This window comes from Prescottella sp. D32, from assembly GCF_037287305.1.
Taxonomy (GTDB): Bacteria; Actinomycetota; Actinomycetes; order Mycobacteriales; family Mycobacteriaceae; genus Prescottella; species Prescottella equi.
The window spans coordinates 171,175-228,338 of the sequence record NZ_JARBSW010000006.1 but is presented as its reverse complement, the minus strand read 5'-3'; the positions used below and the strand labels follow the sequence as shown (position 1 = coordinate 228,338).

52 protein-coding genes, 1 pseudogene and 1 riboswitch (1 of these 54 running past the window's edge) are annotated in these 57,164 nt (G+C 69.2%); of the genes and pseudogenes, 35 read left to right on the top strand and 18 right to left on the bottom strand.

Going from position 1 to position 57,164, the window contains the following annotated elements; genetic code table 11:
* Positions 1-141 precede the first annotated feature (141 nt).
* The 5 genes from PSS76_RS22215 (at position 142) to PSS76_RS22195 (ending at position 4,220) form a co-directional block, all read left to right on the top strand.
* A complete protein-coding gene (locus tag PSS76_RS22215) occupies positions 142-1,140 on the top strand; it encodes an isopenicillin N synthase family dioxygenase (RefSeq protein WP_084968730.1) in 999 nt (332 codons plus the stop codon).
* 31 nt (positions 1,141-1,171) lie between these two features.
* Positions 1,172-2,005, top strand: a complete 834-nt coding sequence (locus tag PSS76_RS22210) for a MetQ/NlpA family ABC transporter substrate-binding protein (protein WP_013415712.1) — start codon at positions 1,172-1,174, stop codon at positions 2,003-2,005.
* Positions 2,005-3,024 carry a methionine ABC transporter ATP-binding protein gene (locus PSS76_RS22205; protein WP_084848549.1) on the top strand — a complete coding sequence of 340 codons (1,020 nt, stop codon included), beginning with the start codon at positions 2,005-2,007 and terminating at the stop codon, positions 3,022-3,024. The genes PSS76_RS22210 and PSS76_RS22205 overlap by 1 nt, the downstream gene beginning before the upstream one ends.
* Positions 3,021-3,689, top strand: coding sequence for a methionine ABC transporter permease (locus PSS76_RS22200; RefSeq protein ID WP_005513851.1), 669 nt, complete (start codon positions 3,021-3,023; stop codon positions 3,687-3,689). The genes PSS76_RS22205 and PSS76_RS22200 overlap by 4 nt, the downstream gene beginning before the upstream one ends.
* 102 nt (positions 3,690-3,791) lie before the next feature.
* On the top strand, positions 3,792-4,220 hold the full coding sequence (locus tag PSS76_RS22195) for a hypothetical protein (protein ID WP_084968731.1): 429 nt from the start codon (positions 3,792-3,794) through the stop codon (positions 4,218-4,220).
* Here PSS76_RS22195 and mtr read toward each other — a convergent pair.
* Together mtr and PSS76_RS22185 are read right to left on the bottom strand one after the other, a co-directional pair.
* A complete protein-coding gene (mtr, locus tag PSS76_RS22190; protein WP_084968732.1) occupies positions 4,200-5,576 on the bottom strand; it encodes a mycothione reductase in 1,377 nt (458 codons plus the stop codon). The two genes, PSS76_RS22195 and mtr, sit on opposite strands and share 21 nt — an antisense overlap.
* Positions 5,573-6,595 carry an alpha/beta hydrolase gene (locus PSS76_RS22185; RefSeq protein ID WP_175282003.1) on the bottom strand — a complete coding sequence of 341 codons (1,023 nt, stop codon included), beginning with the start codon at positions 6,593-6,595 and terminating at the stop codon, positions 5,573-5,575. Before PSS76_RS22185 ends, mtr begins: the two co-directional genes overlap by 4 nt.
* A gap of 177 nt (positions 6,596-6,772) precedes the next feature.
* On the opposite strand from PSS76_RS22185, the gene mqo reads away from it, so the two are divergent.
* The 8 genes from mqo (at position 6,773) to PSS76_RS22145 (ending at position 16,547) form a co-directional block, all read left to right on the top strand.
* Positions 6,773-8,308, top strand: coding sequence for a malate dehydrogenase (quinone) (gene mqo / locus PSS76_RS22180; RefSeq protein ID WP_175271421.1), 1,536 nt, complete (start codon positions 6,773-6,775; stop codon positions 8,306-8,308).
* Between the two features lie 96 nt (positions 8,309-8,404).
* Positions 8,405-8,498, top strand: a riboswitch (adenosylcobalamin-variant (AdoCbl-variant) riboswitch).
* 51 nt (positions 8,499-8,549) lie between these two features.
* Positions 8,550-10,451 carry a magnesium chelatase subunit D family protein gene (locus PSS76_RS22175; protein ID WP_064057700.1) on the top strand — a complete coding sequence of 634 codons (1,902 nt, stop codon included), beginning with the start codon at positions 8,550-8,552 and terminating at the stop codon, positions 10,449-10,451.
* A gap of 43 nt (positions 10,452-10,494) precedes the next feature.
* Positions 10,495-11,109: a cob(I)yrinic acid a,c-diamide adenosyltransferase gene (gene cobO, locus PSS76_RS22170; protein ID WP_005513845.1), complete on the top strand. Its 615-nt coding sequence runs from the start codon at positions 10,495-10,497 to the stop codon at positions 11,107-11,109.
* Entirely contained in the window at positions 11,103-12,485 is a 1,383-nt protein-coding gene (locus PSS76_RS22165; RefSeq protein ID WP_084968734.1) for a cobyrinic acid a,c-diamide synthase CobB, read from the top strand. Before cobO ends, PSS76_RS22165 begins: the two co-directional genes overlap by 7 nt.
* Positions 12,478-12,840: a cobalamin biosynthesis protein gene (locus PSS76_RS22160; RefSeq protein WP_069854971.1), complete on the top strand. Its 363-nt coding sequence runs from the start codon at positions 12,478-12,480 to the stop codon at positions 12,838-12,840. The genes PSS76_RS22165 and PSS76_RS22160 overlap by 8 nt, the downstream gene beginning before the upstream one ends.
* A 46-nt stretch (positions 12,841-12,886) precedes the next feature.
* Positions 12,887-14,113 (top strand): uroporphyrinogen-III C-methyltransferase, encoded by a 1,227-nt coding sequence (gene cobA / locus PSS76_RS22155; protein ID WP_069854970.1) that lies wholly within the window; start codon positions 12,887-12,889, stop codon positions 14,111-14,113.
* A gap of 86 nt (positions 14,114-14,199) precedes the next feature.
* Positions 14,200-15,606 carry an MFS transporter gene (locus PSS76_RS22150; protein WP_237171043.1) on the top strand — a complete coding sequence of 469 codons (1,407 nt, stop codon included), beginning with the start codon at positions 14,200-14,202 and terminating at the stop codon, positions 15,604-15,606.
* A 74-nt stretch (positions 15,607-15,680) separates the two neighbouring features.
* Positions 15,681-16,547 (top strand): DMT family transporter, encoded by an 867-nt coding sequence (locus PSS76_RS22145; protein ID WP_084968735.1) that lies wholly within the window; start codon positions 15,681-15,683, stop codon positions 16,545-16,547.
* Here the strand turns inward: PSS76_RS22145 and yaaA are convergent.
* The 3 genes from yaaA to PSS76_RS22130 form a co-directional block, all read right to left on the bottom strand.
* Positions 16,540-17,283: a peroxide stress protein YaaA gene (gene yaaA / locus PSS76_RS22140; RefSeq protein WP_005513833.1), complete on the bottom strand. Its 744-nt coding sequence runs from the start codon at positions 17,281-17,283 to the stop codon at positions 16,540-16,542. The two genes, PSS76_RS22145 and yaaA, sit on opposite strands and share 8 nt — an antisense overlap.
* Positions 17,284-17,373: 90 nt before the next feature.
* Positions 17,374-18,714 carry a hypothetical protein gene (locus PSS76_RS22135; RefSeq protein WP_084968736.1) on the bottom strand — a complete coding sequence of 447 codons (1,341 nt, stop codon included), beginning with the start codon at positions 18,712-18,714 and terminating at the stop codon, positions 17,374-17,376.
* A 184-nt stretch (positions 18,715-18,898) separates the two neighbouring features.
* Positions 18,899-20,941 (bottom strand): neocarzinostatin apoprotein domain-containing protein, encoded by a 2,043-nt coding sequence (locus PSS76_RS22130; protein WP_157419532.1) that lies wholly within the window; start codon positions 20,939-20,941, stop codon positions 18,899-18,901.
* Positions 20,942-21,192: 251 nt separating this feature from the next.
* On the opposite strand from PSS76_RS22130, the gene PSS76_RS22125 reads away from it, so the two are divergent.
* Positions 21,193-22,938, top strand: coding sequence for a proline--tRNA ligase (locus PSS76_RS22125; RefSeq protein ID WP_013415725.1), 1,746 nt, complete (start codon positions 21,193-21,195; stop codon positions 22,936-22,938).
* A gap of 50 nt (positions 22,939-22,988) precedes the next feature.
* On the opposite strand, the gene PSS76_RS22120 is transcribed toward PSS76_RS22125, so the two are convergent.
* From PSS76_RS22120 to PSS76_RS22090, 7 genes and pseudogenes are all read right to left on the bottom strand, one after another.
* On the bottom strand, positions 22,989-23,216 hold the full coding sequence (locus PSS76_RS22120) for a hypothetical protein (RefSeq protein WP_337456626.1): 228 nt from the start codon (positions 23,214-23,216) through the stop codon (positions 22,989-22,991).
* Positions 23,217-23,316: 100 nt separating this feature from the next.
* A pseudogene (locus PSS76_RS22115) lies at positions 23,317-23,817 on the bottom strand (SDR family NAD(P)-dependent oxidoreductase); the annotation flags it as partial.
* Between the two features lie 14 nt (positions 23,818-23,831).
* Positions 23,832-25,454, bottom strand: a complete 1,623-nt coding sequence (locus PSS76_RS22110) for an AMP-binding protein (RefSeq protein WP_064057706.1) — start codon at positions 25,452-25,454, stop codon at positions 23,832-23,834.
* An 11-nt stretch (positions 25,455-25,465) separates the two neighbouring features.
* A complete protein-coding gene (locus PSS76_RS22105) occupies positions 25,466-27,043 on the bottom strand; it encodes a succinic semialdehyde dehydrogenase (protein ID WP_084968737.1) in 1,578 nt (525 codons plus the stop codon).
* 43 nt (positions 27,044-27,086) lie between these two features.
* The gene (locus PSS76_RS22100; protein WP_064057708.1) at positions 27,087-27,686 is read right to left on the bottom strand and encodes a TetR/AcrR family transcriptional regulator; all 600 of its coding nucleotides are present in this window, start codon (positions 27,684-27,686) and stop codon (positions 27,087-27,089) included.
* 18 nt (positions 27,687-27,704) lie between these two features.
* A complete protein-coding gene (locus tag PSS76_RS22095) occupies positions 27,705-29,060 on the bottom strand; it encodes a cytochrome P450 (RefSeq protein ID WP_064057716.1) in 1,356 nt (451 codons plus the stop codon).
* 27 nt (positions 29,061-29,087) lie between these two features.
* A complete protein-coding gene (locus PSS76_RS22090) occupies positions 29,088-30,020 on the bottom strand; it encodes an oxygenase MpaB family protein (RefSeq protein ID WP_064057709.1) in 933 nt (310 codons plus the stop codon).
* 183 nt (positions 30,021-30,203) lie between these two features.
* On the opposite strand from PSS76_RS22090, the gene PSS76_RS22085 reads away from it, so the two are divergent.
* Both PSS76_RS22085 and PSS76_RS22080 read left to right on the top strand, forming a co-directional pair.
* Positions 30,204-31,937: an acyl-CoA dehydrogenase family protein gene (locus tag PSS76_RS22085; protein WP_013415731.1), complete on the top strand. Its 1,734-nt coding sequence runs from the start codon at positions 30,204-30,206 to the stop codon at positions 31,935-31,937.
* Positions 31,938-32,052: 115 nt separating this feature from the next.
* A complete protein-coding gene (locus PSS76_RS22080; RefSeq protein WP_013415732.1) occupies positions 32,053-32,673 on the top strand; it encodes a YdcF family protein in 621 nt (206 codons plus the stop codon).
* A 15-nt stretch (positions 32,674-32,688) separates the two neighbouring features.
* On the opposite strand, the gene PSS76_RS22075 is transcribed toward PSS76_RS22080, so the two are convergent.
* Entirely contained in the window at positions 32,689-33,234 is a 546-nt protein-coding gene (locus PSS76_RS22075; protein WP_041674153.1) for a hypothetical protein, read from the bottom strand.
* A 99-nt stretch (positions 33,235-33,333) separates the two neighbouring features.
* Between PSS76_RS22075 and PSS76_RS22070 the strand changes: the two genes are divergently transcribed.
* From PSS76_RS22070 to nuoN, 14 genes are all read left to right on the top strand, one after another.
* Positions 33,334-33,747, top strand: coding sequence for an Rv3143 family two-component system response regulator (locus tag PSS76_RS22070; protein WP_084968738.1), 414 nt, complete (start codon positions 33,334-33,336; stop codon positions 33,745-33,747).
* 192 nt (positions 33,748-33,939) lie between these two features.
* On the top strand, positions 33,940-34,305 hold the full coding sequence (locus PSS76_RS22065; RefSeq protein ID WP_084968739.1) for an NADH-quinone oxidoreductase subunit A: 366 nt from the start codon (positions 33,940-33,942) through the stop codon (positions 34,303-34,305).
* A 39-nt stretch (positions 34,306-34,344) separates the two neighbouring features.
* Positions 34,345-34,917 (top strand): NuoB/complex I 20 kDa subunit family protein, encoded by a 573-nt coding sequence (locus PSS76_RS22060; RefSeq protein ID WP_005513818.1) that lies wholly within the window; start codon positions 34,345-34,347, stop codon positions 34,915-34,917.
* 23 nt (positions 34,918-34,940) lie between these two features.
* Complete coding sequence (locus tag PSS76_RS22055; protein WP_370530796.1) at positions 34,941-35,669, top strand: NADH-quinone oxidoreductase subunit C; 729 nt, start codon at positions 34,941-34,943, stop codon at positions 35,667-35,669.
* The gene (gene nuoD / locus PSS76_RS22050; protein ID WP_013415736.1) at positions 35,666-37,000 is read left to right on the top strand and encodes an NADH dehydrogenase (quinone) subunit D; all 1,335 of its coding nucleotides are present in this window, start codon (positions 35,666-35,668) and stop codon (positions 36,998-37,000) included. Before PSS76_RS22055 ends, nuoD begins: the two co-directional genes overlap by 4 nt.
* Positions 36,997-39,063, top strand: a complete 2,067-nt coding sequence (nuoF, locus tag PSS76_RS22045) for an NADH-quinone oxidoreductase subunit NuoF (RefSeq protein ID WP_022595368.1) — start codon at positions 36,997-36,999, stop codon at positions 39,061-39,063. Before nuoD ends, nuoF begins: the two co-directional genes overlap by 4 nt.
* 8 nt (positions 39,064-39,071) lie before the next feature.
* Positions 39,072-41,513 (top strand): NADH-quinone oxidoreductase subunit G, encoded by a 2,442-nt coding sequence (locus PSS76_RS22040; protein WP_221286238.1) that lies wholly within the window; start codon positions 39,072-39,074, stop codon positions 41,511-41,513.
* Complete coding sequence (nuoH, locus tag PSS76_RS22035) at positions 41,510-42,814, top strand: NADH-quinone oxidoreductase subunit NuoH (RefSeq protein ID WP_013415739.1); 1,305 nt, start codon at positions 41,510-41,512, stop codon at positions 42,812-42,814. Before PSS76_RS22040 ends, nuoH begins: the two co-directional genes overlap by 4 nt.
* Complete coding sequence (gene nuoI / locus PSS76_RS22030; protein ID WP_044990881.1) at positions 42,807-43,352, top strand: NADH-quinone oxidoreductase subunit NuoI; 546 nt, start codon at positions 42,807-42,809, stop codon at positions 43,350-43,352. Before nuoH ends, nuoI begins: the two co-directional genes overlap by 8 nt.
* A complete protein-coding gene (locus tag PSS76_RS22025; protein ID WP_064079726.1) occupies positions 43,352-44,182 on the top strand; it encodes an NADH-quinone oxidoreductase subunit J in 831 nt (276 codons plus the stop codon). The genes nuoI and PSS76_RS22025 overlap by 1 nt, the downstream gene beginning before the upstream one ends.
* The gene (gene nuoK / locus PSS76_RS22020; protein WP_005513807.1) at positions 44,179-44,478 is read left to right on the top strand and encodes an NADH-quinone oxidoreductase subunit NuoK; all 300 of its coding nucleotides are present in this window, start codon (positions 44,179-44,181) and stop codon (positions 44,476-44,478) included. The genes PSS76_RS22025 and nuoK overlap by 4 nt, the downstream gene beginning before the upstream one ends.
* A 1-nt stretch (position 44,479) precedes the next feature.
* Entirely contained in the window at positions 44,480-46,411 is a 1,932-nt protein-coding gene (gene nuoL, locus PSS76_RS22015) for an NADH-quinone oxidoreductase subunit L (RefSeq protein WP_337456625.1), read from the top strand.
* On the top strand, positions 46,408-47,979 hold the full coding sequence (locus PSS76_RS22010; RefSeq protein ID WP_337456624.1) for an NADH-quinone oxidoreductase subunit M: 1,572 nt from the start codon (positions 46,408-46,410) through the stop codon (positions 47,977-47,979). The genes nuoL and PSS76_RS22010 overlap by 4 nt, the downstream gene beginning before the upstream one ends.
* Positions 47,980-47,985: 6 nt before the next feature.
* Positions 47,986-49,572 (top strand): NADH-quinone oxidoreductase subunit NuoN, encoded by a 1,587-nt coding sequence (gene nuoN / locus PSS76_RS22005; protein WP_084985747.1) that lies wholly within the window; start codon positions 47,986-47,988, stop codon positions 49,570-49,572.
* A 71-nt stretch (positions 49,573-49,643) separates the two neighbouring features.
* On the opposite strand, the gene PSS76_RS22000 is transcribed toward nuoN, so the two are convergent.
* Complete coding sequence (locus PSS76_RS22000) at positions 49,644-49,799, bottom strand: hypothetical protein (protein WP_157349028.1); 156 nt, start codon at positions 49,797-49,799, stop codon at positions 49,644-49,646.
* Between the two features lie 203 nt (positions 49,800-50,002).
* Positions 50,003-50,614, bottom strand: a complete 612-nt coding sequence (locus PSS76_RS21995) for a TetR/AcrR family transcriptional regulator (protein ID WP_022595390.1) — start codon at positions 50,612-50,614, stop codon at positions 50,003-50,005.
* A gap of 132 nt (positions 50,615-50,746) precedes the next feature.
* On the opposite strand from PSS76_RS21995, the gene PSS76_RS21990 reads away from it, so the two are divergent.
* Positions 50,747-52,279: an MFS transporter gene (locus PSS76_RS21990; protein ID WP_337456623.1), complete on the top strand. Its 1,533-nt coding sequence runs from the start codon at positions 50,747-50,749 to the stop codon at positions 52,277-52,279.
* Here PSS76_RS21990 and PSS76_RS21985 read toward each other — a convergent pair.
* The 3 genes from PSS76_RS21985 to PSS76_RS21975 all read right to left on the bottom strand — a co-directional run bounded on the left by PSS76_RS21985 (position 52,213) and on the right by PSS76_RS21975 (position 53,741).
* The gene (locus PSS76_RS21985; RefSeq protein ID WP_041674156.1) at positions 52,213-52,701 is read right to left on the bottom strand and encodes a nuclear transport factor 2 family protein; all 489 of its coding nucleotides are present in this window, start codon (positions 52,699-52,701) and stop codon (positions 52,213-52,215) included. The two genes, PSS76_RS21990 and PSS76_RS21985, sit on opposite strands and share 67 nt — an antisense overlap.
* A gap of 102 nt (positions 52,702-52,803) precedes the next feature.
* Positions 52,804-53,250: a ferritin-like domain-containing protein gene (locus tag PSS76_RS21980; RefSeq protein WP_013415747.1), complete on the bottom strand. Its 447-nt coding sequence runs from the start codon at positions 53,248-53,250 to the stop codon at positions 52,804-52,806.
* The gene (locus tag PSS76_RS21975) at positions 53,247-53,741 is read right to left on the bottom strand and encodes a hypothetical protein (RefSeq protein ID WP_337456622.1); all 495 of its coding nucleotides are present in this window, start codon (positions 53,739-53,741) and stop codon (positions 53,247-53,249) included. The genes PSS76_RS21980 and PSS76_RS21975 overlap by 4 nt, the downstream gene beginning before the upstream one ends.
* 226 nt (positions 53,742-53,967) lie before the next feature.
* On the opposite strand from PSS76_RS21975, the gene rimP reads away from it, so the two are divergent.
* The 4 genes from rimP to infB form a co-directional block, all read left to right on the top strand.
* Entirely contained in the window at positions 53,968-54,537 is a 570-nt protein-coding gene (gene rimP, locus PSS76_RS21970) for a ribosome maturation factor RimP (RefSeq protein WP_005513791.1), read from the top strand.
* On the top strand, positions 54,534-55,565 hold the full coding sequence (gene nusA, locus PSS76_RS21965) for a transcription termination factor NusA (protein WP_005513790.1): 1,032 nt from the start codon (positions 54,534-54,536) through the stop codon (positions 55,563-55,565). The genes rimP and nusA overlap by 4 nt, the downstream gene beginning before the upstream one ends.
* A gap of 44 nt (positions 55,566-55,609) precedes the next feature.
* Positions 55,610-55,924, top strand: a complete 315-nt coding sequence (locus tag PSS76_RS21960; protein WP_069854960.1) for a YlxR family protein — start codon at positions 55,610-55,612, stop codon at positions 55,922-55,924.
* A gap of 228 nt (positions 55,925-56,152) precedes the next feature.
* Positions 56,153-57,164, top strand: partial view of a translation initiation factor IF-2 gene (gene infB / locus PSS76_RS21955; protein WP_337456621.1) — the 5' portion only. Its footprint extends 1,835 nt past the window's final position; only the first 1,012 of its 2,847 coding nucleotides appear in the window; the start codon lies at positions 56,153-56,155; its stop codon lies off the right edge, out of view.

Genomic DNA, 57,164 nt, shown 5'->3' with positions numbered 1-57,164 from the left:
GCGTCAGCGCTGAGACGAGACAACTTGCGCGACGGCACATTTCGTACCGTCCCGCCTTCCCGCGCACTGTCCTCCCACCGGGCACCCACTCGTCGCAGCGCCACCTTCGAATCAGGTGCCCGTGGGGAAAGGACCAGTTCCATGCCCGCACAGTGGCTCCCGATCATCGATCTGGAGAACCTCGACATCGACGCCCTGCGCAAGGTCACACACGAGATCGGCTTCTTCTATCTGACCGGACACGGCATCGATCAGCAGCTCACCGACGACCTGATCGCCGCGGCCCGCGAGTTCTTCGCCCTGCCCGAGGCCGACAAGCTCGAGATCGAGAACAGCAAATCGCCGCACTTCCGCGGCTACACCCGCGTCGGCGGAGAGCGCACCCAGGGCTACATCGACTGGCGCGAGCAGCTCGACATCGGACCCGAACGCGACGCCGTCGACCCGATCGACCCGACCCGCCCGTGGGAGGTGCTGCACGGCCCCAACCTGTGGCCCACCGCCGTCCCGCGCCTGCGTGAGCTCGCGCTCGCGTGGTCGAGCCAGGCGCAGGACGCCGGCCTGCGTCTGATCCGCGGCTGGGCGCAGTCGCTCGGCGCTCCGGCCGACTTCTTCGACATCGCCTTCGCCGATGCGGATCCGCTCCTGAAGATCGCGCGTTACCCGGGACACGACGGGTCGGTCACCGGCCAGGGGGTGGGGAGCCACAAGGACGTCGGCGCGCTGACCCTGCTGTACCCGGAGCCCGACAGCACCGGTTTCCAGGTGGAAACAGAGAGTGGCTGGTTGGACGTCGAGCCGATCCCCGGGCATCTGCTCGTCAACATCGGAGAGCTGCTCGAGGTCGCCACCGGCGGCTACCTCAAGGCCACCGTGCACCGGGTGCTGCCCCCGCCGGCCGGTAGGGACCGGGTGTCGCTGCCCTTCTTCCTCAACCCGGGCTACGACCATGCGCTGCCCACCGTCGCGCTCGCCCCCGAGCTCGCGGCCGAGGCGTCGGGCGTCGGCCCGGACCAGCACGGCGGCACCCTGCACGCCCGTTACGGCCTCAACGCCCTCAAGTCGCGTCTGCGCGCGCACCCCAACGTCACCGAGCGGTACCACCGCGACCTACTCGACCTGCCGGCCCTGCACGGCTGACCGTCTCCTCGATCTCGAAAGGTAGTTCTCAATGTTCTTGCGCCGTACCGCTGTCCTCTCCGCAGCCGCCCTCCTCACGGCGGGCCTGGCGGCCTGCTCGTCGGGCGGTGACAGCGAGACGCTGGTGATCTCCGCCTCCAGCACTCCGCACGTGGAGATCCTCGAGCACATCGCCGACTCCGGAGTTCTCGGTGACGTCAAACTCGACATCAAGCCGGTCACCGGCGAGATCGACCCCAACGAGCTGCTCGTCGCCGGCGACGTGCAGGCCAACTACTTCCAGCACGCCCCCTACCTGGCCGACTGGCAGAAGCAGAAGGGTGTGACCGACCTCGTCTCCGTCGCCGACGTGCACCTCGAGCCGATGGGCCTGTACTCGGAGAAGATCACCGCCGTCGACCAGCTCGCCGACGGCTCCACCATCGCGCTGCCGAAGGACACCACCAACTTCGCGCGCGGCCTCTACCTGCTCGAGTCGGCCGGCCTCATCCAGATGGACAAGCCGTTCGCCGAGGCCGACCTGTCCGTCGTCACGCAGGCGAACATCAAGGCCAACCCGAAGAACCTGAAGTTCGTCGAGATCGAGCGCTCGCAGCTCGCCCGCAACCTCGGTGACCCGCAGATCACCGCGGCCGTCATCAACTCCAACTACGCGATCGAGGCCGGCCTGACCCCGGCGGACGACGCGCTGTTGTCGGAGAAGGTCGAGAACAACCCGTTCGCGAACCTGCTCGTCGTCCGTGCCGCCGACCAGGACGACGCCGGTGTGAAGGCGCTCGCCGAGGCCCTCGAGTCGCCCGAGACCGCAACCTGGATCCAGGAGAACTACTCCGGTTCCGTCGTTCCCGTCCACGCGGCGAGCTGATGATCACGGTCGAGAACCTGGTCAAGACCTTCCCCGCCGCCGGTGGCGCGGGGGAGGTCACCGCCCTGCGCGGTGTCGATCTCGAGATCGCCGAGGGCGAGATCTTCGGCATCGTCGGGCCGTCCGGCGCGGGCAAGTCCACGCTGCTGCGGTGCCTGAACCTTCTGGAGCAGCCCACCAGCGGACGGATCGTGCTCCGCGGTGACGACCTGTCGCAGCTCTCCGGCGGCGGTCTGCGTCAGGCACGCCGCCGTATCGGCACCGTGTTCCAGCAGTTCAACCTGCTGCACTCGCGGACCGTGCGGGCCAACGTCGAGTTCCCGCTCGAGCTGTCGGGGATGGACCGCAAGACGCGTCGTGCGCGCGCCGACGAGCTGATCGAACTCGTCGGGCTCGGCGGCAAGGAGAAGGCCTACCCGTCGCAGCTGTCCGGCGGGCAGCAGCAGCGCGTCGGCATCGCCCGTGCGCTGGCGTCGAACCCGGACGTCCTGCTGTGCGACGAGGCGACCAGCGCTCTCGACCCCGACACCACCGACCAGGTTCTCGACCTGCTGGTCGAACTCAACCGCTCGATCGGTGTCACCGTCGTGCTCATCACCCACGAACTCGGTGTGCTGCGCCGCATCTGCACGTCCGCGGCCCGGCTGGATGACGGCCGGATCGCCGAGACCGGACGGATCCTCGACCTCGTCGGCACCCCCGGTTCGGCCCTGGGTGCGGCGATCGTCCCGGTCGGTGACGACCCGTCCGCGGGAGACGACGCGGACAGCGCGCTCGTCACCACGATCGGTGACGAGGCGCACGGGCCGTGGCTCGCCCAACTGGTCCGCAAGCTCGACGTCGACATCTCGGTCGTCGGCGGCCGGGTGGAGCAGGTCGCGGGTGTCACCGTCGGACGTCTGCGCCTGAAGTTCGGATCAGACGCGCCGCGTGGGGACATCGAGGCCTTCGTCGAGGCGCAGCCCGGCACCACGCTCTCCTGGGGTCCCGAGTCCCGCATCGAAGGACGAATCGCATGAACAAGTTGTCCTGGTACGACTCGCTGCCCGAGGTATGGGAGGCCACGCAGGAGACCCTGTACATGGTGGGTATCTCGTTCGTGCTCACCCTGATCGGTGGCGTCCTGCTCGGCGTCGTGCTGCACGTGACGTCCCCGAGCGGGCTGTGGCCGCAGCGGGCTGTGAACGCAGTGCTCGGCGGGATCGTCAATGTCTTCCGGTCGTTGCCGTTCCTGATCCTGATGATCGCGCTGATCGGGGTGACCCGGCTGATCGTCGGTACCGCGATCGGCCCGACCGCGGCCATCGTGCCGCTGACGATCGGCGCGATCCCGTTCTACGCCCGCGTCGTCGAGTCCGCACTGCGTGAAGTCCCCGTCGGCCGGGTCGAGGCCGCGCAGGCGATGGGCGCGAGCAACGGGCAGATCGTGCGGAAAGTGCTCCTGCCGGAGTCGGTTTCGGCCCTGATCGCGGGCGCGACGCTCACGGTCGTGCTGCTGGTCGGCTATTCCGCGATGGCCGGCGTCATCGGCGGCGGCGGACTGGGCGACTTCGCGATCGTGTACGGATACCAGCGATTCAACACGCCTGTCCTGCTGGTCGCCGTCGTCGTACTCATCGTGCTGGTGCAGGTCATGCAGTCCATCGGCGACGGAATCGTCCGGGCGCTGCGGCACCGCAAGTAGCCGCTCGATCCTTCAGCATCGGCTGTTCGGTGTGTCGGGATCGGTCGGTGGCGGCACCCTCGTAGCGTCGACGCCGTCGACGCCGTCGATGGGGGAGTGGGCATGCTGAATGCGGTTCGGGCGGGGTGGATCCTGCTCGCGTGGGTCTGCGCCGGGCTGGCGGTCCAGGCCGCGACCGATCCGATGATGGCGATCACCGCTTGCGAGCTCGGTTATCCGGACGACGGGATCATGCCGGGCGCCGAATGCGAGCGGTCGATCGCCGGCACGTACGGGCCGTCGATCGTCGTGGCGCTCGGAGTCCCGGCGCTGTTGTGCCTGCTCCCCGCGGCGGTCTTCCGGCGCTGGGTCGGAGGGCTGGTCGCCGCGGTTCTGGTCGTCGGTTCGTTCGGTGCGTACTTCCAGTCGGCGCCGACCTTCGTATTCCTCTACTTCGTTCCGGCCGCCGTGCTCGCGCTACTCCTCGCGGGGTGGCACGCCTGGCTGCCCGATCGGCGGACTCGGGTCGGCTCAGATGTCCAGCCCGAGTAGCGCGTTCTCGACCACCTCGGGCAGCGCCGGGTGGATCCAGTACTGGCCGGTGGCCATGTCCTGCGCCGACAGCCCGAAGCTCATCGCCTGGATCAGCGGCTGGATCACCGTGGGGGCCTGCGCGCCGATGACGTGTGCGCCGAGGAGGCGTCCGGTGCCGCGCTCGGCGATCACCTTGCAGAAGCCCTCGTCGTCCTCCATGGCCCAGCCGTACGCGACGTCGCAGTAGTTCTGCATCTTGACGGTGATGTCGAGGCCGGCTTCGCGGGCCTGCTCCTCGGTCATCCCGACGTTCGCGATCTGCGGGTCGGTGAACACCGCCGCGGGCACGAACCGGTGGTCGGTGCGGCGCAGGTGCGCCGTGGACTTCCAGGCGTCGTGCAGCAGGTTGTGCTGGACCACCCGCATCTCGTGGTTGGCGACGTGCTTGAGCTGGTACGGCGACGACACGTCGCCGAGCGCGAACACGCCCTCGGCGGTGGTGCGCTGGTACTCGTCGACGATGACCCGGCCCGACTCGTCGACGGCGATGCCGCCCAGCGCGGCGTCCAACCGGTCGCCGTTGGGGATGCGGCCCACCGCGACGAGCAGTTCGTCGCCGGAGACGATCGTGCCGTCCGACAGTTCGATCTCAATCCCGTTGCCCGCCGCCCGCGCCGCGACCATCGGGTTCGCCAGGTGCACGTCCCACTTGCGCTGCGCCAGTTCGGTGAACCAGACGGAGACGTCCTTGTCGAGATGACGCAGCAGTCGCTCGCTGCGGCCGATGATCGACACCTGCACGCCCAGTGCGGAGAAGACGTGCGCGAATTCTGCTGCGATGAAACCGGATCCGAGGATCACCAGGCGCTCGGGCAGCTCCGGCAGGCGCATGATGTCGTCGTTGGTGTGGTAGCGGACGCCGCCTTCGAGGATCTCGTTCGGGATCGACGGCCGGGACCCGGCGGCGATCACGACCTGGTCGGCGGTGATGACCTCGCCGGTTCCGGTGTCGATGGTGCGCGGCCCGACGAACCGGGCATGGCCGCGGAACACCGTGACGTTGTCGCAGTCCTCGGTGCGATACCGCTCGCCGCCGGCGGAAATCGGATCGATCCGGCCGAACACCCGCTTGACGATGTCGGGCCAGCGCACGTCGTCGAGCGTCGCGTCGATGCCGAGCTTGGACGACTCGGTGATCGTCCGCGCCACCTCCGCGGCGTAGACGTACATCTTGGTGGGGATGCACCCGACGTTGAGGCACGTGCCGCCGAAGGTGCTCTCTTCGAGGATCGCGACCTTCTTGCCGTCGTAGCGTTCGTCGAGGATCGAGTTGCCCGATCCGGTGCCGATGATCGCGATGTCGAAGTGGGTCACGCAGGTGCTCCAGTCTCTCGGGTGGCGTCGAGGTGGTGTGCGTCGAGCCAGGCCAGCCACAGGTCGACTTCGTGGAATGCGTCCGCCAACGGCTTCTCGGTGGACAGGAAGACGTCGTGACGGGCGCCGTCGATCGGAACGATCGTAGTGCGGTCGCCGAGGCAGCCCGCCCACTTGGCGATCTGCTCGACGTCGAGGACGGCGTCGGCCGCGTCGACGGTGGGGTTGTAGCGCGACGCGAAGACCGTGCGCTTCGACCGCAGGATCAGCGACGGCACGCCGATGTCGAGCCCGTGGTGCAGTTGCGCGTGCCCACGCCGGATCGCACGGAGCCAGCCGAACCGGACCGGGAAACCGGTGAGCGGCTTCCAGTCCAGGTTGTACTCCCACGCCCCGTTCGAGCCGACGTGCAGGCTCGAACCGTAGGTGTCGAGCTTCTGGCCGGGCAGCGGGGTCTTGCTCGACACCCGGCCCAGCGCGTCGATCGCCGCGGCAGTCCCGGCCGTGCGCAGCAGGGCCGGCCCCTGCAGGTCGAACCACGGGCTGTTGAGGATGAGACCCGCCACACCCGCGCCCGCCGATCCGCCGGGCCGGCGCTCGAGCCGGTCGAGCCACAGCGGCAGGATCAGACCGCCCGTCGAGTGCGCGACGAGGAGTACCTGTCCGCCGCCGATCTGTTCCCGGACCAGGCGCAGTGCCTCGTCGAGTTCCGCGTCGTAGAACTTCAGGTCCGTCACGAAGTGCGGGGTCTGACCCGGACGCCGGGAGCGGCCGCATTTGCGCAGGTCGAGGGCGAAGAAGGAGTAGCCCTGCTCGGCGAAATGCTCGGCGACGTGCTGCTGGAAGAAGTAGTCGGTGAACCCGTGGACGTACAGCACCGCACGGTTCCCCGTCAGGTCCCCGGGCTGGTAGCGGACCAGCGTGGCCTCGACGTCGCCCTCCCCGTCCGGATCGGGACCCAGAGGGATCGTCAGCTGCTGGTAGCCGTCGCCGAGGACGTCGGGAGCCCAAGTAGTCACGATCACACTCTATTGGGCGAACGAAGTCGTTTGCGAGGGGCACAATTGGGGAAGGTGACGCACAGGTAACCTAAGCGCCACAGGCGCGCGAAAAGCGGTCTGTCCACGCGATGTCTCCGAGCGGGCGATGCGTGCGAACCAGGTCGCGTGTGAACAGACAAGGAAGTCGATTCTCCAGTGTCAGAGCAGAACGTAGTGGCGAAGACCGATGTAGTGCTCGTGGGTGCGGGCATCATGAGCGCAACGCTCGGCGCGATCCTGCGTCAGCTGCAGCCTGACTGGTCGATCACCACCTTCGAGCGACTCGACGCCGCCGCGGCCGAGAGCAGCGACCCGTGGAACAACGCGGGCACCGGCCACTCGGCTCTCTGCGAGCTCAACTACACCCCGGCCAAGGGCGACGGCGTCGACATCAGCAAGGCCGTCAACGTCAACGAGCAGTTCCAGGTCTCCCGGCAGTTCTGGGCGTACGCGGTCGACAACGGGATCCTCACCGATCCCAAGGAGTTCATCAACCCGATCCCGCACGTGAGCTTCGTGCACGGCGCGGACAACGTGAAGTACCTGCGTGCGCGCTACGACGCGCTCGCCGGCCACCCGCTGTTCGCCGGTATGGAGTACTCGGAGTCGGAGGAGTTCTTCGCCGAGCGTCTGCCGCTGATGGCCAAGGGGCGTGACTACTCCGACCCGGTGGCTCTGAACTGGACCGAGTCCGGCACGGACGTCGACTTCGGTGCGCTCACCCGGCAGCTCCTGGGTTACGTCGGCGCCTCCGGCGGCCAGGTGTTCTTCGGGCACGAGGTCCGCAACCTCACCAAGCAGTCCGACGGCAGCTGGCTCGTCAAGGTCGAGAACCTGCGCACCGGGGCCAAGAAGACCGTCAACGCCAAGTTCGTGTTCGTCGGCGCCGGCGGCGGCGCGCTGCACCTGCTGCAGAAGTCGGGGATCCAGGAAGCCAAGGGCTTCGGCGGCTTCCCCGTGAGCGGCCAGTTCCTGCGCTGCACCAATCCGGAGCTCATCGCCCAGCACCGCGCCAAGGTGTACGGCAAGGCAGCCGTCGGTGCGCCCCCGATGTCGGTGCCGCACCTCGACACCCGCGTCATCAACGGGCGGCAGGGCCTGCTGTTCGGCCCCTACGCCGGTTGGTCGCCCAAGTTCCTGAAGAACGGCAAGGTCACCGACCTGCCCGGTTCGGTCAAGCCGAACAACCTGACGTCCATGCTCGGCGTCGGTCTGACGGAGCTGGGTCTGACCAAGTACCTCATCGGTGAGCTCATGCAGTCGCCCGCCGACCGCATCAACACGCTGCGCGAGTTCGTGCCGCGCGCGACCGGCGGCGACTGGGAGCTCATCACGGCCGGCCAGCGCGTACAGGTGATCCGCAAGAAGGGCAAGGGCGGTGTGCTCGAGTTCGGCACCGCCGTCGTCAACGCCGAGGACGGCACGATCGCCGGCCTGCTCGGCGCGTCCCCGGGCGCGTCCACCGCGGTGCCCGCGATGCTCGACGTCCTGCAGCGCTGCTTCCCGCGGGAGTTCCAGGCGTGGACGCCGAAGCTGCAGCAGATGGTCCCGTCGCTGGGCCTCAAGCTCTCGGACAACCCGGACCTGTTCCAGCAGGTGTGGGACTGGAGCACCCGCTCGCTCGAACTCGGCGACGTCCCCGCATCGGCGCCCGCGCACGCCGCTCCGGTGGTCGAATCCGCCACCGTCTGACACCTCTCACCCGCCGCGGCCCGGAGTTCCGACTCCGGGCCGCGGCGGTGTGCTGTCGGGCCGCCGTCCTCGGCACGGTAGGGTGCAGCAGCAGAGAAACGTCTGCGGGGAAGTCCTGTGAGAATCAGGCGCGGTCCCGCCACTGTGAGGGCGCACGAGATGCACCCGAAGCCAGAATGCCGCAACGTTTCGCAAGGCCAAGCTCTCGGCGAGGAAACCGGGAAGTGAAGGGATTCGATCGTTGCGCCACAGTCACCAACCTGCCGGGTTTCCGTTCAGCGCCATCGTCGGGCAGGACCGGCTGCGGCTGGCGCTGATCCTGTGCGCCGTCCACCCGGGCATCGGCGGCGTGCTGGTGCGGGGCGAGAAGGGCACCGCCAAATCCACCGTCGTACGTGCACTGACCGCCTTGCTGCCCGAGGTGGGCGAGGGGCGCCGGGCCCGGCTCGTGGAACTGCCGGTCGGCGCGACCGAGGACCGTGTCGTCGGCTCGATCGACCTCGAGAAGGTACTCCGGGACGGCGAACGTGCGTTCCAGCCCGGGCTGCTCGCCGACGCCCATCAGGGCGTGCTCTACGTCGACGAGGTCAACCTTCTCCACGATCACCTGGTGGACGTGCTGCTCGACGCCGCGGCCATGGGTCGTGTCCACGTCGAACGCGACGGCGTCTCGCACTCCCACCCGGCCGAGTTCGTCCTGGTCGGGACCATGAATCCCGAGGAGGGTGAGCTGCGCCCGCAGCTGCTGGACCGGTTCGGTCTCGCCGTCGACGTCGCCGCCTCACGGGACGTGGAGGTGCGCATGCAGGTGGTCCGCCGCCGTCTCGACTACGAGCGCGACCCCGTCGGCTTCGCCGCCCGGTATGCCGAGCAGGACGCCGACCTGGCCCGGCGGATCGCCGACGCCCGTGCCGTGGTCGACGCTGTCGAGCTATCCGACGCCGAACTGCGTCGCATCGCGTCGGTGTGTGCGTCGTTCGACGTCGAGGGCATGCGCGCCGACCTGGTGCTCGCGCGCACCGCAACCGCGCACGCCGCGTGGCGCGGGGCCGACGCCGTCACCGAGGAGGACGTGCGGATCGCCGCCGAACTGACTCTGCCGCACCGCCGTCGGCGCGACCCGTTCGACGAGCCGGGTCTGGACCCGCAGCAGCTCGACGACGCGATGGAGCAGGCCGACGCCGACGCGCGTGCGCAGGAAGAGCCCGAACCCGATCCCGACGGGCCCGGTGGCGGCGCATCGCCGTCGGAGCCGGAAGCGTCCACGCATGACTCGAAATCTCGAGCAGGCGAACAGGGATCGCCGGAATCCGGAAGCGGCGCAGGGTCGGAACGCAAGGCCGGCGCGCCCGGCCCGCAGTTCCGGGCGCGACTGCTCGAGATTCCGGGGGTGGGCGACGGGGCTCCGGGCCGGCGGTCCCGCTCGCGTTCGACCCGTGGCCGCGCCGTGCGGACGACCACCGAACCGGGAACGGGCGTGCACCTCGTGGGCACCCTGTTCGCCGCGGCCGAACACCAGACCGTGCGAGGGCGCACCGCTGGCGCGATGCGGCTGGCCCCCAGCGATATTCGCGGCGCCGTCCGGGAAGGCCGCGAGGGCAACCTGGTGCTGTTCGTGGTCGACGCGTCCGGTTCCATGGCGGCCCGGGATCGGCTGTCCGCCGTCACCGGTGCCGTCGTGTCGCTGCTGCGCGACGCCTATCAGCGTCGGGACAAGGTCGCGGTGATCACCGTCCGCGGCACGGATGCCGAGCTGGTGCTGCCGCCGACGTCGTCGGTGGACGTCGCCGTCCGACGCCTGCGCGCGATGAGAACCGGCGGTCGCACGCCGCTCGCGGCGGGTTTCCTGAAAGCGCGTCAGGTCGTCCTGCGCGAGCAGGTCCGCGATCCGCGTCGCCGCGCTCTGGTCGTCGCCCTCACGGACGGCCGCGCGACCGGGGCGAAGGACGCCGTCGCGCGGGCCCGGCGGGCCGCCGGAATGCTGGCCGACACCAACGTCGCATCGATCGTCGTCGACTGTGAGACCGGCATGGTCCGCCTCGGCTTGGCGGCCGACCTCGCGCGCGATCTGCGGGGCGGTTACGTCCGCCTCGCGGAACTGTCCGCGCAGCAGGTCGCGGGCGTCGTCCGCGCTGCCGCCTGATCTTCGTCGACCGAACAGGCAAGCCCGAGAAAGGGATTCGAGAATGCCTCAGGGAGTACCCGAAAACGTGCCCGCGGACGGACTCACCACGCGCCAGCGCCGCAACCAGCCGGTGCTGGCCGTCCACACCGGCCCCGGCAAGGGGAAGTCGACGGCCGCGTTCGGGATGGCGCTGCGTGCCTGGAACCAGGGCTTCGACGTCGGCGTCTTCCAGTTCGTCAAGAGCGCGAAATGGAAGGTGGGCGAGGAAGCCGCGTTCCGCGCGCTCGGCGAGCTGCACACCACCAGCGGCGCGGGCGGGGCCGTGGAGTGGCACAAGATGGGTGAGGGCTGGTCGTGGACACGCAAGCACGGCACCGAGGAGGACCACGCCGCCGCCGCGCTCGAGGGCTGGCGTGAGATCGCTCGCCGCCTCGAGGCGCAGACGCATCGCTTCTACGTGCTCGACGAGTTCACCTACCCGCTCAAATGGGGCTGGGTTGATACCGAGGAAGTCGTCGACGCACTGCGGAACCGCCCCGGCAACCAGCATGTGGTCGTCACCGGCCGGGACGCGCCGCAGGCGCTGATGGACGCGGCCGACCTCGTGACCGAGATGACGAAGATCAAGCACCCGATGGACGCGGGCCGCAAGGGCCAGCGCGGCATCGAATGGTGAACGCCCCCAGCACCCCGGCCGTCGTGATCGCGGCGCCGGCGTCGGGCAGCGGCAAGACGACCGTCGCGACCGGCCTGGTCGGCGCGTTGCGCGCCACCGGCGATCGGGTTGCGCCGTTCAAGGTCGGGCCGGACTACATCGATCCCGGCTACCACGCATTGGCAGCCGGTCTGCCCGGCCGCAATCTCGACAGCGTGCTGGTGGGCGCCGACCGGATCGGCCCGCTGTTCCGGCACGGCAGCGACGACTGCGATATCGCGGTCGTCGAGGGCGTCATGGGGTTGTTCGACGGCAAGATCGACCCGAGTTCGTCGGTGCCGTCGGCTGAGGGGTCGACCGCGCAGGTCGCCGCCGCCCTCGGTGCGCCCGTCGTGCTGGTGATCGACGCGCGCGGTCACAGCCAGAGCCTCGCCGCTGTCCTGCACGGCTTCTCGACCTACGATTCCGCCGTGCGGATCGGCGGCGTGATCCTCAACCGGGTCGGCAGCGCCCGGCACGAGCAGGTGCTGCGGCAGGCCTGCGAGCGGGTGGGCCTGCCGGTTCTGGGGGCCGTGCCGCGCCTGGCCGAACTCGAGGTCCCGTCCCGACACCTGGGACTGGTGCCGGCTGTCGAACACGGCCGGGCCGCGCTCGACGCCGTCGCCGCCATGACCGAACTCGCCGCCGCGCACCTGGACCTGGATGCGATCCGGGGGCTCGCGCATTCGTCCGTCGGCGACGTCGCGTGGGATCCGGCAGCCGAAATCGGACCGGTCCCGAGCGGTCCGCGTCCGGTGATCGCGCTCGCCGGCGGTGTCGCGTTCACGTTCGGGTACGCCGAGCACCGCGAACTGCTCGACGCCGCGGGCGCCGACGTCGTGGTGTTCGACCCGCTGCACGACGAACTGCCCGCCGGCACTGCGGGACTGGTGCTCCCCGGCGGCTTCCCCGAGGAGCACGCGGTGGCGCTGTCGGCGAACAGGGTTCTGCTGCAGCAGGTTCGGCAGCTCGCCGCCGACGGAGCTCCCATCCACGCCGAATGCGCGGGCCTGCTGTACCTGACCCGGAGCCTCGACGGGCACGCTATGGCCGGTGTGATCGACGTCGACGCCCGCTTCGGAAAGCGCCTGACCCTCGGCTACCGGGAGGCTGTGGCCGTGACGGATTCCGTGCTCTTCGGTGCCGGAACCCGCGTCACCGGACACGAGTTCCATCGCACCGCACTCGACGCCGGTGTAGCTGACGGCTTCGGCCCGGCCTGGGGGTGGCGGGCCTGGGACGCCGGGGCCACCCGGGAGGGCTTCACGGCCAGGTCGGTGCACGCGTCGTATCTGCACACGCATCCCGCCGGGAACCCGGACGCGATCCGCCGCTTCGTCGAGGCCGCCCGTGGGTGACCTGTGTGTGGGCGTCGGCGCCGGCAGCCGCGTGGGCGCCGCGGACATCGTGGCCGCCGTCGTCGAGGTCTGTGGCGGCGAGTCGGTGCGTGTACTCGCCACTCTGGACCGCAAGACGGAACTTCCGCCGTTCCGCGATGCCGCCGAGGTACTCGGAACCGCACTGGTCGGCTTCCCGGCCGAAGAACTCGCGGCAGTGGCCGTGCCGAACCCCGCGGTGACTGTCGACGACGCGGTGGGGACGCCGAGCGTCGCCGAAGCCGCCGCGCTCCTCGCGTCGGACGGCGGCCCGCTGATTGTGACGAAGCACGTGACGAATGGCGTGACCCTCGCGGTCGCCCGTAGTGTTTCGTGATCTGTCGAGATGACAACCGAACGATTTCTGGAGAACGGGGAGACGAGTGTCTGCTTCCGCCGGTGACGAGACCAGCTACCTGGTCGGACTCAACCTGACGGACCGTCGTGTCGTGGTGGTCGGTGGCGGCACCGTCGCCCAGCGCCGCCTCGGGTTGCTGGTGGCGTCCGGCGCCGACGTCCACGTCGTCAGCCGCGAGGTCACTCCGGCCGTCGAGGGCATGGCGACATCCGGGCAGATCACGCTCGAGCTGCGCGACTACCGCGACGGCGACCTCGACGGGGCCTGGTATGCGATCGCGTCCACCGACGAGCCCGACACCAACGCGGCCATCGTGGCCGAGGCCGAGCGGGGTCGCATCTTCTGCGTCCGTGCCGACAGCGCCCGCGACGGCACCGCCGTCACCCCGGCCACCGGAAGCTTCGACGGACTGTCCCTCGGCGTGCTCGCGGGCGGCGCGCACCGGCGTTCGGCCGCGGTCCGCACCGCGCTGATCGAGGCACTCCAGTCCGGTGCCGTCACCGACACCGACGAGGCACCCGCGCCCGGCGTCGCCCTCGTCGGCGGCGGCCCCGGCGATCCGGACCTCATCACCGTCCGCGGCCGCCGGCTGCTGGCTCGCGCCGACGTCGTCGTGGCCGACCGCCTCGCGCCCCCGGAACTGCTCGCCGAACTCGGCCCGCACGTCGAGGTGGTCGACGCCGCCAAGATCCCCTACGGCCGCGCGATGGCGCAGGAGGCGATCAACGCCGCGCTCGTCGACAATGCGAAGGCCGGCAAGTTCGTGGTCCGGCTCAAGGGCGGCGATCCGTACGTGTTCGGCCGCGGCTTCGAGGAACTCGAGGCGTGCGCGGCCGCCGGTGTCCCGGTCACCGTCGTCCCCGGCATCACGAGCGCGATCTCCGTGCCGTCCGCAGCGGGCATCCCCGTCACGCACCGCGGCGTCACCCACGAGTTCGTGGTCGTGAGCGGTCACGTCGCGCCCGACCACCCGGACTCGCTGGTCGACTGGGCGGCGCTGGCGAAGTTGCGCGGCACCATCGTGCTGCTCATGGCGGTGGAACGGATCGAGCAGTTCGCGGCCGTTCTCGTCGCCGGCGGCCGCCCCGCCGAGACGCCGGTCACCGTGATCCAGGAGGGCACCCTGCGCACCCAGCGGGTCCTGCGGGCCGACCTGGCAACCGTCGCGGTCCGGGTTCGGGAGGAGAACATCCGCCCGCCGGCGATCGTGGTCATCGGCACGGTGGCCGGGTTCTCCGCAGACTCTCGGTAACGTGAACTCTCGTGTCTGACTCCACCGCCGTGAAGTACCCCGTGACCACGCGGGCGTTCGGCCTCGCGATCGTCGTCCTCAGCGGCATGCAGCTGATGATGGTGCTCGACGGCACCGTCGCCTCGCTCGCGCTCGCCAAGATCCAGGAAGACCTGGGGCTCAGCGATTCCGGGCGCAACTGGGTGATCACGTCGTACGCGCTCACGTTCGGTGGCTTGATGCTGCTGGGCGGTCGGCTCGGCGATGCGTTCGGCCGAAAACGTGTGTTCATCGGCGGCGTGGCCCTGTTCACGGTCACGTCGCTGCTGTGTGGGCTCGCGACCAACGAGGCCACCCTCGTCGCTGCTCGCGCCCTGCAGGGTGTCGGCGCGGCGATCGCGTCTCCGACCGCACTGGCACTCGTTGCGACGACGTTCGCGCCCGGACCGGTGCGCAATCAGGCCATCGCGATCTTCGCGGCGATGACCGGTGTCGGCTCGGTGCTGGGGCTGATCGTCGGCGGCGCGCTCACCGAGGTGTCGTGGCGGTGGATCTTCCTCATCAACGTCCCGATCGGCCTGGTCATCCTGCTGCTCGCCTTCCGGGCGCTGGAGGAGACGGGTGCCGAGCGCCTCAAGCTCGACGTCCCGGGCGCGATCCTCGCGACCCTCGGCTGCACCGGCGTCGTGTACGGGTTCACCGAGGGACCCGAGATGGGTTGGGGCAGCCCGCTCGTACTGATCGGGCTGGTCGGCGGATTCGTCCTGCTGGGCGCGTTCCTCGCGGTGGAGCGTCGCGCCGAGAACCCGCTGCTGCCGTTCACGCTGTTCCGCAACCGTAGCCGCGTCGCGACGTTCATCTCTCTCGCCCTCGTCGGCATGGTGATGTTCTCGCTCGCCCCGTTCGTCGCGCTGTTCGTGCAGGACGTCCTCGCCTACACCCCGCTGCGGGCCGGTCTGGCATTCGTTCCGTTCGCGTTCGGACTCGGCGCGGCCGCGTTCGTGGCCTCCAAGATCGCGGTGAAGGTGCAGCCGCGCTGGCTCGTCGTCGCCGGCACACTCATCACGTTCGTCGGGCTGATGTACGGCTCGACGCTCGACGCGTCCGCGACGTATGTCGGAAACCTGTTCGTGCTCGTGGTCGGGGTGGGCTTCGGTGTCGGCCTCGCGGTGGTGCCGCTGCCGCTGTGTGCCATCGCCGGTGTCGGTCCGAGCGAGATCGGCCCCCTCGCCGCGATCGCTCAGGTGGCGCAGACACTGTTCGGCCCGGTCGGTCTCGCGATCGTCGGTGCGATGGCCACGTCGAGGACCCTGTCGGAGGGCGGCGTGTCCGGCATTCCGGCCGCGGACATGACGTCCGCCCAACTCGACGCCCTCTCCAGTGGCTACACGTTCGCGCTGCTCGGTTGCGCGATCCTCGCCGCGCTCGCCGCCCTCGCCGCGCTGTTCATCCGGTTCACGCCCGAGCAGGTGGCGCAGGCCCAGGCCGCCGAGAAGGCGGCGCAGCAGGCGTAACCGCCCGTGCGCCTTTTTGGTAGCCGGCACTACCGAAAAGGCGCACAGGTGCGGAGCGCCTTAGGATTCCCCGAGTGGCCCAGACCCTGCTGTCCGTCCTGCTCGCGCTGGCCTCCGCGTTGTGCATCGCGATCGGGAACGTCATGCGCCAACGGGCGGCCGCGACGACGTCGTTGTCGGCCTCACTGCGCGACGGCACGTGGTGGGCCGGGGCCCTCGCCGGCGCGGGCGGCTATGTCCTGCAGGCGGCGGCCCTCGGGGTCGGGTCGCTGCTGCTTGTGCAGCCGCTGTTGGTGCTCTCGCTGATGTTCGCGCTGCCGCTGAGCGCGCGGCTGTCGGGCCGGGCTGTGCGGCCGTCGGACTGGGCGTGGGCGGCGACGCTGACGGTGGCCGTCGCGCTGTTGGTGGTGGTCGGTGATCCCAAACCGGGTGCCGAGCGTGCGGAGACGTGGCACTGGGTGGTCGTCGCGGCGATCGGGGTGCCCGCGCTCGTGCTGTGTCTGCTCGGTGCGCGGAGCGGGTCCGCCGCCCGGCGCGCCTTGCTGTTCGGTCTCGCGGGTGGCGCGCTGTTCGGTGTGGGAGCGGTGCTCACCAAGTCCGTGGTTCACCTGCTCGCGCGGGGCCCGATCTCGCTGCTGACGTCGCTCGAGGTGTACGTGCTGATCGCGGTGTTCGCGGCCGCCGTCGGGATCCAACAACTCGCGTTCCGAACCGGGGAACTGCAGGCGTCGCTGCCCGCGACGACGGTCTCGGAACCGGCCGTCGCGGCGCTGCTCGGGTTCGTGGTGCTCGGGGAATACCTCGACGTGGGGCGCGGCGTGGGCCTGCTGCTGATCGGTGCGCTCGTCGCGACGGCGGTCTCGGTCGTCGCGCTCGCCCGGGGCGCCGCCGAGCACGAGAGCGGTGCCGCGGTCCGTGCGGTACCGAGCGGTGTCAGGTGAGGATGATCAGTTCCGAGTCCGACGCGATCTCCACCCGCAGTCCCGACTTCGCCGCGACCCGGGCCACACCTTTGATGTCGGACGGCTCCGCGCGGGTCACCGTCAGTGCCCGCGCCAGCAGTCCCTTGTGGTGCTTGTTGAAGTGGCTGACCACCTTGCGTGACCCGTCCGGTTGTTCGGTGAGGACCGTCGCGATCACCGCGTCGGGCACCGGGCCCAACTGCTGGTAGGTGCCCGAGCGCAGGTCCACCACCAGACCGCCGTCGGCCTCCGAGAGCAGCGCGTCCGTCAACTCCGGCTTCCACAGCGACTGCAGCGTGCCGAAGCCCGGCAGCTTGGAGCCGCCCGACAGCCGGTACGCCGGGATGGGATCGCCCGCGCGGACGGCGCCGAACAGCGCCGAGCCCATCGCGAGCCGACGGAACGCCTTCTCCCGCTGCACTTTCGTGAACGACTTGGCGTCGAGGGCATCGAACAGCACACCGGTGTAGCGCTCGAGCGCTGGACGGGTGGGGGAGACCCACACCTTGGCGTTGCGTTCGATCTCGTCGGCCTGCTTGGGGCCGAGCCCGAGCGCCAGGTTCGACGCCTCCGTGTCGGCCGCGAGGTCGACGAGCGCCGACACGAGCATCTCGCGGGTCTCGGTCAGCTGCGGCATCGACAGTTCGCCGAGGTCGAGCGGCGCGCCCTTGCCGCCGTCTGACTTGGTTTCGGAAGGGGGTATCAACACCAGCACAGTAGGTAACCGTACCGGTGTTGCCGACGGGAAACAGGCCTGGCCTCCGCCCCCGAAGGGCGAAGGCCAGGCCGGGGGAGCTGTGTCGGATCAGGCGCGACGACGCAGTGCCGTCACCGCCAGACCGGCGGCGATGGCGCCACCGATGGCGAGCGGAGCGATCGGCAGGCCGCTGTCGGAGGACGAGTGGACGCTGGCGGCGTTCTCGATCTCCGGAGCATCGACGACCGCGTTCGCGGGTGGCAGCGGGGCGAAGGCGATCGGCGTCCGGGTGTCCTGGGTCCGGTCCGTGGAGCCGTGGGCCATCACGGTGCGGATCGAGCACGCCTTCACGTAGCAGTTGGAAGTGCCCTTCAGCGCGGTCGCGGAGATGCTGCCGGTCCAGGAGCCGTCCACGATCTGCGCCGGGGTGACGAATGCCGTGGTGATCCATGCGGCGGAGTTCGTGGTCGAGAACTGGTCGTCCTGGACGATGCCGTAGTAGAGGCCGGTGCCGGCGGCGGCACCCTGGAACCCGGTGCCCGAGACGGTGATGGTGTCACCGGCGACCAGATTCGTGGTCTTGTTCGCGGTGACCGTAGGTGTCGGCACGACGACCGGCGGAGCGAACGTGACCGGTGTCTGCGTGTCCTGGCTGCTGTCGGTGAGCGTGTTGTGGTCGGCGAGCGTGAAGATCGCGCAGGCGTTCTCGTAGCAGTTCGCGTCACCCTTGATCGCGGTGGCCTTCAGGGTGGTGGTGAAGCCGCCGTCGACGATCTGGGCGGGCTTGATCCACTTGGTGGAGTGGAAGACGGCACTGTCGGTGTTGGAGTACCTGTCGACCTGTGCGAGAGCGACGTAGATGCCCTGGCCGCCGCGGCCGAAGCCGGTGCCGGTGACCGTGATCTCTTCGTCGTTCGTCAGGCCGGTGGACTTCGAGACCGTCACCGCCGGACCGGCCGGAACGATCGGCTGCGCGAACGTGATCGGGGTCCGGGTGTCCTGGCTGCGGTCGCTGGAACCGTGCGCGGCGATCGTGTAGATCGAGCAGGCGTTCACCAGGCAGTCGGAGCCGGCTTTGACGGCTTCGACGTCGATCGCGGCGCTCCAGGAACCGCCGACGATGTCGGTCGACCTGAGCCACTTGGTGGTCATCCATGCGGCCGCGTCGGTGACCGAGAACTTGTCGTCCTGCACCAGGCCCACGTAGATGCCGTCGCCGCCGCCGGAGAACCCACTGCCGGTGACCGTGATCGTTTCACCGGCCGCGGAAATGTCGGCGGACTTCGAGACCGTCACCTGGGGCGCCGGGGTCTCGGGGCCCGGATCGCTGGAACCGAGGCTACCCAGCGAACCGAACGGGCTGGTCTGCGCTGCCGCGACGCCCATCGGCAGCGTGCAGGCGACCGTGGCGGCAACCGCCAGGACCGCGGACTTTGTTAGCGCGCGCATCTTCCTACTTTCTGGTGTGGTTCGCCGAGAGCTAGGCGAAACTTAGGTAAAGCTAGCCTTTGCTCAGGGCGGAGTAAAGGGGTTGCTCTGTTCGCTTTCGCGCGAAATGGATTGTGTTCCAGCAGTTTCGGGCATGCCTCGAGTGGGGCATCCGTTCACGGATGCCCCACCCGAGGCGGCGATGCTACGCCCGGCGGCGCAGCGCGACAGTGGTCGCGACCGCGAATCCGGCTCCGATGACGGCGCCGACGAGCAGCGGGATGATCCAGGCGGTGCCGTCGGAGATCGCGTCCGCCAGATTGCGGATCGCGGAGTCCGACGTGTTCGACTCGTTCGCCGCGGCGGAGGTGCCGCCGTCGGTGGGTCCGCCGTCCGCGGTCAGGGCCGCGGCTGCGGCCTTGTCTGCGTTGGAGGCGTCGGGGTCGTCGCCGAAGCTGACCGGCGTCTGGGTGTCCTGGCTGCGGTCGCTCGAGCCGTGCGCGGCGATCGTGTAGATCGAGCAGGCGTTCTTCGTGCAGTCCGAGTCGCCCTTGACGGCCTGGACCTTCATGCTGGTCGACCACGCGCCGTCCTTGATCCGGCTGGGCGTGATGAAGGCGGTCGTCATCCAGGCGCCCGCGTCGGTCGTCGAGAACTTGCTCTCCTGAATCAGGCCGACGTAGATCCCGGGCTGTTCACCCGAGAACCCGGTACCCGAGATGGTGATCTCGTCGCCCTCGACCTTCAGGCCCTTGGCCTTCGACAGCGTCACGGCCGCGGTCTTCGCGGCGCCCGGAGCGCCTGCGGCATTCAGCGCCGGAGGCGCGGTCACGGTGCCCGGGGCGACGCCGCCGACGAAGCTCACCGGCGTCTTGGTGTCCTGGCTCCGGTCGGAGGAGCCGTGCGCCATCACGGTGTAGATCGAGCACGCATTCTTGATGCAGTCGAACGCGCCCCGCGTCGCCACCATGTCCACCGACAGCGACCAGTTGCCACCCGAGATCTGCTCGGGTTTGACGAAAGCCGAGGTCATCCACACCGACGCGTCGGCCGCCGAGAAGACGTTGTCCTGGACGAGGCCGACGTAGAGGCCGGGGGCCGCGCCGGAGAAGCCGGACCCGGACACCGTGACCGTCTCGCCGGCCGGGTTGATGTCGCTCGACTTGGAGAGCGACACCGACAGGCCACTGTTCGCCGTGAACGTGGTGCCGGGGGCTGCGCCCGCCGCGCCGGGGCCGGTTGCGGTCCCGCCGCCACCGCCGCCGCCGCCGGTGACCGGCGGTGCGGTTCCGACGAAGCTGATCTTGGTCTTGGTGTCCTGGCTGCGGTCCGACGAGCCGTGCGCGGCGAGCGTGTAGAGGGCGCACTCGTTGTTGATGCAGTCGCCGTTCGGGAAGGCGCCGATGACGTCGATCGTGGTGGAGAAGGAGCCGCCCGGCATGTCGGTCGGCTTGATGTACTTGGTGCCGTAGAACATGTCGGCGTTGGTCGACGAGTACTTGTTCGTCTGCGCGATGCCGACGTAGATGCCCATGCCTGTGGTGGAGAATCCACTGCCCCGGACGCTGATCTTGTCTCCTGCGGCGTTGAGCCCGCTGGTCTTGCCGACGCTGACGCGCGGTCCGCTGCCGGTCACCGGGGGCGTGGCGGTGGTCGGCGGCGGCGTGGTCGTCGGAACGGTCGTCGTCGGTTTCGGCGCCGTGGTGGTCGGCTTCGGTGTCGTGGTGCTCGGTGTCGTGGTGCTCGGAGGCGTCGTCGACGGAGGGGGTGTCGACGGCGGGGGTGTCGAGGTGGTGGGTGCCGGTGTGGTCGTCGGGGTCACGGCCGCGAACGACACCGGGACCTTGGTGTCCTGCGAGCGATCGCTCGAACCGTGGGCCGCGACGGTGTAGATCGAGCAGGCGTTCTCGATGCAGTCGAAGGCGCCCTTGGTGGCGGCGACGGTGACGCGGGTGCTCCACGCGCCGCTGTCGATGTCGGCGGCTTTGATGAATTCCATCGCCATCCACGCGCCGGCGTTGGTCGACGAGAACGCGTCGTCCTGGACGAGCCCGACGTAGATCCCGGCGCCGGCGCCGGAGAATCCGGCGCCCGAGACGGAAATCGTGTCGCCGTCCTTCAGGCCGGTCTTCGGGGAGACGGTTGTGACCGGAGTGCTCGGAGCGGCTTGGGCAACCGGTCCGCCGCCGGTGGAGGGGGCGGATACGGCAATGCCGACCGGCAACGCCAGCGACATCGCGACTGCCATGGTCGCGAGGGCAGCCCTGCGTAACGCGTGCATCTTTCTTCTTCCTGGTCACAGCCGCGGCTGCGTGCAGAAGCCACGGAGAGAGGTAAGCCTGTGGTTACAAAGGCGAGGCTAAGCTACCTCGAGTTTGGTGGATTTGGGTGTGTTACGCGGTTTACGCGTATCACCGACCCGCGAGTGGTGTCCGAACCATCGCCGGGACCCGTGCCCTCGATCGGTCTCCGCAGTTCAACCGACTAGGCTGGTGCCCCGTGATCACTCGCATGTCGCACCTGTTCCTCCGCACCCTCCGCGACGACCCGGCCGACGCCGAGGTCGCCAGCCACAAGCTGCTGGTTCGCGCCGGCTACGTGCGGCGCATCGCGCCCGGCGTCTACTCGTGGCTGCCACTGGGCCTGCGGGTGCTGCGCGAGGTCGAGCGCGTGGTGCGCGAGGAGATGAACGCGATGGGCGCGCAGGAGATCCTGCTGCCCGCGCTGCTGCCGCGCGACCCGTACGAGACGTCGAACCGCTGGACCGAGTACGGGGCCGGCCTGTTCCGTCTCAAGGATCGCAAGGGCAACGACATGATGCTCGGCCCCACGCACGAGGAGCTTTTCGCGCTCACCGTGAAGGGGGAGTACAACTCGTACAAGGACTTCCCGGTCACCCTGTACCAGGTGCAGACCAAGTACCGCGACGAGGAGCGGCCCCGTGCCGGCATCCTTCGCGGCCGCGAGTTCGTCATGAAGGACTCGTACTCCTTCGACCTCACCGACGAGGGCCTGACGGCGTCTTACCAGGCGCACCGCGACACTTACGAACGGATCCTCGCCCGTCTCGGCGTGAAGTACGTCATCGTCTCCGCCACCTCGGGGGCGATGGGCGGCAGCGCGTCGGAGGAGTTCCTGGCCGAGAGCGAGATCGGTGAGGACACCTACGTCCGCTGCCTCGAATCCGGCTACGCCGCCAACGTCGAGGCCGTCAAGACGCTCGCGCCGGCGCCCGTCCCGTTCGATGGACTGCCCCCCGCCGAGGTGCGTGACACCCCGGACACCGAGACCATCGACACCCTCGTCGAGTGGGCCAACGGGGCCGACCTCGGCAGGACCGTCACGGCCGCGGACACGCTGAAGAACATCATGGTGAAGACCCGTGTGCCCGGCGGGGAGTGGGAGCTGCTCGCGATCGGTATCCCCGGTGACCGCGAAGTGGACGAGAAGCGCCTCGAAGCGTCGCTGGAACCGGCCGAGTATGTGCTCCTCACCGAGACGGACTTCAGGAACAACCCCTTCCTGGTGAAGGGTTACATCGGCCCGAAGGCGTTGCAGGAGAACGGCGTCCGCTACCTCGTCGACCCGCGCGTCGTGGACGGCACCAGCTGGATCACGGGCGCCGACGAGGAGGGCAAGCACTACGTGGGCCTCGTCGCCGGACGGGACTTCACCCCCGACGGCACCATCGAGGCCGCGGAGGTGCGCGACGGCGATCCCTCGCCCGACGGTGCCGGCGCACTGGTCGCCGCCCGCGGCATCGAGGTCGGGCACGTGTTCCAGCTCGGTCGCAAGTACACCGACGTCTTCGGCGTCGACGTGCTGGGCGAGAACGGCAAGCCCGTCCGTCCCACCATGGGTTCGTACGGCATCGGCGTCTCCCGACTGGTCGCGGTGATCGCCGAGCAGCATCACGACGACAAGGGGCTGCGCTGGCCGTCCGAGGTCAGCCCGTTCGACGTGCACCTCGTGATCGCCAACAAGGACGATGCCGCCCGAGAGGGCGCCGAGGCCCTGGCTGCCGAGCTGGACAAGGCTCGCGTCGACGTCCTGTTCGACGATCGCAAGGCGTCGCCGGGTGTGAAGTTCAAGGACTCCGAGTTGATCGGTGTCCCACTGGTGGTGGTCGTGGGCCGCGGCTTCGCGGAGGGCAACGTGGAACTGCGCGACCGCTTCACCGGGGAATCCCGTGAGGTGCCCGTCGACGCCGCGCTCGACGAGATCCTCACCGCGGTCCGCAGCTGATCCGATCCCCGGAAGTCGATCGCCGCGCCACGGCGACCGACTTCCGGGAGTCAGTCGATCGGCTCGGACGGGTATGCGTCCCGGGCGATCCGGGCGTCGTAGTCGGCCCGGCCGGAGCCGATGTCGAGGAATACCGTGTCGAGCCCGAGCGTCCGGCGCAGTGTCGTCGCGACGGGTCGCGGGAACAGCTGCCACAACGCACTTCCCGTCGACAGGCGGCGTGGTACGACGGCCTGGCGTCTGCCTCGGCGGACCACGGTGACGACGGCCCGCGCCACCTCCTCCGGGGGGTATGGGCCGGGTCATCCGGCCGGGCGCCGTGCCCGACACGAGTGCGGTGTTCGTGAACGACGGCAGGACCGTCGACACTCGCACACCTCGGTGGCGCAGTTCGGCGTCGAGTGCCTCGCCGAACCCGACGACCGCGAACTTGGTGCCGGTGTAGACGGCCATACCGGGTGCGGGGATGCGTCCGGCGATCGAGGCGACGTTCACGATCCGCCCCTCGCCGCGCCGTGTCATGCGCCGAGCGGCGGCGCGGGAGCCGTTCATCACTCCCAGCACGTTCACGTCGACGGCCCGTCGGATCACTGCATCCGGCTGTTCGAGGACGGGACCGATCGGCATGATGCCGGCGTTGTTTATCCAGATCGCGACGGGGCCGAGTCGCGATTCGACGTCGTCGAGGAAGGTCTCGACCGACGACGTGTCGGTGACGTCGAGGAATGCGCCGTGAAGGCCGAGTTCCTCGGCGGCGAGGGCGGTCCGAGCCGGGTCGAGGTCGCCGATCGCGACGTGCGCCCCGGCGTTCCGCAGGGCCGCGGCCGTGGCCCAGCCGATGCCCCGAGCGCCGCCGGTGACCACCGCGACGCGGCCCATCGGGTCGATACCGCTCATGTGTGTTTCTCCTTCAGGTCATCGAGCGTGCCGCGCTGGACCTTCCCTGACGATCCCCGGGGGAGGATGTCGACGAAGACGACGTCGCGGGGCATCCGGGACCGCGGCAGCCGGTCGGCCACGTGGGCGCGAATCGCTGCCTCGTCGACGGCTTCGTCTCCGACCGCGACGACGTATGCGCGCAGGCGCTGTCCGAACTCGTCGTCGTCGACCGGGGTGACGGCCGCGTCCGCGATCGCCGGATGGTCGAGAAGTACGAGCTCGACCTCCTCGGGGAAGACGTTCTCGCCGCCGGAGACGATCATCGAATCGGACCGGCCGCAGACGTGCAGCCGGCCCAGTTCGTCGAGATGCCCACGGTCGCCGGTGTCGAGGAAGCCGTCGTCGCCGGAGCGTCGGGTGCCGTCGGTGTAGGCGTCGATCTGGGCGGGCGTGCGCACCAGGATCCGGCCCTCCACGCCGACGGGCAGGGCACCTCCCGTGTCGTCGACGATCCGGAGCACGGTGCCGAGTGTGGGGCGCCCGGCGCAGTTCGGGGCCTCCGCGAGATCGGACGGCGTCGCGATACTGACGTACGCGGCCTCGGTCGAGCCGTACAGGTTGTGCAGTGCCGGGCCGAAGGAATCCGAGACCGCCCGCACGAGCGCGGGTTCCAGCCGAGCGCCGCCGCTGGCGACGATGCGTAGTGCAGCGAGATCCGCGCTCCGGACCCGGTCGCCGAGGTCGACGATCCGGCGGAGCATCGTGGGCACCGCAACGAAGGCGCCGCAGCGGAAGCATTCGAGGTCGGCCAGGGCGGTCGCCGCTTCGAACCGCGGGCGCAACACCAGTGTCCCGCCCAGCATCAGGGTGAGTACCGCCACCAGCAGCCCCCAGCCGTGGAAGACGGGCGCCGACAACAGCACCCGCATTCCGCCTCGGAGCGGGATGCGTTCGAGCAGGCCCGCGGTCAGCAGCAACGTCCGGGGCTCGGCGCGCGGAGCTCCCTTCGGGACGCCGCTGGTGCCGCTCGTGAGGATGACCAGCGACGCGGGATGTGCCGGACGGGGCGGGAGGGAGCCGTCGCCGCGGTCGACGAGACGGTCGAGCGCGTCGTCGGGCGCTTCGCCGCCGTATCGAGCGCACCAGCTTCGGCCGCCGAATGCTGTTACGGCGGAACGGAACTCCTCGTCGTGGACGAGCGCATCGAGGCGTTCGCGTTCGGCCACGACCGCCACCTGCCGTGGGCCGAAATCGGCGCCGAGCAGCACCACCCGGGCGCCCACGGCGGCCGCCGCGCACAGCGTGACCAGCGCATCGGCGTGATTGCGACACAGGATCCCGATGCTCGGTTGCCGGCGGCGACCTGGAAACTCGGAGCGCAGGGCGCCGGCCAGGCGGTGGGTGCGGTCGGCGAACTCGGCGAAGGTGAGGCTGCCACGGTCGTCGATCACCGCGGTGGTGTCGCCGTGCACGGCAGCGCAGTACGCCGGCAGCCCACCGAACGGGCCCAGCCGGGCGACGGCCCGGACTCCCGCGAGGGCGGCGCGGGCGTCGCGCGGGAACATCCCGGCGGACCACAGGATGCGGGCCGCCGCGGCCTCGTCTCGGAGCCGGACGGCCGGAACCGGAAGCTTCATGGTGCTCCTCGTCAGCGGTGTGGGAAGAAGAGTTTCGCTCGATTGGCCAGGTTGAGGGCGCGTAGCAGCGTGGCCCGGCATCGGTCCGGGTAAGCGGTCGGGATGCGCTGGGACGTGATGGTCTGCGGCTCGGTGTACCGCACGATGCCCTCGCGCCCGTGTCGGCGACCGATGCCGCTCGCGCGCATGCCGCCCATCGGTGCGCCGAGCGCCGCGATGGCGGACAGGTAGCCGTCGTTGACGTTCACGCCGCCGGCGACGATTCGCTGCGCGATCTTCCTGCCCCGCTTCGGATCCCGGGACCACACACTTGCGCTCAGCCCGTACTCGCCGGCGCTGGCGGCCAGCACGGCGGCGTCGTCGTCGGTCACCCGGTACACCGACACGACGGGTCCGAAGGTCTCCTCCGCGAACGCGAGCATGTCGTCGGTGACGTCGGCGAGGACGGTCGGGTCGTGGAAGAGCGGACCCAGATCCGGGCGCGGACGGCCCCCGGTGAGCACCGTCGCGCCCTTCGTGACTGCATCCTCGACGTGCCGGACGGTGGTCTCGAGCTGCCGTTCCGAGGTGAGCGAACCCATGTCGACGTCGTAGGTGTACCCGGGCCCCACTCGGAGCCGGCGGGTCCGTTCGACGAGTGCCTCGACGAACCGGTGGTACACGTCCTGGTGCACGTAGATCCGTTCGATGCCGATGCACATCTGTCCGGCGTTCGAGAAGCATGCCTGCACGGCTCCGGTCGCCGCGGCCTCGACGTCGGCGTCGGAGCACACGATCATCGGGTTCTTGCCGCCGAGTTCGAGGGACGCGCCGATGAGACGGTCGGCGCACCGGCGTCCGATCTCCCGTCCTGTGGCAGTGGAACCGGTGAACGACACGTAGTCCACGGCGTCGATCAGCGCCGGCCCGATCCGGCTGCCGGGACCGGTCACCACCTGCCACAGGTCCGGGTGCAGTCCGGCGTCGACGGCGAGTTTCCGGGCCAGCAGGAGAGTCAGCGGGGTCTGCGAATCCGCCTTGCTGACCACCGCATTGCCGGCGACGAGGGCAGGGATCACGTCCCCGACCGCGAGGAACAGGGGGTAGTTCCACGGCGCGATCACTCCGACCAGACCCTTGGGCCGGTACCTCACCCGCGCCGCGACGACACCCGGGACCGCGGACGCGGCACGGCGCGGCGCCAGGTGCGCAGCGCCGGTCCGGCCGTAGTAGGTGGCCACCTGGACCACACCCTGCACCTCGATCGCGGCATGTACCCGCGCCTTGCCGGTCTCCCACTGCATGAGGTCGCACAGTTGCCGCTCGTGCGTGATCAGGGCGCGAGCGAAACGCCGCATGATCGTCGCGCGATCACCGACGGGCGTCTCGGCCCAGCGTGCCTGTGCCAGACGGGCGGCGACGGCCGCTGCGGCAACCGAGTCCGGATCGGACTGCGGCACAGCGGGGAGCGGGGTGCCGTCGAACGGGGCGCGGGCGCGGTGCAGCCGCGCAGAACTGGGAAGCTGCCGGAGCAGGTCGTCCAGCAGACCGGCGCCGATTCCCGGCGGCGGCGCGGACAGCTCGGCGCCGGTGGTCGCGAGTGAGGTCACCGGTGCCTCCCCGACAGGGTGCGCTCGAGGCCGAGCGCACCGCTCACCAGACCAGGCGTACCAGGTAGCGCTCGGCGTAGCGGCGCACGGCGGCCTGATCCGAAAGATCCAGCTGACCGCGAGGATCGAGCATCAACGAGACCGCGATGCGGATGAGGATCTCGGAGACCGCGCGCAGGTCGTCGTCGGACATCGTGACGCCGCTGCGCCGCAGCGCGACCGTGACCTGCGCGGCGGCCTGCGCGATGGGCGCCCCGTCCGTGCGGGTGCTGAGCCCGAGGATCATCTCCGGTTCGCTCTCGAGAATCCGGGCGATGAGCGGTATCTCCTGCGCCATGCGGACGCCGCGAGCGAAACACTCGATCACCGCGCCGTGTGGATCCCGGTCCGCGGCCACCCGGTCCAGTTCTCCGAAGAAGAGCGCGGTCTCGCGCATCAGCAGGGTCTCGACGAGGGCATCCTTGTTCGGGAAGCGCCGATAGAGGGTACTGCGGGAGATGCCCGCCCGGCGCGCGATGTCGTCCATGTTGGTGCGCCGGATCCCGTAGCGCTCGAACTCGTCCCGCGCGGCATCGAGCATCACCTGCTCGGGTGACGCGGACGTCGTGGAGGGTTCGGCTGGCGTGGACATCAGGGGGAGCATATCGGCTGTCGGCGGTCGTCATCGTGCTCCCTGCAGCGGTCGCATCCGGACGGGCAGATGATCCTTGGGTACCGGCAACGTCGAGTTGTCGAGCTTCCACACGTAGTCCTCGGGCACCGACCACTCGTACCGCAGCAGCAGGTTGTGCATGATCGTCTTGATCTCCATCTGCCCGAAGTAGAGGCCGATGCACTTGTGCACGCCGCCGCCGAACGGCATCCAGGCGAAGCGGTGCACTCGATCCTCGGCACGTTCGGGTGAGAACCGGTCGGGATCGAACCGCTCGGGGTCGGTCCACAGGGCCGGGTCGTGATGGCTGACCATGCCGATGGCGCTGACATAAGTGCCCTTCGGGATGAAGTGGCCGCAGATCTCGGTGTCCTGGACGGCCCGGCGGGGTAGTCCGGGGACGGGAGCGTTCAGGCGCAGCGATTCCTTCATGATCGCGTCGAGCACGGTGAACCGGTCGAGCGTGTCGTACGAGATCTCGGGTGGGAGTTCGCGGGACTGCTCGCGGGCCGCGGCCTGCCACTCGGGGTGCTTGGCCATGTAGTACGTCATCGTGGTGAGCGTGATGGTCGAGGTGTCGTGCGCGGCCATCAGGACGAAGATCATGTGGTTGACCACGTCCTCGTCGCTGAAGGTGTGGCCGTCCTCCGACTGTGCGTGGCACAGCACCGAGAACAGGTCGGGGGTCGCGGTAGCGCGCTTCGCCGGCAGGTGCCGGTAGAAGAACTCCTCGAGTATCCGGCGCCCGGCCAGCCCGCGCGACCACTTGGTGCCCGGAACGTTCTTGCGGACGATCGACAAGCCCGCCGCGACGCAGTCCACGAAGGCCTTGTTGATCCGGTCCGCCTCGTCGCGAGGCAGGTCGAGCCCCAGAAAGATCTCGAGCGCCAGATCCAGCGTCAACTGTTTGAACTCGTCGAGCAGCCGGATGCGGTCCCCGAGCGGGAAGTGCGCCACGCGATCAGCGAGCATCGGCTGCATGTCCTGCAGGTAGCCCTTGAGGTGCGTGTTCGTGAACGCCTGCTGCATGATTCGCCGATGGTGGCGGTGCTCCTCGAAGTCCATCAGCATGATCCCGCGGCGGAAGAACGGCCCGATCAGGAAACCCCAGGCGGGCTCGTTCGCGAACGCCTTCTGCCGATTCATCGCGACCGCCTCGGAACCGTCGGCGGTGAGAGGGATGACGAACTTCAGTCCGAATGCGTTGAGGTATGTGATGTCGCCGAACAACTCTCGGCGACGGGCCACCATCGCGATCGGATCACGGACGAAGCGCAATACCTCGATCACGCCCGGATCGCCTGTGCCGTGAATGGGTTTCAGATCGCTGCCCGCGGGAACCGGGGCCAACTGCTTGTTACGCATGAGCACTCCTGGGCGTTCGCTGTGGGATCAGGCCGGTCGGTTGTGCAGAGGACGGGGATCGACGCCGACTCGCCGCCACGCGTCGCGAGCCCAGGGGAGGTAGAGCGCGCCGAGCGGGAGCCGGTTGAACACCGGATTCAAGGCGCGCATCGTCGCCGCGAACCGGCGGAAGCGCCTCTCCTTCTTCGCGTTCCACTCCAGCCCGCAGACCTCGCGCATCTGGTCCGGAAGGGTCCCGACGACGATGTTGCGAGTGAACGCATCGATCGGCGCGGACAGGACGGCCCACGCCGGTGCCGGGATGCGCCGCGGCCGCGGGACGCCCTTGCGGATGTAGCCCGTCGCGTACACGATCGTCTTCGTCGCGACGAACCGGTCGAGCATCGCGTTCCAGTAGTCGACGAACTCCTCGTACGTCTGCGGCTCGTTGCGGGCGCTCACGCCGTACAGCGCATACCAGCGCTTGCTCTCCTCGAAGATCCGGACCTTCTCGGCGTACGAGAGGCGCCGGATGAACGTGTCGGTGACGTACAGGACCTGATCGACGAATGTCGCGTGCGCCCAATAGAAGAGCTCCGGGTTGAGCGCGTGGTAGCGGGACCCGTCGGAGATCGTGCCCTTGATGGAGCGGTGGAAGTCGCGGACGGTGCGGCCCCAGTGATGGGGATCCCCGCTGTAGACGGTCTTCATGATCGGCGGCCCGCTGCGCCGTGCCCGCCCGAGGGTGTCCGAGAAGATCACCGAGTGGTCCTCGACGGCTTTGCCGAGCTGTTCGATGCAGTTCTCGGTGCCGGCCAGTCTCTGGAAGCCGAGGAGTCCGCGGACGTCGCCGTAGAACTTCCAGACCAGTGAATCGGGCCCGAGTGGAAGGGAGTGCTCGGTGGTGTGGTCGTCGACGAGCACGGGTTCGGCTTCGCGGATGAGGGCGTCGAATGCCGAGTCGGAACGAGGTGACGTCATGAGTGCCTTCTGCCGAGAGTGGGACAGTGGAACAAACATGTATCTCTGTGTCAGAACGTAGCAGTGGGTGATCGGCGGGACAAGATTTCCGGAGGATTTCCCGCAACGGCGCGCGGTCTGGCGCACAGTGGACGTGGAGGACCCGATCCGGGTGCCACATCCACACTGCGGAGGGCGAGGACATTGGGTGAACTGCTGCTGAACCCGCGCGACTACGACCCCGTGGACCTCGATCCGAACACGCGCCGCCTGCTGCGTGCGACGATCGCCTGGTTCGAGTCCCGGGGTAAGCGGCGGCTGCTCCAGGACGACCTCCACGCGGTTTGGACGGGGGACTTCCTAGACTTCGTGGGGCACGAGAAGCTGTTCGCGACGTTCCTCACGCCCGCAGCCGACTCGCACGGCGACCCCAACAAGCGCTGGGACGCCGCCCGGAACGCTGCGCTGAGCGAGATTCTCGGTTTCTACGGACTCGCGTACTGGTATTTGTGGCAGGTGACGGTGCTCGGCCTCGGACCGATCTGGATGAGCGCCAACGCCGCGGCCCGGGAGCGTGCTGCCGAGCAACTCGACGCCGGCGGCGTCATGGCGTTCGGGCTGTCCGAACGCGAGCACGGCGCCGACGTCTACTCCACCGACATGCTGCTCACCCCGCAGGACTCGGCCGGCAGCGGGGACGCGGTGTTCCGTGCGAACGGCACCAAGTACTACATCGGCAACGGCAATGTGGCCGGCATGGTGTCCGTCTTCGGCCGTCGCACCGACGTGGAGGGCGCGGAAGGGTACATGTTCTTCGTCGTCGACAGTCGACACCTGCACTACCGGCTGATCGACAACGTCGTGCACGGGCAGATGTACGTCAGCACCTTCGCGCTCCGCGACTACCCGGTTCGTGAGCAGGACATCCTGCACACCGGGCCGGATGCGTTCTCCGCGGCTCTCAACACCGTCAACGTCGGCAAGTTCAACCTGTGCACCGCGTCGATCGGCATGTGCGAGCACGCCTTCTACGAGGCGATCACGCACGCGCACAACCGGATTCTGTACGGCAAGCGCGTCACCGATTTTCCGCACGTGCGGGCCAACTTCGTCGACGCCTACACCCGGCTGATCGCGATGAAGCTGTTCAGTGCTCGCGCCGTCGACTACTTCCGCAGTGCAGGTCCCGAGGACCGCCGGTACCTGCTGTTCAATCCGATGACGAAAGCGAAGGTGACGTCGGAAGGCGAGACGGTGATGGCGTTGCTGCACGACGTGATCGCCGCCAAGGGCTACGAGAAGGACACGTACTTCCGGGAGGCTGCCGAACTGATCGGCACGCTGCCGAAACTCGAGGGCACTGTGCACGTCAACGTTGCACTCATCCTCAAGTTCATGCCCAACTATCTGTTCGCGCCCGCCGAGTATCCGGAGGTCGGCACCCGCACCGACGCCACCGACGACGACTTCTTCTGGCGGCAGGGCCCGGCCCGGGGTTCGGGAAAGGTGCAGTTCCACGACTGGACCCGCGCATACGTCGAACACGGCGACATTCCCGACGTCGCGCGTTTCCACGAACAGGCGCTCGCCTTCCGTGAACTGCTCGCGACCGCCGGCCCCGACGAGGCCCAGCTCGCCGACCTCGACTTCCTGCTCACGCTCGGCCACCTCTTCGAGTTGGTGGTCTACGGACAGCTGATCCTCGAGCAGGCCGACATCGTCGGGCTCGACCGGGATCTCCTCGAGCAGATCTTCGACGTTCTCATCCGCGACTTCTCCGGCCACGCGGTGGCGTTGCACGGCAAACCGTCGTCGACGCAGGCACAACAGGAGTGGGCGCTCGGCGTGATACGCAAGCCCGTGGTGGACGCCGCCCGATTCGATCGGGTGTGGGAGAAGGTGGCCGCGTACGACGGCGCCTACGAGATGCGTGGCTAGATCGGCCGTGGTCAGCGGTCGGTGTCGGCCGAACGGATGACGGGTGCCCGTTTCGCCCGTAGGGTGTGACCCGCGCAATCGATACCGACCGCCGAATCCGGGGAGACACAGGCGAATGCAGAAGTTGAGAACAATCGTGGTCGCGGCTGCCGTGGCCGCACTACCGGTGGTGGCCGCGGTGCCGGCGAACGCCGCATCACTGAACATTCCGGGGCTCATCAGTCAGGGCATCGACACCCTGGAATACACGGCGGCGTCCGGGATCTCCGACACGGTGTCCTCGCTGGCTCAGTACACCGCCGCGCACACCTATCTCACCACCGGCGATCCGGCCTCCCGGTACATCGTGGTGCTGGGTGCCCGCCTGAACGCCGACGGGTTACTGCCCGCCGTCCTCAACTCGCGACTGAACACGGCCGCCGCGATCGCCCGTCTGCACCCGGCGAACAAGGTGATCGTCTCCGGCGGCCCGACGCAGCCGCTGCCGTACACCGAAGCGCAGGCGATGCTGGCCGGACTCGTCCTCCGAGGCGTCAATCCCGCGAACATCGTCCTCGACAACGATTCGTTCTCCACCGTCGACAATGCGCGCAACACCACCCAGATCCTGTCCGCCGCAGGGGCGGACGGTGCCGTGCTGGTGACCTCGGCGTCGCACATCGACCGTGCGCTCGCCACCTTCCAGTCGGCGTCCGGCCAGTTCCGGTACGTGCCTGTCGCGGCCCCCGGGTTCTGACTCGGGCCGGGGACTTCAGTTGACCTGCAGCGGAACGGGGTTCGTCCAGTACGGCGGAATCTCCCGGGCGAGACCGTCGGCGAGCTTCGTTCCGTTGCTCGACTGATTGCACGGTCCGGACCAGCGGACCTGCACCGGCGGGCCCGACGCGTAGCGGAAGGTGGTCCACACGATCGTTGTGGCGTCCGGAGCCGCCGGGACCCCGCAGCGCCGGGGATCGGTCGGTCCTGCCGCGTTGAGGGCATCGACCAGGGCGTCGAGTTCGGCCCCCTCGAGACGCCCGGCGGAGGCCGGCCGCGGGGAGCTCGGGGCCGCTTCGCCACCGGCCTTCTCGTAGCGGCACACCTCGGCGAACAGTGGGGTGTCGGGGACCATGGACTCGGCGACGCCGGGCCGGGCGGAGACGAACTCGACAGTGCCCGTGGGACACGCCACCGGCGCCGCACCCGCCGCGGGACGCCCGGAGTCCGCGCATCCGGTGGCTCCCAGGATCATTCCCGCGCACAGCGCTGCCGTGCCCGCCCCCGCCGTGACGCGTGTGGACACCGTCGTTTCCCCCATGCTCGGGAGACTAGCGGCAACCAGGGTCCCGGAACGCCTGACGCCTGAATCGGAGTCGCCTCCCGGTGTGGCCGGGGGAGCGGCCGTAGCATCTGGATCGTGGCCAATCCGACCGTGCGCTCCGAAGACTCCGTGACGCTGCGCGTGCTCGTCTACAGCAGCGACGCCTCGACGCGGGAGCGGGTGATCCGTGCGCTGGGCACACGCCCGCACCCGGATCTGCCGGAACTCGCGTACCTCGAGGTCGCAACCGCCCCGGTGGTCGTCCGCGAACTGGACGCGGGCGGCATCGACCTGGCCGTGCTCGACGGCGAAGCGCAGCCGGCCGGCGGGATGGGCATCGCCAAGCAACTGCGCGACGAACTCGACGTGTGCCCGCCGATCGTGGTCCTTACCGGCCGCGCCGACGACCGATGGCTGGCCGACTGGTCGCGGGCGGACGGGGTCGTCGGACACCCCATCGATCCGTTCGCGCTGGCCGAGACCGTGGTGGGGCTGCTGCGTCCGGCGTGACGTGGGCGCGTCCCTCCCGTGTCGGTCCCGTTGCCGGAAGACTCGCGGGTAAAACCGAAGCCAAGCCGGGGGGCAATCTGGGTAGGCTGAGGCGTAGATCACATTCGGCGGGTGGGTTTTCCTGATTGCGTGATTGTGCGTCGTCCCTGGCTACCCGCCGTCCGTGCTCGCGACCGGAGGAGCTGAGGCAGGGTGAACGCCTACGTGCCGATTCTCGTGTTGGGCGCCATCGCGGTGGCGTTCGCGGTCTTCTCCGTGTTCGTCGCCTCGGCGGTGGGACCCGCGCGGCGCAATCGCGCGAAGCTCGAGGCGTACGAGTGCGGCATCGAACCGATGCAGCCCGGCGGGCGGGCCGGTGGACAGCGGATCCCCGTGAAGTACTACCTGACGGCGATGTTGTTCATCATCTTCGACATCGAGATCGTCTTCCTGTACCCGTGGGCCGTCCACTTCGACGCCCTCGGTGTGTTCGGTCTGGCCGCGATGGCGGTGTTCGTCTTCAACGTGTCCGTCGCCTACGTCTACGAGTGGCGTCGTGGGGGTTTGAGCTGGGACTAGCGGATCTCGAGGTGATCGCGGAGCGGAGGTGATCGAAGGATGGGGCTCGAAGAGAAGGTGCCGGGCGGTTTCCTGCTGAGCACGGTCGAGACCGTGGCCGGCTACGCCCGCAAGGGTTCGCTGTGGCCCGCGACGTTCGGCCTCGCGTGCTGCGCGATCGAGATGATGGCGACCACGTCCGGGCGCTACGACCTCGCCCGCTTCGGGATGGAGGCCTTCCGTGCCTCGCCCCGACAGGCCGATCTGATGATCGTGGCCGGGCGGGTGAGCCAGAAGATGGCCCCGGTACTGCGCCAGGTCTACGACCAGATGGTCGAGCCCAAGTGGGTCCTCGCCATGGGCGTGTGCGCGTCCTCGGGTGGCATGTTCAACAACTACGCGATCGTGCAGGGAGTCGACCATGTCGTCCCGGTCGACATCTATCTGCCGGGCTGCCCGCCGCGACCCGAAATGCTGCTCGACGCGATTCTCGCGTTGCACGCGAAGATCCAGGACACACCGCTCGGCGTCAACCGCGAGGAGGCGGTGCGGGCGGCGGAGACGGCGGCACTGGCGGCGCGGCCGGTGGTCGATCTCGGCCTGCCGGGGCATACGGCGGAGGCGGTGCGGTGATGGCGATCGACCACGACGGTGCACTGGGCGGGCCCGATCCGGAGGCGACGGCGGGTCCCGAGGGGACCGTGCCGCCCGAACGCGTCGCCGGCGGCGAGATGATCGGGCTGCGGCAGGGCATGTTCGGCGTCGGCGGCACCGGCGACACCTCCGGGTACGGACGCCTCGTCCGGCCCGTCACGCTGCCCGGTAGCACGCCGCGCCCGTACGGAGGGTGGTTCGACGAGTTCGTCGACGCTCTGGCCGACGCGCTCGACACCGTCGGCGTGCTCTTCGACGACGCGATCGAGAAGGTGGTCGTGTTCCGTCGTGAACTGACGCTGCACGTGCGACGCGAGTACCTGCCCACCGCCGCGCGACGCCTGCGCGACGATCCGGCGCTGCGCTTCGAGTTGTGTCTCGGAGTGAGCGGGGTGCACTACCCGCAGGATCCGGGTCGCGAACTGCACGGGGTGTATCCGCTCATGTCCGTCACCCACGGGCGCCGGGTCCGCCTGGAAGTGGCTGTGCCCGATGCCGACCCGCACATCCCGTCGTTGTACGGGGTGTACCCGACCACCGACTGGCACGAGCGCGAGACCTACGACTTCTTCGGGATCGTCTTCGACGGTCACCCTGCGCTCACCCGAATCGAGATGCCCGACGACTGGACGGGGCACCCGCAGCGCAAGGACTACCCCCTCGGCGGCATTCCCGTCGAGTACAAGGGGGCGAAGATCCCGCCGCCGGACGAGAGGAGGGCCTACCAGTGAGCCGTCCGAGTGGGCAGTCCGACCGGACCGACAACGGCGATGCAGTGTTCACCGTCGGCGGTCAGGACTGGGACGAATTGGTGGACGCCGCGTCCGAGGCCCACCAGGCCGGTGCCGAGCGCATCGTCGTCAACATGGGTCCGCAGCACCCGTCGACGCACGGCGTCCTGCGGCTGATCCTCGAGATCGAGGGCGAGACCGTCACCGAGGCGCGCTGCGGAATCGGCTATCTGCACACCGGAATCGAGAAGAATCTCGAGTATCGCAACTGGACGCAGGGCGTCACGTTCGTCACGCGGATGGACTACCTGTCGCCGTTCTTCAACGAGGTCGCGTACTGCCTGGGCGTCGAGAAGTTGCTCGACATCACCGATCGGATCCCCGAACGGGCGACGGTCGTGCGGGTGTTGTTGATGGAGCTGAATCGGATCTCCTCGCATCTGGTCGCCCTCGCGACGGGCGGCATGGAACTCGGGGCGATCACCCCGATGCTGTTCGGCTTCCGGGAACGCGAACTGGTCCTCGACATCTTCGAGATGATCACGGGGCTGCGGATGAACCACGCGTACATCCGCCCGGGTGGGCTGGCGCAGGACCTGCCCGACGGTGCCGTCGCCAAGGTGCGTGAGCTGCTCGACCTGATGCCCCGGCGGTTGCGCGATCTCGAGGACCTGCTGAACGAGAACCCGATCTGGAAGGCGCGTACCAGGGGGATCGGGTACCTGGACCTGACCGGTTGCATGGCACTCGGGGTCACCGGGCCGGTGCTGCGCGCAACCGGACTTCCCCTGGACGTGCGGCGCTCGGATCCGTACTGCGGTTACGAGACGTACGAGTTCGACGTCGTCACCGACACCGGCAGTGACTGCTACGGCCGCTACCTCGTGCGGGTGCAGGAGATGGCCGAGTCGCTGAAGATCGTCGAACAGTGCCTCGATCGACTTCGGCCGGGTCCGGTCATGGTGGCGGACAAGAAGATCGCGTGGCCTGCGGATCTCGCCGTCGGCGCCGACGGGCTCGGGAACTCGCTCGAACACATCCGGCGGATCATGGGTACCTCGATGGAGGAGCTGATCCACCACTTCAAGCTCGTCACCGAAGGATTCCGGGTCCCGCCCGGGCAGGTGTACGTGCCGGTGGAGTCGCCGCGTGGCGAACTGGGCGTGCACATGGTCAGCGACGGCGGTACCCGCCCCTTCCGGGTGCACTACCGCGACCCGTCGTTCACGAATCTGCAGGCGGTCGCGGCGATGTGCGAGGGCGGGATGGTCGCCGACGTCATCGCGTCGGTCGCCAGCATCGACCCAGTCATGGGGGGAGTGGACCGATGACCGAATCGCGTGCCACGGAACCGGTGTTCCTCGAATTGGGGCCGCGTCCGCACGAGCGGGCCGCGTACCCGCCCGACGTCGTGGCCCGGCTCGCCGCCGACGCGGACGAGATCATCGCCCGCTACCGGGCACCGGACGACGTGCCGCCGGGGACCGCGCGCTCCGCACTGCTGCCGCTGCTGCACCTCGTCCAGGCCGAGGACGGTCACGTCTCCCAGGCCGGAATCGAGTTCTGCGCAGCACAACTCGGACTCACCGCCGCTGAGGTGACGGCGGTCGCGACCTTCTACACGATGTACCGGCGCGAACCGACCGGCACCTATCACGTCGGAGTGTGCACCAACAGCCTGTGCGCGGTGATGGGTGGGGACGCGATCCACGCGGCGCTGCGCGAGCACCTCGGTATCGGAGACGGTGAGACCACGCCGGACGGCGCGATCACCCTCGAGCACATCGAGTGCAACGCGGCCTGCGATTTCGCGCCCGTCATGATGGTGAACTGGGAGTTCTTCGACAACCGGACGCCCGAATCGGCGACCGCGGTGGTCGACGCCCTGCGGGCAGGTGAACGAGTCACGCCCACCCGCGGCGCGCCCCTGTCCTCGTTCCGCGACACCGCGCGCATCCTCGCCGGGTTCCCCGACCGTCGGCAGGGCGCGCTGGAATCGGGCGGGGGAGCCGGGCCGGCCACACTCGCGGGGTTGCACTCCGCGCGTTCGGAAGCCGCGACGCCGCTCACCCCGGTGCTGAGCAGTCACTGGGACGAGGACCGGTCGTGGACTCTCGACGCGTACCACGGTCACGACGGGTACACCGCGCTCCGCAAGGCCCTTCGGATGAACCCGGACGAGGTGATCCAGACCGTCAAGGACGCCGGATTGCGTGGCCGCGGCGGCGCCGGATTCCCCACCGGCATGAAGTGGTCGTTCATCCCGCAGGATCCGGCGACCGACGGAACCGCGAAGCCCCACTACCTGGTCGTCAATGCCGACGAGTCGGAACCGGGTACGTGCAAGGACATTCCGCTGATGTTCGCGACCCCGCACACGCTGATCGAGGGAGTCGTCATCGCGGCGTACGCGATCCGGGCCGCGCAGGCGTTCGTCTACGTGCGCGGCGAGGTGGTGCCGGTTCTGCGGAGGCTGCAGGCAGCGGTGGCCGAGGCCTACGACGCGGGGTATCTCGGTCGCGACATCCTCGGTTCGGGCTACGACCTGGACATCGTCGTCCACGCCGGGGCCGGGGCATACATCTGCGGCGAGGAAACGGCGCTGCTCGACTCGCTCGAGGGGCGGCGGGGGCAACCCCGGCTGCGACCGCCGTTCCCCGCCGTCGCCGGTCTCTACGCCAGCCCGACCGTCGTCAACAACGTGGAGTCGATCGCGAGTGTCCCGCCGATCATCCTCCGCGGACCGGAATGGTTCCGGGGCATGGGCAGCGAGGCGTCGCCCGGGTTCACGCTGTATTCGCTCTCGGGTCACGTCACCCGGCCCGGACAGTACGAGGCCCCGCTCGGGATCACGTTGCGGCAGTTGCTCGACGTCGCGGGGGGCGTGCGCGCGGGGCACCGGCTCAAGTTCTGGACCCCGGGCGGCTCGTCGACGCCGCTCCTCACCGACGAACACCTCGACGTACCGCTCGACTACGAGGGGGTGGCGGGTGCAGGATCCATGCTCGGCACCAAGGCGCTGCAGATCTTCGACGAGACGACGTGCATCGTGCGCGTGGTACTGCGCTGGACGCAGTTCTACGCGCACGAGTCCTGCGGCAAGTGCACCCCGTGCCGTGAGGGCACCTACTGGCTCGTGCAGATCCTCGAGCGCCTCGAGCGCGGCGAGGGCAGTGCGGAGGACCTCGAGAAGTTGCTCGACGTCTCGGACACGATCCTCGGCAAGTCGTTCTGTGCGCTCGGTGACGGCGCGGCCAGCCCGATCATGTCGTCGCTGAAGTACTTCCGCGACGAGTACGTCGCGCACGTCGGGGGCCGTGGGTGCCCGTTCGACCCGAACGCCTCCGCGCTCGTCGCCACGGTCCCCACCGGACCGGAAGGGAGGAGATCGTGACCGTCAACATGGGGTCCGACGCGTCGGGCCAACCGGTGCCCTCGGACCGCGTCACACTCACGATCGACGGTGCGGAGGTCACCGTACCCAAGGGGACGCTCGTGATCCGCGCCGCCGAGGGAATCGGCATCCAGATCCCGCGGTTCTGCGATCACCCGCTGCTCGATCCGGTCGGAGCGTGCCGACAGTGCCTCGTCGAGGTCGAGGGCCAACGCAAGCCGCTCGCGTCGTGTACCACGGTCGCGACCGACGGCATGGTGGTCCGTACACAGGTCACCTCCGAGGCCGCCGACCGCGCCCAGAAGGGCGTCATGGAGCTGTTGCTGATCAACCATCCTCTGGACTGCCCGGTGTGCGACAAGGGCGGCGAGTGCCCGCTGCAGAACCAGGCGATGTCCAGCGGGCGCGCGGAGTCCCGCTTCGATGGCGTCAAACGCACCTTCCCCAAACCGATTCCGCTGTCGAGTGAGGTGCTGCTGGACCGCGAGCGGTGCGTGCTGTGTGCGCGCTGCACGCGGTTCTCCCGGCAGGTCGCCGGAGATCCGATGATCGAGCTGCTCGAGCGCGGCGCCCTGCAGCAGGTGGGCATCGCCGACGAGGAGCCGTTCGATTCCTACTTCTCCGGGAACACCGTCCAGATCTGCCCGGTGGGCGCCCTCACCGGAGCCGCCTACCGATTCCGGGCCCGGCCGTTCGACCTGGTGTCGACGCCGAGTGTCTGCGAGCACTGCGCGAGCGGGTGCGCGCAACGCACCGACCACCGTCGTGGCACGGTGCTGCGCCGACTCGCCGGGGACGATCCCCAGGTCAACGAGGAGTGGAACTGCGACAAGGGCCGGTGGGCATTCACCTACGCCCGCGAACCGGACCGGTTGGAGACCCCACTCGTGCGCGATCCCGGCGGCGGGCTACGGCCGGCGTCCTGGCCGGAAGCGATCACGGTCGCAGCGCGCGGGCTCGTCGCCGCGACCGGCCGGGCCGGGGTGCTCGTCGGTGGACGCGCCACGTACGAGGACGCCTACGCCTACGCGAAGTTCGCACGCGTCGTGCTCGGCACCGGCGACGTCGACTTCCGCGCGCGGCCGCATTCCGCCGAGGAATCCGCCTTCCTCGCCTCCCATGTCGCGGGCCGCGGTCTCGGCCCGGAGGTCGTCACGTACGACGACCTCGAGAAGGCGTCCGCCGTCGTGCTCGTCGCGTTCGAACCCGAGGAGGAGTCGCCGATCGTCTTCCTGCGGCTGCGGAAGGCGGTGCGCACCGGGCGCGCGGTGATCCTCTCGATCGCGCCCTTCGCGAGTCGTGGGCTCGACAAGATGTCCGGGCGCCTGCTGCGCGCCGTGCCGGGCGACGAGCCGGCAATCCTCGACGAACTCGCCGGGTCCGATTTCCTGCGTCGTCCCGGCGCGGTGATCGTGGTCGGGGAGCGCGCGGCCGCTGTTCCCGGCACCCTCACCGCCGTCGCGGCCCTCGCGGCCGAGACCGGGGCCCGGGTGGCCTGGATCCCGCGGCGGGCAGGGGAGCGCGGCGCCCTCGAGGCCGGGGCGCTCGCGGGCCTGCTCCCGGGCGGACGGCCGATCGCCGATCCCGAGGCCCGCCGGCAGGTCGCCGACGTATGGAACGTCCCGGACCTGCCCGTTGGTTCGGGACGCGACACCGCCGGTGTACTCACCGCCGCGGCGTCCGGCGCGATCGGCGCACTCCTCGTCGGCGGTGTCGATCCGAACGATCTTCCGGACCCACGTGCGGCGCTCGCCGGGCTGGACGCCGCGGACTTCGTCGTGAGCCTCGAACTGCGGCACAGCACCGTGACCGACCGCGCCGACGTCGTGTTCCCGGTCGCGCCGGTCGCCGAGAAGTCCGGAAGTTTCGTGGACTGGGAGGGCCGGGTGCGGCCGTTCGAGACGGCGCTGCCCCGCACCGGAGCGCTGCCCGACCTGCGGGTGCTCGACGCCATCGCCGCCGAGGCGCGCCGGCCGCTGAGTCTGCCCGACGTCGCGGCGGCCCGCGCCGAACTCGACCGCCTCGGTCCGTGGCAGGGAGCGCGCGTGCCGATGTCCGGGACGGCGCCGTCGGCGACACCCGAACCCGGCCCAGGAGAGGCCGTCCTGGCGGGGTGGCGGATGCTGCTCGACGCGGGCCGGATGCAGGACGGTGAACCCTTCCTGGCAGGCACCGCGCGACCGCCGGTCGTTCGGCTGTCGGCCGACTGTGCCGCCGAACTCGGGGTGCGTGAGGGCGATCCGGTGACGGTCGCCACCGACAGAGGGTCGGTGACATTGCCGCTCGCGATCACCGATCTGCCCTACCGGGTGGTGTGGTTGCCGATCTGCTCGCCCGGGTCCGAGGTGTATCGGCAACTCGGAGCGCAGATCGGGGACGTGGTCCGGATCGGGCCGTCGGCGGACGACGGCGTCGCCGGCTCGCTCGTGGAAGGCGAGGTCGCGCGATGAACACCCTGGCTGCCGCCGAGCTGTCGATGTTCGGCCACGACCCGTGGTGGCTCGTGGTGGCGAAGGCGCTCGGCATCTTCGTCTTCCTCGTGCTGACCGTGCTGCTCGCGATCTATCTCGAACGGAAAGTGCTGGCGTGGATGCAGATGCGCGTCGGCCCCGACCGCGTCGGCCCGCACGGAATCCTGCAGTCCCTCGCCGACGGCGTCAAACTCGCGCTCAAGGAGGGCATCGTCCCCGCCGGCGTCGACAAGCCCGTCTACCTGACAGCACCGATCATCGCGGTCGTGCCCGCCTTCATGGCGTTCGCGGTGGTCCCGTTCGGGCCCGAGGTCTCGATCCTCGGACACCGGACGCCGTTGCAGCTCACCGATCTCCCGGTGGCGGTGCTCTACATTCTCGCGGTCACCTCCGTCGGCGTGTACGGCATCGTGTTGGCCGGCTGGGCGTCGGGCTCGACGTACCCGCTCCTCGGCGGGCTCCGGTCCACCGCCCAGGTCATCTCGTACGAGGTCGCGATGGGCCTGACGTTCGCAGCCGTCTTCCTCGACGCCGGGACGATGTCCACGTCGGGCATCGTGGCCGCCCAGGAGGGGCACTGGTACGTCTTCCTGTTGTTGCCGGCCTTCCTCGTGTACGTGACGTCGATGGTCGGCGAGACCAACCGGGCGCCGTTCGACCTCCCCGAGGCCGAGGGCGAACTGGTGGGCGGATTCCACACCGAGTACTCGTCGCTGCGGTTCGCGATGTTCATGCTGGCCGAGTACGTCAACATGGTCACCGTCTCCGCGCTCGCCGCCACGATGTTCCTCGGTGGCTGGCACGCGCCGTGGCCCCTGAACATGTGGGACGGCGCCAACTCCGGGTGGTGGCCGCTGCTGTGGTTCACGATCAAGGTCTGGGGTTTCCTGTTCGTGTTCATGTGGCTGCGCGCCACGCTTCCGCGCCTGCGCTACGACCAGTTCATGAACCTGGGCTGGAAGGTCCTCATCCCCGTCGCGCTCGCGTGGGTGATGGTGGTCGCCACCGTCCGGGCCCTGCGCAACGAGGGTTACGAGTCCCGCTGGATCGTGCTGGTTGTCGGCGGCGCAGTGGTGGCCCTCGGGCTGCTGGCGGGGCTCTACCGCAGGCTCCGCGCCACCCGCGCCGGTGACGACGGCGCAGCGCCCCACGACACCGGCACCCCGTTCGATCCGTCGGCCGGCGGCTTCCCGGTGCCGCCGTTGCCGGGGCAGGATCCGCGCCCCGCCCGCGCCCTCGTGCGGTCGGCACCTACCGGAATGGAGGATTCCGATGCCTGAGTTCCTCGACTCCGTCGCCGGATTCGGCGTGACCTTCTCGACCATGTTCAAGAAACCCGTCACGGAGTTCTACCCCGAGCAGAAGGCGCCCACCGCGGAGCGCTATCACGGTCGGCACCAACTCAACCGGCATCCCGACGGGTTGGAGAAGTGCATCGGCTGCGAACTGTGCGCGTGGGCGTGCCCGGCCGACGCGATCTACGTCGAGGGCGCCGACAACACCGAAGAGGAGCGCTACTCGCCGGGTGAACGGTACGGACGCGTCTACCAGATCAACTACCTACGTTGCATCGGCTGCGGGCTGTGCGTCGAGGCCTGCCCCACGCGGGCACTGACGATGACGAACGAGTACGAGATGGCCGACGACAACCGCATCGACCTGATCTACGGCAAGGATCGCCTGCTCGCGCCGCTGCAGGCCGGGATGCAGGCGCCGCCGCACCCCATGGCTCCCGGCACCACCGACGAGGACTACTACCGCGGATCCGTGTTCGGCGGCGCGGCCGAGTCGGTGCCCGGATCCGAGGAGGTGACGTAGTGGACGCCGCGACCGCACAATCGACCGCGCTACTGGCCGCCGAGGTCTTCACCCGGACGTCCACCGGTGAGGCCGTCCAGTTCTGGATCCTCGGTACGGCAGCGGTGCTCGGAGCGCTCGGAGTGGTGTGCGCGCCCAAGGCCGTCTACTCGGCGATCTGTCTCGCGATGACCATGATCGTGCTCGCGGTGCTCTACATCGCGCAGGGTGCACTGTTCCTCGGCGTCGTCCAGGTTGTCGTCTACACCGGCGCGGTCATGATGCTCTTCCTGTTCGTGCTCATGCTGATCGGGGTCGACAGCTCGGACTCGCTCGTGGAAACCCTGCGCGGGCAACGGATCGCGGCCGTCGTGGCCGGACTCGGGTTCGGTCTGCTGCTGATCGGTGGGCTCGGCAACGCCACCGTCGGGGTCCTCCGGTCCGGCGAAGTGGGTTTCGTCGGACTGGACCAGGCCAATTCGGCGTCGGGGGGCAACGTGGAGGGCATCGCCGAACTCGTCTTCATCCGGTACGTGTGGGTGTTCGAGATGACCGGGGCACTCCTCATCACCGCCACGATCGGCGCGATGGTGCTCGCGCACCGCGAGCGTTTCGAACGGCGCCTCGGTCAGCGCGAGATGTCGAAGCAACGGTTCCGGGACTGGGGCGCCGACGAATCCGCGCGGGTCACGCCCCTCCCGAGCCCCGGCGTCTACGCCCGGCACAACGCTGTGGACCTGCCCGCGCGTCTGCCCGACGGGACGTACTCGCGCGAGTCCGTCAGCCGGATCCTCACCCCGCGCAGCCCACGAGCCGCGGTCGACCGGTCCGATGGGGAGGAGTCCCGATGAACCCGGACAACTACCTCTACCTGGCCGCACTGCTCTTCACGATCGGCGCCGCGGGAGTGCTGCTGCGGCGCAACGCGATCGTCGTGTTCATGTGCATCGAATTGATGCTCAATGCCGCGAACCTCGCGTTCGTCACGTTCGCGCGGATGCACGGCAACCTCGACGGCCAGGTGTTCGCGTTCTTCACGATGGTGGTCGCCGCCGCCGAGGTCGTCATCGGACTCGCGATCATCATGACCATCTTCCGGACCCGCCGATCGGCCTCGGTCGACGACGCCGACCTGCTGAAGTACTGACATGAACGGGGGGACGGGAATTCACGCACTCATCTGGCTCCTGCCGGCTCTGCCGCTGACCGGCGCCGTCGTCCTGCTGCTCGCGGGCCGCCGCAGCGACCGTTGGGGGCACCTGCTCGGGTGCGCCGCCGCCCTCGCGTCGTTCGTGGTCGCCGTGATGCTGTTCGTCGACATGGTGGGCCGCGCGGACTCGGACCGGGTCGCCCAGCAGCACCTCTTCTCGTGGCTGCCCGTAGCCGGACTACAGGTCGACTTCGGGCTGCGCCTCGACCAACTGTCGATGTGCTTCGTGCTGCTCGTCACCGGCGTCGGATCGCTCATCCACATCTACTCCGTCGGCTACATGAAGACGGACCCCGGACGACGACGGTTCTTCGCGTACCTCAATCTCTTCCTCGCCGCGATGCTGCTGCTCGTGCTCGCCGACAACTACCTGGGTCTGTACGTCGGCTGGGAGGGGGTCGGTCTCGCGTCGTACCTGCTGATCGGCTTCTGGCAGTACAAGCCGAGCGCGGCAACGGCCGCGAAGAAGGCGTTCGTGGTCAACCGCGTCGGCGACATGGGCCTGATGGTCGGGCTCATGATCATGTTCGCGACGTTCGGATCGGTGTCGTTCGCCGACGTCCTCGGTGGTGTCGGAAGCGGCGACACGTCCGGCGCGAGCGGGGGAGTGACCACCGCGCTCGGACTGCTCCTGCTGCTCGCCGCGTGCGGCAAGTCGGCACAGGTACCGCTGCAATCCTGGCTCGGCGACGCGATGGAGGGCCCCACCCCGGTGTCGGCGCTCATCCACGCCGCCACCATGGTCACGGCCGGCGTCTACCTGATCGTGCGGTCCGGGCCGATCTACGAGGCGGCGCCTGGAGCGCAGGTGGCGGTGGTCCTGGTCGGCGCCGTGACCCTGCTGTTCGGCGCGATCATCGGGTGCGCGAAGGACGACATCAAGAAGGCGCTCGCGGCCTCGACGATGAGTCAGATCGGCTACATGGTCATGGCAGCCGGACTCGGCCCCGCCGGCTACGCGTTCGCGATCATGCTGCTGCTCGCGCACGGGTTCTTCAAGGCGGGGCTGTTCCTCGGCGCCGGATCCGTCATGCACGGCATGGACGACGAGACCGACATGCGGCGTTACGGCGGTCTGCGCACACTCATGCCGATCACGTTCGCCACCTTCGGACTCGGCTATCTCGCGATCATCGGGATTCCACCGTTCTCGGGGTTCTTCTCCAAGGACAAGATCATCGAGGCGGCCTTCGGCTCCGGCGGGATCGGGGGGACGGCTCTCGGCACGGTCGCGCTGATCGGCGCGGGGCTCACTGCGTTCTACATGACGCGCGTGATGCTGATGACGTTCTTCGGGGAGAGGCGGTGGAATCCGGGGGCACACCCGCACGAGTCGCCCGGTGTGATGACCGTGCCGATGATCGTGCTGGCCGTCGGATCCGTTGCCGCCGGCGGACTGCTCGCGGTCGGCGGCACGCTCGAGCAGTGGCTCGAACCGGTCTGGACGGAGTTCGGCGGCGCGACCGAGCACGGTGAACTCGCCGTCCCGGTGTGGGTGGTCACCGCCGTCACACTCGCTGTCGTGCTCATCGGCGCCGGAATTGCGTACCGGCAGTACGGAACTCGGCCGGTGCCTGTGGTGGCTCCTGCCCAGGTGTCGGCGGTGACGGTCGCAGCGCGACGTGACCTCTACGGCGACGACGTCGACGAGGCCGTCTTCATGCGTCCCGGTCAGCGCCTGGTGCGGGGACTGACGGTGGTCGAGGACAAGGGGATCGACGGCGCCACCGGCGGTGTCGGTGCCGTGCTCGGACTGTTGTCGGTGGCGCTTCGCCGGCTGCAGACCGGGTTCGTGCGCTCCTACGCCCTGTACATGTTCGTCGGCGCGGCGTTCGTGGTCGCGGCGGCACTGGTGGGGAGGGTGTCATGAAGGGCTTTCCCTGGCTGACCGCCCTGTGGCTCCTGCCGCTCGCGGGAGCGTTGGCGGCCGCAGCATTGCCGGCTCGTCGGAGGACGGCGGTACGGTGGCTCGCGCTAGTGGTGGGGTTCGCGACGCTCGCGATCGCCGTCGTGCTCGCGGTGCGGTTCGAACCGGCCGGCGAGCGGTACCAGTTCGTCGAATCCCATTCGTGGATACCGGCGTTCGGAACCCGCTACGAGTTGGGACTGGACGGTATCGCGCTGGCGCTGGTGCTGCTGACAGCGATCCTGGTGCCGTTGCTGCTCCTCGCCGGCTGGCGCGACGTCCCCGCCGATGATGCCAGACCCCGCGGCACGCATGCGTACGTCGCGCTGATCCTCGTGGTCGAGTCGATGGTCCTGATGTCGTTCCTGGCCCTCGACATCCTGCTGTTCTACGTGCTCTTCGAAGCGATGCTGATCCCGATGTACTTCCTCATCGGTGGATACGGCCAACCGGGTCCGGGCCGCTCGCGGGCCGCGGTGAAGTTCCTGCTGTACAACCTCCTCGGCGGTCTGATCATGCTGGCCGCGGTGATCGGCCTGTACGTCGTGACGGCCGGGGCGGACAGCCCGTTCACGTCGGGCACCTTCGATTTCCGTGCGATCGTCGACGCGGTGTCGACCGGTGAGCTGACGATGAGCGGCCCCGTGGCCAACGCCCTGTTCCTCGGTTTCATGTTCGCGTTCGCCGTCAAGGCGCCGCTGTGGCCGCTGCACAGCTGGCTGCCCGACGCGGCCGTCCAGTCCACCCCGGTGACCGCGGTGTTGATGATGGCCGTCGTCGACAAGGTGGGCACCTTTGCGATGCTGCGGTACTGCCTGCAGCTCTTCCCCGACGCCGCACAGTACTTCGCGCCCCTGGTCGTGACGCTCGCGGTCGTCAGCATCGTCTACGGCGCACTGCTCGCGATCGGCCAGACCGACGTCATGCGGCTGATCGCGTACACCTCCATCTCCCACTTCGGTTTCATCGTGCTCGGCGTTTTCGCGATGACCAGTCAGGGGCAGAGCGGTTCCACGCTCTACATGGTCAACCACGGGTTCTCCACCGCCGCACTGATGCTGGTGGCGGGATTCCTCGTCACGCGGCGCGGCACACGGGTCATCGCGGACTACGGGGGCGTGCAGAAGGTGGCGCCGCTGCTGGCCGGCACCTTCCTGATCGCCGGGCTGGCCACCCTGTCGCTGCCGGGCCTCGCGCCGTTCGTCAGCGAGTTCCTCGTCCTGATCGGCACCTACACCCGATACCCGGCGGCCGCCGTCGTCGCGACCGTCGCACTCGTCCTCGCGGCCCTGTACGTGCTGTGGCTCTACCAGCGGATGATGACGGGACCCGTCGCCTCGGGCGCCGACCGGATCCGGGACCTCCGCCGCCGCGAACTCGTCGTGGTCACGCCGCTGATCGCCTTGCTCCTGGTCCTCGGGGTGTACCCGAAACCGATTCTCGACGTCGTCACCCCCGCGGTCGCCGACACGCTCACCACGATCGACCGCCAGGACCCGGCACCTGTCGTCGCCGAAACAGGACGGAGGTGAACCCCGATGAATCCCACGGTGTTGCCGGCCCCCAGCATCGAATACAGCCTGCTGTCGCCGATGCTGATCGTCTTCGGTGCGGCGGTTGTGGGCGTGCTGGTCGAGGCGTTCTGGCCGCGGCGGACGCGCTACACCGCCCACCTGGTGCTCACCTTCGGCGCACTGGGCTCGGCGGGCGTCGCGGTGATCGCGCTCGCGGGCACGAGGCAATCGGCCGCGGTCGGATCGGTCGCGATCGACGGGCCGACGCTGTTCCTGCAGGGCACCGTCCTGTGCGTATCGCTGCTGTCGGCGCTGCTCGTCGCCGATCGCGGACTCGACCGCGCCGCGGCGTCGGCGGAGTCCGTCTCGGTGGGGGCACGCGGCGTGGACGCCTTCACCCCGCGTGCCTCGGCGGTGCCGGGCAGCGATGCCGAGCGGGAGGCCGCCAGGGCGGGCGTGACACAGACCGAAGTCTTCCCGTTGGCGCTCTTCGCGATCGGCGGCATGCTGCTGTTTCCCGCGGCCGACGACCTGCTGACCATGTTCGTTGCGCTCGAGGTGCTCTCGCTGCCGCTGTACCTGCTGTGCGGGCTGGCCCGGCGCCGACGTCTGCTCTCGCAGGAGGCCGCGCTCAAGTACTTCCTGCTGGGTGCGTTCTCGTCGGCGTTCTTCGTGTTCGGGACGGCCCTGCTGTACGGCTACGCCGGAACCGTGGACCTCACGGGGATCGGCCGCGCCGTCGAGGAGCAGGCGAACGACGTGCTCCTCGCCCGGATGGGCCTGGCGATGCTGTCGGTGGGTCTGTTGTTCAAAATCGGCGCGGTGCCGTTCCACTCGTGGATCCCCGACGTGTACCAGGGAGCTCCGACGCCGATCACCGCCTTCATGGCGTCGGCGACGAAGATCGCCGCATTCGGGGCGACGCTACGTGTCTTCTACGTGGCCGTGCCGGGACTGAGCGTGGACTGGCGCCCCGTGCTGTGGGCGGTCGCGATTCTCACCATGCTGGTCGGCGCGCTGCTCGCGATCACACAGTCCGACGTCAAAAGAATGCTCGCGTACTCGTCGGTGGCACACGCCGGGTTCATCCTCACCGGCGTGATCGCCGGCAACGACGCGGGTATCTCCGCGTCGCTGTTCTACCTGCTGGCGTACGGCTTCAGCACGCTCGGTGCGTTCGGCGTGGTGTCACTGGTGCGGGACGCGTCGGGGGCCGAAATCACCGACTTGGCGCGCTGGGCGGGGCTGGGCCGTACGTCGCCACTGCTCGCCGCGACGTTCGCGCTGCTGCTGCTGTCGTTCGCCGGTATCCCGCTCACCAGTGGGTTCATCAGCAAGTTCGCCGTGTTCGAGGCCGCCGCGTCCGGCGGGGCGGTGCCGCTGGTGATCGTCGGCGTCGTCGGCAGCGCCGTCGCTGCGGTGTTCTACGTCCGTGTCATCGTGCTGATGTTCTTCGCGGATCCCCCCGAGGACGCGTCGCCGGTCGTGGTGGTTCCGAGTGCGCCGACGGTGGCCGCGGTCGCTGTCGCGGCGGTGGTCACGCTGGTGCTCGGGATCGCGCCCCAGCCCGTCCTCGACCTCGCCGAACAGGCGGCGCACTTCCTGGTCTGAGGCGAGCCGCGAAGAACGAAGAGCGCCGGCGGACACCGTATCGATGTCCACCGGCGCCGGTCGCTGCGGTATCAGGATCCGAAGTTGAACCCGCCGCCGCCCTGGCCGCCGCCGTTCGCGCCACCGGTGGAACCGGCGGCAATGCCGTCGCCGCCTTCCGAGCCGAATCCGAAGTTGGCGCCGAACATCGCGGAGAGCAGGGCGTTGAAGATCGCGGAGATGGACATCGTGGCTCCTATGTGTCGCTCGATCCAAGGTCGACACCGGACGGTGTCGACTGCCATTGCATCCCGTGCGCACCGTCCGTGGGAGCGATCAGTGGTGGCTTAGGGGGCAATTGGGGGGATCGGTAGGGGATCGACCCGGGGTACCCGCATGCGTGACGAATCCCCTACCCGTCACCCCTGATTCGGGCAATCCGGATACGAAGTCAGTCGATGTCGCCGACCGCAGCGGCGAGGCTGTTGCCGAACGCGCACACCGAGAGTTCGGCGAGCGCCGGATCCCGGTCGGCGTGCTGCGGTGCCTCCATCGCGACCAGGGTGTTGAGCAGCATGCCGTTCGCGATGAACGTGCGCGCGTGCTCGGGGGTGCATCCGGTACGAGTGCGGATCTGGGTGTAGATCTTGGCCATCCAGTCCCGGGCCTGCGCGCCGATCTCGGGCGTCGAGCCGGCCGCGAAGCCGTGCATCATCACGAGCAGCAGGTCGCGATCGGCCAGCAACTCGGTGTAGGTGGCGCCCATCTGGGCCCAGAGTTCCTCGTTCTCGGGATCCTCGGCGACGCGGTCGAGAGCGGGGTCGAAGGCGTCCATTATCCGGCCGATGGCGTGGGCGAAGACCTCGCGGAACAGGTTGGCCTTGGTGCCGAACATTCGGACCACGTACGGCTGGGACACCCCGGCTTCCTTGGCGACCGCGTCGGTGCTGGTGCCGTGGAAGCCGCCTCGGGCGAACGCCCGTGTCGCGGCGGCGAGCACCAGCTCACGCCGGGCCTCGGCGCTCATCCGGGTCTGTTTCTCCGCCTTTTCCGCCGTCGACATGTTGACAGGCTATCACTCGATAACTAGCGTCGACGAAGTTAAGTAATCATTCGATGCTTACAAACGTGGTTACCGGTACATCTTCGCTCGACAGATCCACGCCGATTCCGTCCTCAGGCCTCAGGAGCCGACATGACGATCCTCTCCGATCCACTCGATCCACCGTCCGAACCGGCCGCCGTGCCGCCGCGTGCCCGGTCGGTACCCGTCTGGCTGGCCATCGTCGCCGCCTCGGTCCCGATGTTCATGGCGACGCTCGACAACCTCGTGATGACCAGCGCCCTGCCGGTCATCCGCGACGATCTCGATGCGTCGGTCGGCCAGCTGCAGTGGTTCATGAACGCCTACACGCTGGCCTTCGCGACGCTCATGTTGTCGCTGTCCACGCTCGGCGACCGGCTCGGTCGCCGTCGCGTATTCCTCTGGGGCATAGCGGTGTTCACGGCCGCGTCGATCGCGTCTGCTCTCTCGACCAGCCCGGAGATGCTCATCGCGGCCCGGGCGGTCCAGGGAGTCGGTGCCGCCGCGGTCATGCCGCTCTCGCTGACTCTGCTCGCGGGTGCCGTTCCGATCGCGAAGCGCGCTCTCGCCATCGGGGTGTGGGGTGGAGTTTCCGGACTCGGCGTCGCGCTCGGTCCCGTCGTCGGTGGTGCCGTGGTGGACGGGGTCTCGTGGCAGGCAGTGTTCTGGCTCAATGTCCCGGTTGCGGCACTGGCGGTGCCCCTGGTGCTCTACGCGCTGCGGGAGTCGACGGGCCCGCGGCAGCCGCTCGATCCGATGGGCGTGCTGCTCTCCGGAGGGGCGGTGTTCCTCGGAGTGTGGGGGATCGTGCACGGCAACGACGACGGCTGGACCAGCGTGTCGGTGCTCGGCACCCTCGTCGCTGCGGTGCTGCTGCTGGTGGCCTTCGTGGTGCGGGAGTGGAGGGCCGAGTTCCCGGTGATGCCGCTGCGGTTGTTCCGGTCCCGGCAGTTCTCTCTCGCGAACGTCATTGCGCTGACATTCACTCTCGGCATGATGGGCGCGGTGTTCCTGCTGTCGCAGTACCTGCAGATCGTGTCCGGGTACAGCCCCTTCGCGGCGGGACTGCGGACACTGCCGTGGACGGCGGCGCCGATGGTGGTCGCGCCGATCGCGGGTTTGCTCGCGCCTCGCGTGGGATTGCGGGCGCTGCTGGTGACCGGACTGGTACTGCAGGGATTGTCTCTGGTGTGGATGGCCGGGCTGATCGAGCCCGGGGTGCAGTACCCCAGTCTCGTCCCGGCATTCGTGATGGCCGGTGTCGGAATGGGATTGACCTTCGCGCCCACGGCGACGGCGGTGCTGGCCGATATGAGGGAAGCCGATCACGCGACGGCCAGCTCGATCAACTCGACGTTGCGTGAGGTGGGCGTGGCGCTCGGTATCGCGATCCTGACCGCCGTGTTCCTCGGGGCGGGTGGCAGTCTCACGCCGGCCGGGTACACGGACGCGCTGGCACCGGCGCTGTACGTGGGGGCGGGGTTCGTGGCGGTGGCGGTCGCCGCGGCAGCACTGATGCCACCGCGGCGAGCCGTGCAGTCGTCACCGCGACGAGCCGCGCAGTCGGGAGGTGCGGATCAGCCTTCGGTGACGACGGTGCCGTCGGCGAGTGGGCGGGTCATCGACCACAGCGTGATCGACTGACACTTCGACATCTTCCATTCGCCGTTCTCGACGACGTATTCGTCGACGTACTCGATGGAGCGAACGGTCTCGGTGTTGTCGATGAGGTTGACCTGGCGGAAGGCGAGTGTCCACTTGCCTTCCGCCAGCTCGTCGCTGCGGAGCGTGATGTCGGGGTGGAAGGCGTGGTGCATGTCGAGGATGACGTTCCTACCGTCGACCTTCTGGAGTGCGATGTTGCGGAAGACCTCGGCGATGGGGTCGGCGTCGTCGAACTTGCCGAGCGGGCCGTAGTCGATCAGGGCGCCGCGGTCGATGAAGCAGGCGCGGAAGGTGTCCGCGTCCTTCGCGTCGCATGCTCGCAGGTAGCGGTGCTTGAGTGCCTTGATGGCCTCGATCCGTTCGAGGTCGTCGAGGCGTTGTTCGATGGAGCGTTCCGTCATCACGGGGTTTCCTCTCGGTTGCGATCTGTGTCACAGAACCTAGGGGCTGCAAGACGATTCGCGCGAGGCTTTCCCGCTCAGTGGAGAACGCCGGTGGTGGACTCAGGCTCGGCCCGGGAATGCCGTCGTCGCGGGCGCTTCTCCGAGGATCGCGCGCCAGTTCGCCGCGCGCACTGCCGCCTCGGTGAGTGCGGTGACGCCCACCTCGCGGGTGTGCTCGGATCGGCTGCGTTCGACGACCGACAGCCAGGCGGCGGCGGTGTCGGTTTCGACCTGTGCGGCCAGTTGTGCGGCGGAGACGGGGTCCGTCACGGCGAACGGAATCGTGTAGCCGGCCTCCGGTTCCGGCGCGTCGACGTCGGCGGCGGCCAGCGCGTCGAGCGTGGCGTCGCGGCGGGCGCGGTGGGCCGCGGTGTTCGCGGCGACGAGGTCCGTGCGATTGGTGTTGGAGAAGGCGGCGACGATGCCGTACGCGAACACGGCCGCGTACTCGGCCTGCAGCGCGTCGAGCAGGGCCTGCTGTTCGGGCCCTGGACTGGTGGAACTCACGGCAACAACACCACCTGCTGTGCGGCGCACGCGGCGCTGATCGAACCGAGGAGACCGGCGCGATACCCGGACTGGGTCCGGGCGAGTTTGCCGGCGTCGCGCTGAGCCGAGGCCAGGTCGGCCCTGAGCTGATCGATGGGGACCGGCGCGGCGGCGGGCGGCGTGGTGGTCGTCGACGACGGTGGCGTGCTCGCCGCCCGCGCGATCTCCTCCTCCAGTGCGTCCGCGTGGGCTGTCCGTTCCGCCGCGATGACGCCGAGAGCGGCCGCGAGGTCGGGGCGGCCGGCGATCGTGGCCGTCGCGTTCGCGGCGTCGCGGCGCGCGAGCCGCGCCTGCTCCGTGAGCGCATCCATCTCTGCCGGGGTGTCGGCGTCGCCGGGATCCGAGCAACCGGTGATCAGGGTGAGCGCGGTGGTTCCCAGCGCGGCGCCGCCTGCGGCGCGCAAGGCCGCGCGCCGCGACAGCGGGGTGGTGAGGAAGGTCGTTCGCACATGATCATCGTGCCAGTCCGGTGCTCGATCGGCGGCATCGAGCTCAGCGCGCGGACGACGTCGGGCCGCGTCCACCCGGGCGGTCACGACGACTTCCGCGGCGCGATACCCTTGAGGCTCCACAGTCCACCCGGTGGTGTGTCTTGTCGTGCTTCGCCGAGGGCGGTGCTCGAACATGATCGCCGCACGTCAGCGATGACCACAACTGAAGCGAGGAGCGTCCCAGATGCCGGTGCCGTCGAGGGAGAGAGTGGTCGAGCTTCTCGCCGATCCCATCGGGCGTGAGGGCTACGACCTCGAGGATGTCACGATCACGCTCGCAGGTCGACACAGTTCGGTGCGCGTCATGGTCGACAGCGATTCGGGGCTCGAGCTCGACGAGGTCGCCCGCCTCAGCCACGTCATCTCGGATGTCTTCGACGCGGCGTCCGACTTCGGGGAGTCGCCGTACACGCTCGAGGTGACCTCGCCCGGGATCGACCGACCGCTCACCGAGGGGCGGCACTGGCGCCGTGCGCAGGGCCGCAAGGTTCTCGTCGAGCTCGCGGAGGAATCGGTGACCGGCCGGGTCGGCCGGCTCACCGACGGCGGCGTCGACCTCGTCGTGAAAGCGAAGGGCGGTCCGGTCGTGCGCCGGGTGGAACTCGCGGATGTCAAGAAAGCTGTTGTGCAGGTGGAGTTCTCGCGCCCGGACGCGAAGGAACTCGAGCTCGCGGGAGGAATCCCCGAGGGTCGGGTCGCGCCTGCGGACGTGGAAGCGTCGAACGAAGAGAACGAAGAAGGGTCGGACAAGTGAATATCGACATCGCAGCGCTGCGCGCTATCGAAGCGGACAAGGGAATCTCTGCGGGCACCATCATCGCCGCGATCGAGACGGCTCTGCTGACGGCGTACCGCCACACCGAGGGCCATCAACCGCACGCTCGCATCGACGTGGACACCAAGTCCGGTGTCGTCCGGGTCATGGCTCGCGACGTCGATTCCGACGGCAATCAGGTGGGCGAGGAATGGGACGACACTCCGGAGGGGTTCGGGCGCATCGCCGCCACCACGGCCCGTCAGGTGATCCTGCAGCGACTGCGCGATGCCGAGCACGAGCGCAGCTTCGGTGAGTTCGCCACGCACGAGGGCGAGATCGTCGGCGGCGTGATCCAGCGCGACACCCGCGCCAACGCGCGCGGCATGGTCGTGGTCCGGATCGGCAGCGAGGCCAACGGTGCCGAGGGCCTGATCCCGCCGGCCGAGCAGGTCCCGGGGGAGACCTACGAGCACGGTGACCGGATCAAGTGCTATGTGGTCGGTGTCTCCCGTGGACAGCGCGGACCGCAGATCACGCTGTCGCGCACGCACCCGAACCTGGTGCGGAAACTGTTCGCGCTCGAGGTCCCCGAGATCGCCGACGGCTCCGTCGAGATCGTCGCGGTCGCTCGCGAGTCCGGCCACCGTTCGAAGATCGCGGTCCACTCGCGCGTGCCCGGTCTGAACGCGAAGGGCGCATGCATCGGACCGATGGGCCAGCGCGTTCGGAACGTCATGAGCGAACTCGCCGGTGAGAAGATCGACATCATCGACTACGACGAGGATCCGGCGAAGTTCGTCGGTAACGCGCTCTCGCCGTCGAAAGTGGTGTCCGTCACTGTCGTCGACCCCGAGGCTCGTGCGGCGCGGGTGGTCGTCCCCGATTTCCAGCTGTCGCTGGCGATCGGAAAGGAAGGGCAAAACGCGCGCCTGGCTGCGCGGTTGACCGGCTGGCGGATCGACATCCGTAGCGACGCGGCGCCGGGTCCCGAGTCACAGGTCGGTAGCGAAACGACAGGTGCTTAGAAACGGGATGCGCAATTCACGGCGATACAGCGGTAGAGTGGTCGATGGTTCAGCGTGAACTGTCTGTGTCGACGCGTGTCCGGGGCAATGTTCCGGAGCGCACATGCGTCGGCTGTAGGCGGAAAGGGCTGGCCACCGACCTGCTCAGGGTTGTGGCGCGTGAACTCGAATCCGGCGGATTCGCTCTCACGCCCGATCCTCGGCGACGGCTTCCGGGGCGCGGCGCATGGTTGCATCGCGATCCGAAATGCCTGAGCGAAGCAGGACGGCGCCGAGCATTCGGCAGAGCGCTGCGGGTGTCCGGAAGTCTGGACTCCTCGGAACTCGACCGGTTGGTCGAGACCACCGAGTTGTCGTAGGCGGCTCACTCGAAACCTGTCCGACCCCGGGCAGGGATAACGCGGGACGCAGTACCACTCGAGACCTCTCGAGTTGCAACATCACTCGAGAATGTCGAGCAGTACCTCAGAGAACAGGCACAAGCACTCATGAGCACACCGTGAAGCACCAGCGATGAACGTCCATCGGAGATAACCGAGGTCGTGCGGGCAACAGTCGCTCGCTCGACCTCTCAGTAGAGGAGAGCAGTGGCAGGCAAGGCCCGCGTGCACGAGTTGGCGAAAGAACTCGGTGTCACAAGCAAGGAACTACTCGCACGGCTCAAGGAGCAGGGCGAGTTCGTGAAGTCGGCGTCCTCGACGGTCGAGGCCCCGGTCGCGCGTCGTCTGCGGGAGTCCTTCCCGTCGGCGAACGCGAAGCCCGAGGGTGGCGAATCGCCGCGTCCGTCGGCGAAGCCCGGTGCTACCGGAGCTTCCGCCCCCAAGCCGGGTGCCCCGCGCCCCGGCCCCAAGCCGGCACCGGCCGCCCCCGCGGCGCCCGCTCCTGCGGCTCCCGCCGCACCGAGCGCACCGGCCGCCCCCGGACCGCGTCCGGGACCGGCACCCACGCCGGGTCCCAAGCCCGCCCCGCAGACTCCTGCGGCGCAGGCTCCGGCCGCTCCGGCTGCGTCAGCGGCCCCGGCCGGCCCCAAGCCCGGCGGTCCGCGCCCCGGCCCCAAGCCGCCGCGCGTCGGTAACAACCCGTACTCGTCGGCTCCGGCCGAGCGCCCCGCGCCGCGGCCGGCTCCCGGTGCGCCGCGTCCGGGTGGTCCGCGACCCGGCCCGCAGGGTGGTGCGCCGCGTCCCGGCGTGCCCGGTGCGCCGCGTCCGGCCGCCGGCCCCGGTGGTCCGCGTCCGGCTCCCGGCCAGGGCGGTCCCCGCCCCAGTCCCGGCTCGATGCCTCCGCGCCCGAACCCGGGTGCAATGCCGCAGCGTGCTGCCCGCCCGGCGCCCGGCGCCGGTCGTCCCGGTGGCGGTCGTCCCGGTGCTCCGGGCGGTCGTCCCGGCGGCGGTGGCGGTGGCTACCGCGGCGGCGCCCCCGGTGGTGCTCCCGCAGGTGCAGGTGCAGGTGGCGGCGCTCCCGGTGGCTTCCGCGGTCGTCCCGGTGGCGGCGGCGGTCGTCCCGGTGGTCGTGGCGGTGCAGCCGGTGCGTTCGGTCGCCCCGGTGGCGCCCCGCGTCGTGGCCGTAAGTCGAAGCGGGCGAAGCGCGCCGAGTACGAGA

Excerpts from the sequence above, each read along its gene's own strand:
- PSS76_RS22215 (WP_084968730.1), top strand. The coding sequence starts at position 142 with ATGCCCGCACAGTGGCTCCCGATCATCGATCTGGAGAACCTCGACATC.
- PSS76_RS22210 (WP_013415712.1), top strand. The coding sequence starts at position 1,172 with ATGTTCTTGCGCCGTACCGCTGTCCTCTCCGCAGCCGCCCTCCTCACG.
- PSS76_RS22205 (WP_084848549.1), top strand. The coding sequence starts at position 2,005 with ATGATCACGGTCGAGAACCTGGTCAAGACCTTCCCCGCCGCCGGTGGC.
- PSS76_RS22200 (WP_005513851.1), top strand. The coding sequence starts at position 3,021 with ATGAACAAGTTGTCCTGGTACGACTCGCTGCCCGAGGTATGGGAGGCC.
- PSS76_RS22195 (WP_084968731.1), top strand. The coding sequence starts at position 3,792 with ATGCTGAATGCGGTTCGGGCGGGGTGGATCCTGCTCGCGTGGGTCTGC.
- cobO (WP_005513845.1), top strand. The coding sequence starts at position 10,495 with ATGCCTCAGGGAGTACCCGAAAACGTGCCCGCGGACGGACTCACCACG.
- PSS76_RS22165 (WP_084968734.1), top strand. The coding sequence starts at position 11,103 with ATGGTGAACGCCCCCAGCACCCCGGCCGTCGTGATCGCGGCGCCGGCG.
- PSS76_RS22150 (WP_237171043.1), top strand. The coding sequence starts at position 14,200 with ATGCAGCTGATGATGGTGCTCGACGGCACCGTCGCCTCGCTCGCGCTC.
- PSS76_RS22135 (WP_084968736.1), bottom strand. The coding sequence starts at position 18,714 with ATGCGCGCGCTAACAAAGTCCGCGGTCCTGGCGGTTGCCGCCACGGTC.
- PSS76_RS22130 (WP_157419532.1), bottom strand. The coding sequence starts at position 20,941 with ATGGCAGTCGCGATGTCGCTGGCGTTGCCGGTCGGCATTGCCGTATCC.
- PSS76_RS22110 (WP_064057706.1), bottom strand. The coding sequence starts at position 25,454 with ATGAAGCTTCCGGTTCCGGCCGTCCGGCTCCGAGACGAGGCCGCGGCG.
- PSS76_RS22100 (WP_064057708.1), bottom strand. The coding sequence starts at position 27,686 with ATGCTCCCCCTGATGTCCACGCCAGCCGAACCCTCCACGACGTCCGCG.
- PSS76_RS22095 (WP_064057716.1), bottom strand. The coding sequence starts at position 29,060 with ATGCGTAACAAGCAGTTGGCCCCGGTTCCCGCGGGCAGCGATCTGAAA.
- PSS76_RS22090 (WP_064057709.1), bottom strand. The coding sequence starts at position 30,020 with ATGACGTCACCTCGTTCCGACTCGGCATTCGACGCCCTCATCCGCGAA.
- PSS76_RS22080 (WP_013415732.1), top strand. The coding sequence starts at position 32,053 with ATGCAGAAGTTGAGAACAATCGTGGTCGCGGCTGCCGTGGCCGCACTA.
- PSS76_RS22075 (WP_041674153.1), bottom strand. The coding sequence starts at position 33,234 with ATGGGGGAAACGACGGTGTCCACACGCGTCACGGCGGGGGCGGGCACG.
- PSS76_RS22060 (WP_005513818.1), top strand. The coding sequence starts at position 34,345 with ATGGGGCTCGAAGAGAAGGTGCCGGGCGGTTTCCTGCTGAGCACGGTC.
- nuoF (WP_022595368.1), top strand. The coding sequence starts at position 36,997 with ATGACCGAATCGCGTGCCACGGAACCGGTGTTCCTCGAATTGGGGCCG.
- PSS76_RS22040 (WP_221286238.1), top strand. The coding sequence starts at position 39,072 with ATGGGGTCCGACGCGTCGGGCCAACCGGTGCCCTCGGACCGCGTCACA.
- nuoH (WP_013415739.1), top strand. The coding sequence starts at position 41,510 with ATGAACACCCTGGCTGCCGCCGAGCTGTCGATGTTCGGCCACGACCCG.
- nuoI (WP_044990881.1), top strand. The coding sequence starts at position 42,807 with ATGCCTGAGTTCCTCGACTCCGTCGCCGGATTCGGCGTGACCTTCTCG.
- nuoK (WP_005513807.1), top strand. The coding sequence starts at position 44,179 with ATGAACCCGGACAACTACCTCTACCTGGCCGCACTGCTCTTCACGATC.
- nuoL (WP_337456625.1), top strand. The coding sequence starts at position 44,480 with ATGAACGGGGGGACGGGAATTCACGCACTCATCTGGCTCCTGCCGGCT.
- PSS76_RS22010 (WP_337456624.1), top strand. The coding sequence starts at position 46,408 with ATGAAGGGCTTTCCCTGGCTGACCGCCCTGTGGCTCCTGCCGCTCGCG.
- nuoN (WP_084985747.1), top strand. The coding sequence starts at position 47,986 with ATGAATCCCACGGTGTTGCCGGCCCCCAGCATCGAATACAGCCTGCTG.
- PSS76_RS22000 (WP_157349028.1), bottom strand. The coding sequence starts at position 49,799 with ATGTCCATCTCCGCGATCTTCAACGCCCTGCTCTCCGCGATGTTCGGC.
- PSS76_RS21995 (WP_022595390.1), bottom strand. The coding sequence starts at position 50,614 with ATGTCGACGGCGGAAAAGGCGGAGAAACAGACCCGGATGAGCGCCGAG.
- PSS76_RS21990 (WP_337456623.1), top strand. The coding sequence starts at position 50,747 with ATGACGATCCTCTCCGATCCACTCGATCCACCGTCCGAACCGGCCGCC.
- PSS76_RS21985 (WP_041674156.1), bottom strand. The coding sequence starts at position 52,701 with ATGACGGAACGCTCCATCGAACAACGCCTCGACGACCTCGAACGGATC.
- rimP (WP_005513791.1), top strand. The coding sequence starts at position 53,968 with ATGCCGGTGCCGTCGAGGGAGAGAGTGGTCGAGCTTCTCGCCGATCCC.
- PSS76_RS21960 (WP_069854960.1), top strand. The coding sequence starts at position 55,610 with ATGGTTCAGCGTGAACTGTCTGTGTCGACGCGTGTCCGGGGCAATGTT.